Genomic DNA, 53,342 nt, shown 5'->3' with positions numbered 1-53,342 from the left:
TTAAAACTGTTGTAATACTTACACAGTCTATGTTTTCAGCCTGAGCATCATTAAAATATAGTTACTAAAATTTACTAAACTTTATTACTCACCATAAAAATACCGGAAGAACCAATAAAATATTTTGCTTATTCAGTCCATTAAGGTTAAGTCCAAAGTTACTAATGTTGACGCTATTACCTAAAATATTAAAAATTACTGTAGAATTACTACCTACTCCAGCAATATTCAGATAAGTACTGTTAGAAAACTGTGAACCATCAATAGTGAAAATATTTAAATCACTATTGTTACCCTGGAGATGAATTCCACCCCATTTATACTCTGTATTACCTGTAGAACTTAACCCACCTAAAGATTCAGAAAGATAAGTTAATTCTTGGCGGGCTGTCTCAAAATTAAGCGGTGTACCTGAACTAACACCACAGTTTGGAGAACAGTTGAAATTCACAGAAGTTTTAACACTACCACCGACAACAGCATTACCACCAAAAACTTGACCACCGTTATAAGTTAAATCTCCACCTACTATCAGTCTAGTATCTGTACCATTAGAATTAGCTAAACGGTCAGCAATACCAAAATTGGTGAATGTTGCATTACCACCAACTGCTACACGGCCTTCAGAGTCAGAACTTTGATTCATATCTCCTAACACGAAGACATTATAATCTTGTGCGACTCCCAAATTAACAGCCATAGCTGGTTGTATTAAACTCGCTAAGGTAACTGTAGCTAGAGATAGAGGAATCACAGCAAATTTTGTTTTATGTTTTATCGACATTGTTAGTATGACTAAATAACTGTCTTACTAATGTAGTTTCTATTCAATTAATGTTAGATAAATGCAGCATGAAATTATAGAGAAAATATCATCTCATAAAAGTATTTAAATAACCGTATTTTCCACAATATCCAAGAGGGATGATATTTTTTCATAGTATTTATACGGTGAAATTCGTCCCGGAATATTCACAAAATCATTTCAATATCTAGCCCAAAAAGATGTCCGACTTCTTGAAGAGAATCAGGGGTAGGATGCTGGGCGCAAGGGGTAAGAATCTGCTTTCTGCTGGTCGCCAAGCGAAGTCGAGGTGCTACCCTCTATCTTTTTTAACCATCCTCTTGACATTATCTGAAATACATACTACAAATGTAATACAAGGATGACAGCCCACTCAAAAGGCAAAAATTCATCCTTGCAGAACCTCGATAACTTGATAAACACAGCTATTTTCGGCATTACCCACTGTCGGGGCCGCGATTGGCGTTCGACTGCTCCGAAACCAACAAACGGACGGTTGCAGGATTTGGGTTCAATTCCCAACGGTTCCATTTGCTTTGACTTTGATTAACTTCAATCAGGTCATTGCAATCATGAAAACATGGGTCTGTAGCTCTAACGGTAGAGTTCCCGGATTCCACTTGTGTCCTAACCGAAAAAGCTTACATACTAGCTCAATAGTAGAGCGATCGCTTAGTAAACGATAAGTTGCAGGTGCGATTCCTGCGTGTGTTACCACGGCTTTTTCAACTTGCATGAGGAGTGAGTGCAACTCTCACAGGGAGGGTATCGGTTCAATTCCGATCAGATCCACTAATAATAATTTGTAATTTAAAAGAGGTGATTCCAATGGTTCATATTCGATTTGAAGGACGTTCTGTTGATGTTGCAGAAAGACAACTAGGAATTGTTGCAGGGATGAATGATGTAACAGTTAAAGAACAGGTAGCGCGACATTTAGATATCAATAGCGATCGCCTTTCTGCTTACATAGTAGATCGTCGCCCTAGCGGTGATTTGATTGTGCGTCCTGAAGCTGTCTACGGTTGAAGACCCTAATATTCCGTGTCCTGACACATCAAGCATACATACACATTGATAACGGCTCTAAGGTAGTAAAATTCGAGCGATCGAACTAGCGAAGCATGATTTCTAAGTCTCTCGCAGATTTAGCGTGCGTGTCCACTGCCAATATTTGGTAAGAACGGCCGTAGTTGTAACAAGCTTTTTGAACTCGCACGGAATTCTTTAAGAATTTATTCCGCGCCCTGATTTGTAAAGCGTACACACCATCCAGCAATGGATATGTAGGTTCAAGTCCTACCGCTTCCACTAATGGGAGCGTAGCCTAATTGGTAAAGGCGACTGTGAAATAGCTTTGCTAACTTGTGCGGAATTCCAATAATTGAAATTGTATTTAACTAAAACATTAATTCAATCATAGAGAGGTGATTTCAATGATGTCCCATAACTTATGTAGCCACAAAACCTCATCAGTAAAACTATCTTTAAATAACATAAGTTATGAGCGAACATCGTTTGAACGAAATTGTGATTGAACGCCCTCGTCATGGTAAAAGAATTAGTCTTAAAAAGCAGACAGGCTATAAAAAACAACTATATAAACTCACTCAGGAAGCAATTGAAGATGGATTATTAAATCCCTACATAATTAAAACTAACCGCAGACATAGAACAAAGTATCCTTCAGATCAGCTTGGCCCTTTGCGTCGGTTTTTGCGCTCTAATGTTGGACAACCTTGGGATGATGTTTATAGCGCACTCTGTCAACGTTTAAAGACTAACACAATGACAGGACAACACGTTATTAGTCATCTGTGGGATTTCGTTGAACGCCACGTAGAAATAATTGATGGTGTCTTGTATGGGAAGTCTTATCGGTGGTATGGAATTAAATTAGATGGAATTGACCGCAATTGCTTCTATGTTCATCCAGAGACTGGGATTCTTTGTGTAGCAAGGCGAGTAGCTCATAGGTGGAGTCTACCAAAAAATAATGACGTTATTCCCATTGATAATTATCATCAATACCAAAAAATAAACGATATTTGGTATCTCATTACTTTTGAAGATTTTCCCCCAGACCCAAAGAATTATACCAAGGATATTTTTAAAGGTGTACTTAATGAGTATTGTTTAGCCGGTGGCGTTTACGCTGTGAAAAAGCAACAGTGTAATAAAAAACAACTTCGATGGATTTTAAAACAACTTTCTCAAACTTAAAATTTTTCACTTCGTGTCCTAACCTCAAAAGCCTACATACTAGCCGAATTGGAATAGGCAATTGACTTAAAAGCAAGAGTTTACGGGTTCAACTCCCGTGTATGAATCAACAGCTTTTTTAACTTACACGAAGTGATTCTATTCATCATCAATTATGAATTAAATGCAACTCATTGGAGGTTGCTATGTCTGTGAAAACTTTAGAAATTTTAGAACAACTCAAGTCTCTCACTGCCAACGAAACTACTCAATTAGTCAAGCAGATTGAAGCAACATTCAATGTTGATAGTTCCACACCGAAATTAGTTCGGATTGGTAAACGAGATGAAGATGAAATTCAACCGCAAATTCAGACCGAATTTGATGTTTTATTGGTATCGGTTCCGGCGGAAAAAAAGATTACCTTACTCAAGGTCATCCGTACGCTAACTGGAATGGGACTCAAAGAAGCAAAAGACTTTGTAGATTCCCTTCCTCAAGTGGTGCAGTCGGGATTGGATCAAGAAGCGGCTGAAACTCTCAAACAGCAACTAGAGGAAACTGGTGCTGTTGTTTCTCTCAAATAACATAATATCGGCAGTTGTTGCCGCGCCCCGATCGCAGAAGCTTACATAACTCTGAATCAGTTACACAAATGCTTCTAAAACTTGCGCGGTGACAATATCACCCCGCGTGCAACATCTGCCTCCTGCAATTTTGAGATTTTAGATTGCAATCCAAAATCTAAAATCCAAAATCTAAAATTTTTTGAGGAGGTATTATGAATACTACAGAACGCGACTTGCGTTTAGAAATGCTCAACAGTTTGCTGACAACGCCTCACCGCAAACTTGAGCAAGTTGCAGAAATTCATAAGTTAATTGTTGAACTCGACCCCATATTTTACGGACATTTGGCAGTTTGGTATCAGCGTTATGGTGATGTCCGCGATCACAAAGAAGTGTTTGTGGCTCACTTGCTGACTAGCAATTTGACTGAACACAGAGATGCTGGATTTATGATGCTGCAAGAGCTTCCACCTTATCAGGTGGCTCGTGTAGTAGATTTTATGAAGCAGCAGCAAAATAAAATGCCACGTTCGGCGCGGACTGCGGTGCGACGTTACCTCAAAACCAGAGAAAGCAATCCGGTTTTATTCGATCGCGCGGCGCTGCGAGGACGTAAAGCCATGAAGCATTTGTATGCGTCTCTGCACATCAAGCCAAATGAACGCGCAAATGCGATTTTGTTCCGCGACACTCCACCAGAAGGTTCTTTGGCAAATGTGTTGAAGCAACTGGCTAAGGCAAACAGTACCGCCGAACAAGCAAGGTTGATTGTGGAATTTAAGATTCCCTATACTATTGCGATCGGTGCAATCAAACAACTTACACCAGTTATTTTGGTGGCGTTAATCAACAGCATGACTCCGCAAGAAGTGATCAATAACCTCAAGTCACTCCAGGCGCGGGGTGCAATGGATCATCCAGAAGTCAAAAAGCTGATTGATTTTAAGCTAGAAGAAGCATCTAAAAGTGGGCGTGTGGCTGCATTTAAAGCCCAGATTGCCGCAGACACCGCAGACTTCGACGCAGATACCGTTGCAAGACTGGAAAAAGTCACTAACGAGCAGGTGAAACGACGCGGAACAATTGCCCGTCCAACCGCTTTGCTGATTGACAAATCTGGTTCAATGGATAATGCGATCGCTCTTGGTAAGCAACTTGCTGCCCTTATCTCTGGTATCACCCAAGCAGAATTGTTTGTCTACGCCTTCGATACCATTCCCTACCCTGTCACCGCCAAAGGCAAAGAGTTAACAGATTGGGAGCGTGCCTTCCAGCACATCAATGCAGGTGGTGGTACGAGTATCGGCTGTGCATTGGAAGCAATGCGGAAGAAAAAGCAGGTAGTTGACCAAATTATTCTGGTGACAGATGAAGGTGAAAATGCTACACCTTACTTCAGTGAAGCCTATAGGACTTACTGTCGTGAGTTTGCAGTGATGCCTAATGTTGTAATTGTTCGTCTTGGTACTTATTATAACTGGGTAGAAACTCAACTCAAGCAGCAGCAAGCACCTGTAGAAACTTTCACCTTCGCTGGCGACTACTACAGCTTGCCTAACCTTGTCCCACTTCTAACACGTCCCTCTCGTTTAGAGTTGCTAATGGAGATTCTAGATATGCCATTGCCTGTGCGTGAGGATAAGTAGAATCGAAAATGGGTGCGTTATGTTTATACGTGACGCACCTAATAACCTCAAGCAATTTTTTTTAACGAACCGCAAAGAACGCAAAGAGAAAGAAGAGATTGCGAACTTAACCTTCTTGCCATCCCTAGCAGATTTTGTAGTATAATGTATTATAAATCCTGCGTGACCAAACTCTTGGAGCCTACATACTAGTACGAGAGGAAAAGTAACACTGTCAAATGCAGTGGGCGTTTGTGAATGGGGAGTGCAAAGAACCTGGGAAGTTGGCTTGAAAGTAGCCATCTTTTAAAGAGTGTGTAACAACTCACCAGTCGAGTCCCTCTAGTAACTGAGAAAACGCAATGCTCTACCAACTTGCACGCGGGATTATATTAGGAATTAGATTTGATTTCCGAAGTTACTTGTGTAGACAGGGAGTAGGGAATGGGGAGTAGGGAGTAGGAAAGAAATCTTGTCTGAATGTACTTGTTTTCCCAAATCAAATATTAGTCCTATATTGCAATTTTAAAATTGTTCTTTAGCACCCAGCATCTAGCCCCGACGAATGGAATTCGCGGCTACAAAAACGTAGACGCGCAAGTGGCTTCCCGAAGGGTAGTCCGCCTACGCGGACTAACAGAAAATCAAGTGTTTTGAACCCGCGCAGGCGGGTTTTGTCTGTGTAGCCGCGACTTCAGTCGCTGGGTGCAAGATATGAATCAAAAGAAGTCGGGGATCTGAAACTTACTTATGACTAACATCCGTCAACTAATTAACCAAATTGCTAGTGCAGAAGCCGAGTTATTTACTAGTGAATTTCTCGCGCCTTGTGTCAAAGGTGGACGAGTTCGCACAAAGGTAGCGGGTATGGTTTACACCTTCACACCAAAGCCGCGTAAATTTGAAGGTTGGGGTATTTTTCAGCCTGTGGATACGAAGACAGCAAAGGTTGTTGAAGAAGCTGAATTACCTCAAATTGGAGAATATTTGCAACATTTTCCCCAAATCAGGCTGCGGTTAGCACATCAATTACAGGGAAAAACTTGGTTAGCATATCCGGTGAATGAAGTAGATATGCGTCAACGATCGCAAGTAGTAAAACCGATCGCAGTACATTTAGTAACGGAGGCTGGTGTATTTGAGCAAATTATCGCCCGTTGGAATGGACAATCTTGCTGGTTTGAGGATATTGATCGCCGCACAGATCCGATAATTGTGGAAACTCTGCAATCTGCTGTGAAGCAACTGATTCCCGTGGAGGAATTGCAGTTTAAAGATTTGACTCCAGAAATTCGCACTGTGTATGAATTAGCAACTAAGCGAATTGAGGGTTTTGATCAAACCAAACAAGATGAAAAGCGATTGAAAAAAGCTTTGCAGATGGGTGGTGGTGAATTAAACCAATTTCACGATCGCGGTGATTACTGGACAGTCGATTGGACAACTGCGGATGGTGTGCGTCACAGTAGTGCGATCGCTAAAACTGATTTGACTGTAGTTAGTTCTGGTATTTGTCTGAGTGGACGCGATCGCGATTTTGATTTGCAATCCTTAGTTGCTGTCATGGAACAACGGGAGTATTGAGGATAATGAGCATATTTTTTCACGAACAGCTTTATCGCAGCAATGCTGTTATGGCAAAGTTAAAGAATTATCCTGTAACAATTTGTGGCGCGGGTGCATTAGGCGCTAACATTGCTGAGAACTTGGCTCGGTCTGGTTTTGATAAACTGACGGTAATTGATCGCGATCGCATTGAGGAACGTAATCTTTCCACTCAACCTTACTACCGTGCTGATGTCGGTGCATTCAAAGCGAAAATTTTGGCTAATAATTTATATCGGGCAGTTGGTACGAAAGTTGATGCTAAAACTAAAGAATTGACATCAGAAAATACCCATCAATTACTTAAAGATAGTCAGCTAATTGTTGATGTTTTTGACAACAGTGTGTCACGCCAAGCGGTGAAAGATTATGCTGATCAATTTAGCATTCCTTGTATTCATGCTGGGTTAGCTGCTGATTATGCAGAAATCATTTGGAATGACGTTTATCGCGTCCCTTCTGATGTGAATGATGATATCTGTGACTATCCACTGGCGAGAAACTTGGTGATGTTAACTGTGGCGGTGACTTGTGAGGCGATCGTTTCATTTATTGCTACAGAAAAACAGCATAATTTCACAATCACACTCAAAGATTTGCATGTACAATCTTTATGTTTGTGAATTCATAAAAAAAGGGAAAGTTCTAACTTTCCCTGAGCTATGAAGTCTCTACTAAACTCCCAGATTTAGTAGTAATAGCTTGTAGCTGACTTATTAGCCTTCTATTATTATTGAATCTTCCATCATCAAATAAATCAGACTAAAGTCACCATTGATTGTATGACTTTAGTCATATTAAATAATCAAGCAGATGCAAAATTAACATTTGCCTCTTCTGCTAAAGTTTGACGATTTAGAAAGTGAAAGTGGTTCGGATTGTGCCAATCACAATATCATCATTGTCGTTGTTATGGTCTGGTGCAGTTAACCAGATGACTCCAGGTGTAATGCTGATATTATCGCTGAGTTTGTATTGATAGAAGCCTTCAATATGCAGTGAAGTATCAGGATCTGTACCAACAGCATTTCTCAACCCAGTACTAGCACCAGTGACTTTTGGTTCCATCCCTACAATAATGCCACCAACACTGCCTTCTTTGCCTAAATCTGGGAAGGCGAGGGTAACAGCATAGTTCCAAATGTCTAATTCACCGCGAGGAATAGTACCGAGATTGGTGTCAACTGATGCTAAGGTACGTGTGTTGGTATAGCCAACCCAACCACCAATCACAAATTTTGGACTAATTTGGAAGGATGCTTGAAAACCGTAGGAATTGCTGGAAATTGGCAAATCTATTCCTTCACCTAAAGCATCAATGAAAGCTGGATTACTTGCCAAAGCAGTACGCAAGTTAGCACGGTTGCTACCAGCAGTCAAGTCTGCATTATAGGAATTAACATAGGTAAAACCAAGGGTCAAACTTTCAATTGGTTTGACTGTTAACTGTCCAATAGCACCATAAGCGCCGTTAAACAAACCATTTCCCGAACTAGGATCATTAGCACTGCTGGCTAGATACCCTAAAGTTAATTCCAATTTGTCATTAAATTGGTGTCTTAGACCAAGACCCGTACCAGCAACGGGATAATATATCGGGTTACGTGTACCAAAGTTAGACAATGCGCCAAAATCACCATCACCGTCCAAAAATGGGTTTACGGTGTTTGTAAAGTCATCAGCCGCACCAGCGTTAGCTTCTAAGATGACGGTTGTTTTGTCGCCCAGAGGAAAGCTATACAATAGTGCATCTATAGCCACTTCATTATTATTACCAGAACCGAAATTGGCGTTATCTACAAAGCGCAAATCCCCTTCTGGTGTGAGAGTGGAAGCGGACAACGCATCTAGGTTAGTGGCTTGTAGGCGGGTTCTTAACAAGTCTTTACCAGTAAAACTGGTGTTGAAATCCAGCCGGATTCTATCACCAAAAGAAGTGGTTCTATCGAGGTTCTCACCGTTGGCGCGATCGCCTGCAAAAAAACTGATTGGTGCAAAAATCGCAGTCCCACTGAGTTTGGTTGTGGTGGAAAACTGATTTGCTTCTAACTCAGAGGTGCGTGCTTCTAAAGCATCTACACGACCTCGTAATGTCGCTAATTCTGCGGTAAATTCTTCTTGGAGTTTCTGTAATGTGGCTAAATCTTCTTTGGTGACTAAATCAGCCGTAGCGGTAGCCAGTAGTTCGTTAACTCTATCTAAACAAGCATTTAAACCCGCCGCAAACTCATAACGTGTGAGTGCGCGATTACCACGATAAGTACTATTTGGATAACCTGCAATACAACCATAACGCTCTACTAGTGATTGCAATGCTTGAAATGCCCAATCTGTAGGTTGTACGTCCGACAATTGCGACACAGAGGTAACTTGTGCCATTGTCTTTTCTTGACGGTAATTCTCAAGTGGTTTTTTGGAACTAGTAACAAATAATACCTGATTTTTATTTTCTGATGTGGTCGATATTTCTTCGGCAAAAGTAGTATCACTGATTGATATAACGCTGCTGCTAACTGCTGAAATCAGCAGCAAATAAGACAATGGTTTCTGCATTTTCCCTCACACTTCTCTACTATCAGTAGCACTTATAACTGTGCTATTTCCATCACACTTTTAAAAAGTATTCTCAAAATATTATCAGTACTCAGTAACTCTTTTAATAAATAAAGTCAATAAATATTTAATCTTTGACAGGATGTCATCCGTCGAGGTAGCAATAGCCACGATTTACAAAAATCTGCTGTGTTGGCTGACACAAAAATATCCTGGGATAGATGGCGTGAGAATGATAATTATTATAATATGAGATTTAGAATAAGTATCATTGTCAGTAGTGACCACAAGTAAACAAGTCTCCTATTCTGGGAGAAAGCCAATGACTAAGACTCATAAAAGACAAACTAGAGGTATGTTGCCGTTAATTTCCTTACTCACATTGCTAGTGAGTCTTAGCAGCTGTAATCAAGCAAATACCAATCAAACCAGCAGTGTTGAGAGTTCGCCACAAGCACAAGCAGCTTCTCAAACATCATCTAAAACCAAAGTGGTTACAACATTTTTACCGATTTACTTGTTGACTAAGGCGGTGGCTGGTGATGCGGCTGATGTGGAAATTTTAGTACCTCCTGGTACAGAGGTGCATGAGTATCAAGCAACACCAGATAACGTTAAAGCGATCGCCACAGCTAATATATTAGTTAAAAATGGTTTGGGCTTAGAAGAATTTCTCGAAAATACAGTTAAGAATGCTCAAAATCCGCAATTAGTGGAAATTGATGCAAGTAAAGGTATTAAACCCCTCAACGAAATTTCTCCAGTAGAAACTACTACATCAGGAGAAAAAGACCATGACCACGACCACGACCATGCAGAGGGAAATCCTCATGTGTGGTTAGATCCGGTTTTAGCAAAGCAGCAGGTAATGAATATTCGAGATGGATTAATTGCGGCTGATGCTAAAAATAAAGATGCTTATACAGCTAATGCGGCGACTTATATTCAGGAATTAGACAAGTTAAATAGTGAATTTCAGCAAGCTTTACAAAAAAAGCCTAACTGCACTTTTATCACTTTTCACGATGCTTATCCATATTTAGCGCAACGCTATAACCTCAAACAAGTTGCTGTGGTAGAAATTCCTGAAGATCAATTATCACCGACAGATGTGCAAAAAGTCGTGAATACAGTCAAAAAATACAAGGTTAAAGCTTTGTTTAGCGAACCTGGTGTAGATAATAAATTGCTGAAAAGTCTATCGCAAGATTTAAAATTACAGTTACAAACTCTAGATTCTTTAGAAACAGGCGAGACAGACCCGCAATACTATTTCAAGGCAATGAAATTAAATTTGCAAACTCTAGAATCAGCCTGTCAGTAAGCTAAATATTCCATTTTATAATTATTTTCCAAATTTAATTTATGAACTTACCTATTTTAAAAGTAGATGGATTAACTGTATATCAAGGCAGTTATTTAGCGATTCGAGATGTTTCTTTTGAATTACTCCCAGGAACAGATACGGCTATAGTGGGGCCGAATGGTGCAGGTAAAAGTACTTTGGTAAAAGCCATTTTAGATTTAGTACCCCGAAATGCTGGAACTGTAGAAATTTTTGGTCATCCCATTACCAAACTAGGAAATTTGCGCCACTGCTTGGGATACATGCCACAAAATTTTATTTTTGATCGCAGTTTTCCCATTTCTGTGAGTGAATTAATTGGCTTGGGATGGCATCAAGAAGTTCAACAGCCAAAAGCCAAAACAAAACATACTTTGTTTTCTCGATTATGGCAACAAAACCGAGACAAGATAGCAGCAGTGACAGCAGCTTTACGACGCACTGGGGTTTATCATTTACGGAATCAACCAATTGGAACTCTTAGCGGTGGTCAGCTAAAGCGAGTATTACTAGCTTATTGTTTAGTTATGCCGCGAAAACTATTGGTATTAGATGAAGCTTTTGCTGGGGTTGATATGCAAGGTGCAGCCGATTTCTATGTTTTACTTAATGAGTTGAAGCAAGAAGAAGGTTGGACGATTTTACAAGTTTCTCATGATATTGATATGGTCAGTCGCCATTGCGATCGCGTGCTTTGTCTCAATCAAACCGTCGTTTGTACTGGTCAGCCAGAATTTGCTTTATCACCGGAAAATTTATTAGCAACTTACGGCCCTGGTTTTAGCCGTTATCACCATCATCATAATTAACTGGAAGGCAGGAGGACAAATTTTTGATATGATGCAGTTTTTTGATTCGCATTATATTTAATTTTGTCTCTTGATTAAGTAATCTGAATTATGAGTTCTCACTTTTCACTTTTCCTCTAATAAATTCTGACTCCTGACTCCTGCCTTCTGAATTCTTCATTCCGGTTCATCAAGGTGTTCATCTACTACCTGATAAAGATAGAGAATATGATTATCATGAAGGCGATAAAATACATTCCGGCCTTGCTTGCGATAGTTAACTAATCGCATGGCACGTAAATTTCTGAGTTGATGTGAAACAGCAGATTCACTCATATCTAATAATGTGGCTAAATCGCTTACACACAATTCTTTTTGCGCCAAAAAAGAGAGAATTCGCAGACGATTAGCATCACCTAAAAAGCTAAAAAATTCTGCCATGCGTTGAGCTTTGTCAAGATTGAGAAATTCTTCGGTAGTTGCTTGTGTAATATCACTATCTATAGTTGATATAGGAGTATTTTGAATCATTTGTTTACTTAAAAAGTATATATATTAGATGATATGTTATGGGATTTATTAGATCCCCGACTTCTTCAAGAAGTCGGGGATATCGCAGTCCAACAACAAAATATTGATGATAGTGACTGAAATTTTTAGCCTTAACTGAAATATTTTACCCTATACTTTGACTTTCTAATTTACCTAATAACCAAGCCACTGCACCATCAACATCTGCAACTTGTTCGCCGACTGGAACTGAGGGACGCTTGACCATAACAACCTGTATACCCAGTTCTCGTGCAGCAATAATTTTGGCGTAAGTTGCATCACCACCACTATTTTTACTCACAATGGTATCAATGTTGTGCTGAACCAAAATTTTCCGCTCATTTTCTAGGATAAAAGGGCCGCGATCGCACAAGATAATCCCTGGTGGTACTAAAGCATCTTTTCCAGGCGGGTCAATCATCCGCATCAGAAACCATATATCTTGAAGATGGGCAAAGGTGCTAAGTTCTTGTCTGCCTACTGTTAAGAATACTCGTTTGGCTTGGTTTGGCAAAATATCGGCGGCGGCTGCATTACTGTCTACTTCAATCCAGCGATCGCCTGTTGTTTTCTCCCAAGCAGGACGAATTAACATTAATCTGGGTATCCCGACTTCATTGGCCGCCGCCGCCGCATTGTAGGATATTTGATTGGCGAAGGGATGGGTAGCATCAATTAACACATCAACTTTCATTTGATGCAGATATTCTACCAGTCCATCCACACCCCCAAAACCACCAATTCGCACATTTCCAGAGGGAAGCGAGGGTTCACGGGTGCGACCTGCTAAAGATGCGATCGCTTCAATCCCATCAATAGTTGTAACTCTCACCCCCAGTTCCGCCGCTTCTGTGGTTCCACCCAAAATTAAAACACGTATAGACTCAGTACTCAGCACTATTTTACAAGGGTGGAATTTTCGCTAATATACCCCGTTTCAATGGTTCGGGTCGTTCTGACCAAGGCAATACCCCATCAATTTTAGTGTAGTACTGCTCGGCACATTCCAAAACAGCCGCCGCACTGCTATCAACATCTAAATCACCGAACAGATAAGTTAACTTACCTTTAGCAGCAAAAGCAACAACGCAAGAACGGTTACAAGCACTCATACATTCAACCGCTTGAATCGGAAATTCATTACGCAAATCCCAATCTTGCGCCAATTGCTGAATTTGGTGCAGAAGTTTTTGACCACCACTTTCACCTACACGCTGACCATCTTGCCAAACGCTGGCGCAGGTCTGGCAAATAAATAAAGTATGAGTATGAGCTGAAATATTGTCAGAATTACTTGTAATAGTAGTATGGGCAGCAGTCATCCGTACCTCGCAGATGTAATGGACTTAATTGTATAATTCGGCGGGCATCCTGACTGGGAAAGTTGCTTGTAAACCTTTGAACTTTCCTTCACAGTTGCGGGACAGCGCCGGATTTGCACCGAACTTTCCCCCTTTCCTTTGGTGGCTGATCCCCACCAAAACCGAATATTCTACCTATCATAAACTTTTACCCGCCTAAGTTGTACGGCAGGTGATAGGTTACAGAGTTAAAAGTTGGTTGCTATGGCAGTCGAAGGATAGGTGAGGACATTTCAAAAGCATGAATGCCAGGTATAGTAAAACTGTTAACTCCTGCCTCCTGCCTTCTGCCATATCTAATGTTTATAAATAATAAAATCCCTAACGGATGAACAAAGTTAGGGATTTCAGAAAACATTAATTTTTGTAGAGTAAAAAATACTAGTACAGGTCAGCGTAAATAAACAGACTATCTCGAATTGCAAAAAGGCTTGTGGTATGATGATTCTTTACTTTTTCCTTTTGACTTTTGACTTTTTCCTTGTTGTACTAACCCCTAGCCCTTCTTTCATACAAAGCTCGTAAAATTTATTTCATTTTTGCTATGTAAATTTAATGAGCAAAAGTTTTTTGTAGGGATGCTAGTTGTACATCAACCTCACTGAGATAACTGGGATTGTACAAAAATTGATTGGGGATTTTTTTGGCATTAACGGCAGCTTTTACCACATCTTCTGCCTTAACATTACCGTGCTGGTGTTGAAATATCAAAGTGTTGCCGCTAGGAATACCTTGGGATTCTAAATTACCTTGATAAGCAAGATAAACCAGATTAAATGGTTGCATAACATGAGAATTAGCAACATTACTGGGGGACATATAAGAGTTAACAGATGTGGTGATTACTTGCCCATGTGTTGTATTAACAACATCAGGATTACGTGATATTTTTTCACTACCTGTTTGAGCAGACGCAATTCCGGCAGACAAAATTACAGAAGCAACAGTAATAAAATAAGTTGTGACAGTGGAGATTTTCATAAGCTCATACCTCAGTTCGTTGTAATAGTTGGGTGATAAATTTACTAGTATTAATATCTGTGTTTTATAACTGAAAACTTATGGTTCTAAATTCACCTGATTGGTTGATTTATGGCATTGATTAACTGAGTAGATACTTTGTAAAGGGTAACTACAGTCAGATTATTCCGATTCCGCAAAAGACGGATAAAAATTTAGTAAGTTTACAGATTAGATAAATATCTTTCTGTGAGGTGATTTTAAACTGGTTGGAGAAAATTAGCGATCGCTTTATTCATAAATCCCATGCGATCGCTTATACTAAAATTAACAGGCTAAGACGCGATTTTGTAAGTTCAATTCCAGGCGATCGCCTGGTTTAGGTTCTAACACCTGGGTGGTAAGATTATTCTTCTGGAAAGAAGTCCGCAAATCTTCAGCCGTCCCCACAGCCTTTAAAAAGTTCACCATCAACCCCTCATAGGTTGTATCTGCCTTTGCTGCTGTAGGTAAGATAAATTGTGGTTGCAGCCATTTAGCTACTTCCAAAGCACTGTTTGTTCCGCGAATAATTGCGCCGACTAAAGGCAATGTCAAATCCACCGTTGGCGTAATTAGTACATCTACTGGTGCAAATTGTTTTAACTGTGGCGAGTGATAGCCATGCGGCTCATAATAGAGTGTGAAATCAGTAGCTAATTCTTTTAACAAATAACTGTTTTCTATCAAAGTCGGGCCAATCGGAGAACCAGGTAAAGCCCGAATTTCTAGTTGATCATTAAAAGTAAAAGTTTCACCATGCCCTAGACAAGTGACACAAGTGTAACCCAAATTTTGAACCACTTTGGTCGCGTTAGGCGAAGCCACGACCGGAATTGTATGGTCAAGTTGCTTTAATGTCGGCAAATGTGCATGGTCTGGCAAACCTTGAGACAACAATATTAAATCAATCTGCTCTGAGATTAAGCGTTCTTGTTTGAGAGAACCTTTAAACAGCCAATCTAAGCCAAAACTTAAGTCACCAACTAGCCAAGGGTCAACTACTATCCGTTGACCACTCATTTCAATTAACCAACTATTGTTGTCTAACCAAGTTAAGTACATAACCAAACCGAAGTAACACCTGCTTTTATTATGACCAGGACTTACTCACAAAGGTTGTCTGTGAAGAACGGGTGTAAGGGTTTTGAACACCTACACCCTTCACCCTTTTTTAAGGCAGGATAAACCCGTATTTTTTGAGTACCGCCTTAGCTTGGCTGCTGGATAAAAATTGGCTAAATTCCTTGGCTGCACTGGCATTCTTAGTGCGTTTAACCACCGCCATTGGATAAGTTATTGCGGAGTGGTATTTCTCATCAGCCGCCACAACTACTTTTACCTTGTCAGAAATTTTGGCATCGGTGGCATATACTAACCCTGCATCAGCATTGCCACTTTCGACAGCCGCTAAAACTTGACGTACGTTGTTGGCATAAACCAGTTTAGAGCTTACTTGCCACCAAATATTTAACTTTTGTAAAACTTGCTGTGCGTATTGACCAGCCGGAACGCTTCTAGGTTCACCAATAGCGATGCGCTTGACTTTTGATTCTTTTAAATTGTAAAGGCTGGTAATGCCCGTAACATTTTTGGGTACAACTAGTACAAGGCGGTTTTTTGCCAAAACCGAGCGTGTACCGGGAAGCAACAGCCCTTTTTGTTCTAAAGCATCTACTTGCCTTTTTCCGGCGGAAATAAAAATGTCTGCTGGTGCGCCTTGCTCGATTTGTTGTTGCAATGCCCCAGAAGCCCCAAAGTTATAATTTATATTGACATTGGGCTGAGTTTGTTGATAAATCGGTTTAATTTCTTCTAGTGCATCTTTTAAACTAGCAGCAGCCGAAACAAGTAAAGTAACGTTCGACTGTGCTGTGACAACAGAAGGTACAATGAATGTTGAACAAACAGCAAGTAACAAACCAGCTAATGCTGTGCCAAAAAAGGAAAGAATTTGTCTTCTTTTCATAGAAAAATGGTGTAGCAATAGATTCTTCTGCAATTTAATGGCGCTTGGTAGGATCATACCGAGCGTCATTCCAGTCTTTACCAACTGAATTGGTAACATTATGCCAAGAAAAGAACAAGGATGGATCACATTTCAAACATCGGAAGAGGAACGGAAAATTCTGGAAGAGTTTTGCCAGGACTCTCAACGCACGAAAACCGAGATTCTGCGGGAACTTGTGCGTGGTCTGAATAAACACCAAGCATCACAAGCCTCAATACCAACTACACAAACAACTACACAGGTAAGTCAGGAAAATTCGGAAATACCTACTGGAGAAATTGGTAGTTCTAAGAAGGCTTTAAAAGTTAGCTCCCGTAATATTCTCAAGGGTGTGGTGAAAAAAGTTGTCATTGGGGCTGTTAATTGTGAGGTGACATTAGAAATTGTTCACAAAGTAGAGCTAACCTCAATGATTACTAGAACATCTGCTGAAGAGTTGGGTATTGTTGCGGGAGAGGAAGCCTATGCGGTGATTAAATCTAACGATATTGTGATTGCTAGAGAATAAAAATGATGAGATTTATTTTGATATATGAACAAGGGGGGGAAGGGAGATAAGGGAGACAAGGGGGAGATATTGATTAATCATTGAGGATTTGTGAAACAATAGTACAACCATTCCTACACCCGACTTCTGATTTCTGACTCCTCTGTTCGTACAGGAATTTGGATGATAAATTCGGTTCCCCGTCCGATGGTGGAATGACATACAATTTTGCCACCGAGTTTTTCTGTGATTATTTGATAGCTAATTGATAAACCTAATCCTGTACCTTTACCCACAGGTTTGGTAGTGAAAAAAGGGTCGAAGAGTTTAGCGCGAATACATTCAGCAATCCCAACTCCATTATCAGCGATCGCAACTTGCACCCATTTAGCATCAATCATAGAAGTGCGAATGGTAATTTGGTTCGGGTGTTGCTGAATTTCTGACAAACATCGCCCTCTATTAGATTCTTCTAGGGCATCAATAGCGTTTGCCAAAATATTCATAAACACTTGATTCAGTTGTCCAGCGTGGCACTCAACTAAAGGCACAATACCATAGTCCTTAATTACCTGAATTTCCGGATGTTTGCCTTGGGCTTTAAGACGATGGCTTAACAGTACCAAAGTACTATCAAGACCTTCGTGAATCTCTACTTCTTTGATTTCTGCTTCATCCAAACGAGAAAAATTGCGTAGAGACAGCACAATCTGGCGAATTCGTTCAGTTCCCACCTGCATTGACTGGAGAATACTGGTTAAATCTTGGATGAGGAAAGGTAAATCTGCTGCTTGGAGTTTGGCTTGCAAGTTAGCGGGTGGGTCGGGATATTCTGTTTGATAGTCTTGGAATAAGTTCACCAAATCTTGGATGTAGCTATCAAGGTGGCTGAGATTACCATGAATAAAATTTACTGGGTTGTTGATTTCATGGGCAATTCCGGCTACCATCTGCCCCAATGCTGACATTTTTTCGCTTTGAACTATTTGAGTTTGGGTTGTTTGCAGTTGAGTGAGGGCTTGTTGTAAGTCTGTAATTGCTTGTTCCAGGCGGTCTGACTGAATGAATGTAACTTGCTCAGAAACATCTAATAACTGTGTGAGGGTGGCAATTTGAGAATTTAACTGTTCAATTTTGCGATCGCCCACAGAGATGACTGGTAAGGAATCTACAAAGGTTTTACCATCATCAAAGGGTAGTAGTGCAGTTTTCACACTTAATGCTAAGGGACGCAGCAAATCTACAGTTGCACTGGAAATTGCCACTTTTAGAAACATCATCACCACAAACATATTTCCTGAAGGCAAAATTCCACCAAAGCCCGCCACTGATTTAATGTTGAAGGGAATCACAAATTCATGTTGTGCGGGAATATAAGGACTACCGAGCGCATCAGGAATGTGAAAGACGTTGTACATCTGCTGTTCTATATCAACCATCAACGACGGATCAGGCTTGATGACTGTACCTGGATCGAGTCCTAGTTGGTGAATCAGTTGTGAAACCATTGGAATATTTGCGATCGCATTTTCATTCGCCAAGGGAATTGCTTGGTGTCCACGGGATTCATAACGAGAATTCCATTCTGGCTGCTCACCAACCGTTGCCAACAAAGTTAAACACTTCAAATCAGGTAAAATCTCACCATCACCCAACAATTCACGAGCAGATGCTTGTAGTTTTGGAGTCAAATCACCATAGGAATGTGTTTTGAATAATCTAATCAAAGCGCAAGATTGATTTTGGGTTTTGTCATCAACTAAGCTTTTATATAAATAGTTAATAATGGCTCTACCAGCTTCTTCCATTGTTGTCACATTCTGCCCTAGCTGGCGTAATGCTAAACCACATTCAGACATATTTCTGAGTGTGAATTGATTGAGGTTGTACATGACAAAACCTTTTTACCAAAACTACATTTACAATTGGGTGGAGTTTATATTTCCCCTGCTTCTGGCTTGAAATTTTGGTATTTATACAATTTTTACTGAAAATTCATACGTTAATGTATATCTATGAAAGAGAACTGAAATATCAATTCTTTGTAAAGCAGCACATTATTTTCACCCTTAAGTCAAACAAACTCCGTGCGTAATAACCTGGAAGAAACTCATTTAAACCGCGCCCGTGCTAGTCTCCGACAAGCGTTATCTTGGTATGGATATCTTCGTAAGTCAGGGCAGTTATCATCTAACCCACAATTGGCAGGTTTGGTCAAGCCAGAATTAGACGCTTTAAATGCCACACTCAGTAAACTAGAGGCGAATTTAATTAAAATTGCGGTGTTTGGTTTGGTGAGTCGGGGAAAATCCGCAGTCTTAAATGCTTTGCTGGGAGAGAAGATTCTGCAAACTGGGCCTTTAAACGGGGTGACTCAATGGCCGAGGTCTGTGAGATGGCAACCACCAGGCGGTAAAATTATTGTTGAATTAATTGATACACCAGGGTTAGATGAAATTGCGGGGGAAGCACGGGCGAAAATGGCGCGGGAAGTGGCGCGTCAAGCAGATTTAATTTTATTTGTTGTTTCTGGTGATATTACACGGACAGAATATCAAGCGTTACTAGATTTACGTCAGGCGCAAAAACCGTTGATTTTGGTGTTTAACAAAATTGACCTTTACCCAGATACAGACAGAGGCGCAATTTATCGCAATTTACAACAACTGGGCGCAGGAAATCCCCAAGCGCCGCCTTTGTTACCTGATGAAATTGTCATGGTGGCGGCGGAACCTGCACCAATGGAAGTACGGGTAGAATGGCCAGATGGACGTGTGAGTTATGAATGGGAAACTCTACCACCAGAAATTACCGAACTCCAGCAAATATTACTTAAGATTCTCAATCGTGAAGGTAGGTCATTGCTGGCGTTAAATGCACTCATTCAAGCCAGGGAAGCCGAAGCGACTATTGCTCAAAAAACTCTAGATTTACGCGAAAAAGAAGCAGAAGAAATTATCTGGCAATTTACTAAATATAAAGCGTTAGCTGTAGCTTTAAATCCGATCGCAGTTTTAGATATTCTCGGCGGAACTGTGGCTGATTTAGCTTTAATTCGGGCTTTGGCAAGGTTGTATGGTTTACCTATGACTAGCTATGAAGCGGGGAAAATTCTCAAAACGATTTTAATGAGTTCTGGCGGTTTATTGTTAGGAGAATTAGGCAGTAGTTTTGTATTAGGATTAGGTAAAAGTACTGCGGCGATCGCTAGTGGTGATAATCCAGTCAATATTACTAGTTTTGCTGGCAGTGCGATCGCTCAAGCGGGAATTGCTGGTTATGGTGCTTATGCTGTTGGTAAAGCCGCCCAAATTTATCTCGAAAAAGGCTGCACTTGGGGACAATTAGGCGCGAGTACCGTAATTCAAGAAATCCTTTCGCAAGTTGACCAAAATACAATTCTGTATCGGTTGCAACAAGAATTAGGTTTAAAGTATTGAGAATTTATAAGAAATATTTCTCTAATTGTTGCTGTTCATCAGCCTTCATCAACTTGTATCAAATTCTGCTGATAATTGCGCTAAATTCCTAATTTACAATGCACCATTAAGAAGGGAAGAATTCAGAATTCAGGAGTCAGGAGTCAGTTAAGAGAATAGTAGGTTGGGTGTAGCGATAGCGTAACCCAACAAAGTATGTGTGAATGTTGGGTTCTGTTCTTCCACCCAACTTACACCAGTCTAAGTTGTTGCCTTAACTGAACTGTATTGTACTATCAGTGGCGGGTATTTTTCTCCCACAAATTAATTCTGACTCCTGAATTCTTCAGGCTTTTTACCTTTTTGCATCAAAAATGACAAGAGGGAAAACCCAATCAATTTAGTTTATTAAAAGAGGGTGTTCACCACAGCAATCTTTTTTGAGCTTATCTAAACTGAAAGTATTGGCTCCTGTATTTCTCAGCAGCGCACACTCTATCTCAGTAAACAAAGGTAGATTTATCATGACAGCAACCTACGACAGATTCGATACCGTACAGCAATCTGAGCAAAATGTCTCTAAAACCATCGAGCAAGCAATTTTAGAAGCAATCTCCGAAGCTCGTTCAACTTGTGAAATGAATGGCGATGGCTCTCCTAACTGTGCTGTAGCTTGGGATATCGTTGAAGAATTACAAGCAGAAAAAGCTCATCAACAACAAGCAAAACACCGTAAAACTTCTCTAGAAAGCTTCTGTGATACCCATCCAGACGCTTTAGAATGTCTCATGTACGATGTTTAATTATCCCGTAAATTAGCCATTGCTGATTTCGTCAGTTGTTTAATTAGCTCTAAATTTGGCGGTGGTGTTTCACTTTCCATCCCTAACCATAAAAGATATTCCACATTCCCAGCCGGGCCTGTAATGGGCGACCAAGTTAAGCCTTTGTATTTCCAGCCTAATTGATCTGCGGCTTGTAATACCTGAAAAATCGCATCAGCTTGGTCGTCAGAATCACGTACTACACCTTTTTTGCCAACACGAGATTTTCCCACCTCAAATTGTGGTTTGACTAATAAAATCGCCTCACGGGGGGCTTTAGTTAATTGCCACAGTGCAGGCAAAATCTTGGTTAAGGAAATAAACGATACATCTACCACCGCCAAATCGGGAATGCGATCGCCTCCAGCGTATAATTGTTGGGGCTGTAATTGGCGTAGATTTGTCCGTTCTCGCAAAATCACCCGCGCATCATTTCGTAAGCGCCAATCAACTTGGCCATAACCAACATCAATACCATAAACTAAGCTGGCTCCAGCTTGCAGCAGACAGTCAGTAAAGCCGCCTGTAGAAATTCCCCCATCTAAACAAATTCTTCCATCGGTAGAAATCGCAAATAATTCCAAGGCTTTTGCTAGTTTATCGCCACCACGAGACACAAAGCGCGATCGCTCTTTCACTTTGATTTGCGCTGCTATATCTACTTCTGTCCCTGGTTTATCAATTATCTGCTGATTAACAGTCACTTCCCCCGCTTGAATGAGTCTTTGTGCTAAAGCACGAGAAGCACATAAATTTAACTCTACTAATAATGTATCCAGTCTTTGTTTAACCAATTAATATCAATTCTCCTTTATGAAAAATCGAATAGTTTAGATACCCGACTTCTCGAAGAAGTCGGGTATCTTTTTCACCTGATAATATCAAGTCTAAATTATTGCCAGAATTTACACTCAGGCTACAATTTTATGTCATTATGAGCAAAGCGAAGTAATCGCAAGGGCTGATTGTTGTTCACTAATCTAAACCATCATTACCTACAGCCGCCCTGACAATTGCTGCAAATTCATCCAGTGTTAAATTACCATACCTGAGCCTTTCGACTATGGCTCCTCGAATAGAACCTTCTGGTGTTGTATAAGGTAGGGCAAATAATCCTCCTGTGTGGAGTGTAACGCTTGGTGTGGAAATATGAGTGATTGGATCTATATATGACACACCTGTAACTGTGAAACTACCATTAATTCCTCTAAAAAATGTTCCTATGGGTGGATTTATTTGAGCAGCAGCAGTAGATAAATAGGCACCAGGAGTAACATATACTACTGCGCCAGCAAAGGAACCGGGGTCGCCAGAGGAAAAATCGCTGATGGGACTTTCTATTGCGGTTTGTGCTGATGCAGGGCTAGATATACAGGTTAAGCAGCTAATTAATCCTGTGAAAAATAGACCTGCTTGCCAAAAAATTCCAGCAGAACGAGAATTTAACATCATGTTATAAAATCCTTGGTTTGGAGAAATTAAGTCTTGTTTGCTGGATGTTGTCTATGCAAATCAGTAGTTTTGTCTTTGGCGCTTGATTTTTAATAATTGGAATAACTAATAAGATATAGGTTTTTTAAGATTTTAGCTAATAATTTTAACTAAAAATGTAAATTTAAAAAGACATAAATTACATGACAAAAAAGACATAAAAAAGAGTTATTTTTGGGGTAGCAAAATATCTTAATTGTGCTAAATTAGCTTAGTCTATAATCTCTCATAACTAGTCTTCTACAGGCAAGATGATGATAAATTCAGTTCCTTGATTGGGGGTAGAATGAACTTCAATTGCTCCACCATGTTTTTCGACTATAATTTGATGAGCGATCGCTAGTCCCAATCCTGTACCTTTACCAACAGCTTTTGTGGTGAATAAACTATCAAATATATGTTGTTGAACTTCTTCTGTCATCCCAATACCATTATCAGAAATCCGAATCTTGATAGATTCTGGGGTGAGTATTTCTGTACAAATTTTGATTGTCAAAGAATTATCGACTTGCTGTTTTGCTTGCCAAACATCTTCTACAGCATCAATGGCATTAGCTAAAATATTCATAAATACTTGATTAAGTTGCCCTGGATAACACTCAATTTTTGGTAAAGTATCGTATTGTTTGATAATTTGAATTTCCGGTCGCGCCCCAATACTTTTCAGGCGATGGCTCAGAATTAATAATGTACTATCAATTCCTTGATGGATATCAAACTTAACCTTTGTTGATGTGTCAGCGCGGGCAAAATTTCGGAGTGATACGGAAATATCTTGAATTCTCACCGTGCTAACCTCCATAGAATTAAGGAGTTTTGGTAAATCTTCTAAGAGAAATTCTAAATCTGTATTTGCGATCGTATTTTGAATTACTGCTGGTAATTGCTCATAATTTTGTTGACATAATTCCAGGATTTTGGCAAGTTCAGCAACATACTCTTGGGCGGGAGGTAAATTACTCACAATGCAGCTAATAGGATTATTCATTTCATGGGCTACACCTGCTACCAACTGACCAAGCATAGATAGTTTTTCTTGCTGTACTAGTTGTACTTGTGCTTGTTTGAGTGCTGCGGTTCTCTCTATCACACGTTGTTCCAAATTATCTGTCAATTGCTTGAGTTGCAAGTGCATTCGTACTCTCGCAATTACTTCTGCTTGTTCAAAAGGTTTAGGAATATAATCAACTGCACCTAAAGAAAATCCTTTTACCTTATTTTCCGTATCCGCCAAGGCTGTCATAAAAATAATTGGGATGTTTTGCGTTAACGGAACAGCTTTGAGTTTCTGACAAGTTTCAAACCCATCAATTCCTGGCATCTGCACATCTAATAAAATTAATGCAGGTGGTTTATGCTGCACTAATTCAATCGCACTTTCTCCATCTTCCGCAACTCTAACCGCAAAACCTGCACTTTTTAGGGCTTGTGATAATACCGACAAATTAGTTGGATTATCATCAACAATTAAAATAAATTCTGAATTTGGCATTGTTTAAAATATGTTTTTTATTAGGCATTAACACTAGATAGCAATCCTATTTGAGATAATAAAAAAGTAATGAGCGAGAGAGATATCTGGAAATTATTGAGGATTGCTATAGTATAAGACAGAAATTATGAAATATCTGAATTAATTACTTAAAACTTGGATAACAAGATTTTTGATGTATCTTATATTTTTCTCAAAAATCCAATCAGCTTATTATGGCAAATATTTAGTTATTCTCTTGATTTATCCATTGAGTTAATATCTCTTTGAGTTTCTTCATTTGAAAATTCTCTGCTAATTGAATTACTTGTTGAGCAAAATTAACATAAACAGGGTCATCGATTTTTAAATTATTGACTGCTTGCAACACAGCATCAACATTACCTTCTTTGGCTAACTCCAACAAGTGAGTTAAGAAATCAATAGCAGGTAAAGTCAGTTCATTCACATCAGCTTGTTCATAAGTTGGGCTTTTGGTCGTAATTAGCGAAGTTGGTGCATAAATCCAGGTTAAATTCAGATGTACCCGCAAAAGTTCTAATAAAACCTCAGCAACAATCGGCTTAGATAAAAAGGCATCTGCACCAACATCTAAACTCCGATTTTGATCATTGTCAAATACACTTGCCGAAGAAGCAATGATGGCAACATTTTGTAACTGAGGTGATTGTTTAATTTGTTCGATAAATTCAAAGCCATCCATCACAGGCATCATTAAATCAGTGATAATTAAATCTGGTGAAGATGTCACCGCCTGATCAATTCCTTCTTGTCCATTACTCGCTTCGATTAAAGTAAATCCAATGGGTTCGAGTAAATTGAGAATTACCGAACGATTTTCCCACTTATCATCTACTAATAAAATGGTGCGTTTTTCGCCTTGATAACCTGTGATAGTGCCTTGTTGCATCACCCTGGAACTTGTCGCCCATTGTTTGGCTTCAGGGATTTCAACTTCAAACCAGAAAGTACTGCCTTGCCCTAATTGACTATCAACTTGTAAACTACTACCCATTAAATTAACAATTTTTTGACTAATTGCTAATCCTAATCCCGTACCTTCAGCCTGTTTTTTAATTTCTCCTACTTGTTCAAAGGGTAGGAAGATTTTTTGCAATTGTGTTGCAGTCATTCCTACACCTGTGTCTTCAACTTGAAAGCGAATTTTGTAGTTAGTTATTTCTTGTTGTTCTACTTTATTAATGACATTTACTTTTAATGTCACTCCGCCTTTATCTGTAAATTTGATGGCATTGCCTAAAAGATTAATTAATACTTGCCGCAGTCTTTTTTCATCAGCTTGGATACCAATGGGAATTTGAGAATCGGGCTGATAATTAAAAGCAATGACTTTTTGATCAGCTTTAATGCGGCAGATTTCTACAACTCCTTCTAGAAATGATGGGAAATGAAAATCAATGGGATGTAACTCCATTTTGCGGGCTTCGATTTTCGATAAATCCAGGACATCATTAATTAAAGTTAAGAGATGAAAGCCGCATTGATGGATAATTTCAATACCTTTATATCCTTTTGCGGTGAGGGTTTCAGTGCGTTGGAGAATTTGAGTGTAACCAAGGATGCCATTTAAAGGTGTGCGTAATTCATGACTCATGTTAGCGAGAAATTCACTTTTAGCTTGATTAGCAATTTCCGCAGCATTTTTGGCCTCTTGCAGTTCCGCCGTGCGTTCGGCTACACGCTTTTCTAGTTCATCATTGGCTTGGCGAAGAATTGTGGCTGATTTTTGGTTTTCATGAGTTACCGCAGAGATGATAAAAGTAGTGGTAGCAATCACACAAATGAATGATTGCAGTAGAATCAGTGATTCATTGGGTGATTGTTGTTTAGCAAAAGAACCAAAACCGTTAACAGTACCAAAAACTGCGATCGCACAGACAATGAGTACAGCCACCGTCGAGATCCGCGCGTCAAACCGATATGCTGTCCAAATCAACGGCGGGATAATCATATATTCAATGGGGTATCCCCCAGAAAAGGCGACTCGAACCACCGCCATCATTAACAGTAAGACAAATACGAGTTCGATAATTTGTTGACGATGAAAGTTTCTGGGTGATGGTGACTGTTGCAACCATGCCAACAGTAAAGGTGTGACAATTAAAATACCTGCGCTGTCTGATGTTAACCAAGTACGAAAAACATTACCAAATACTGGCCAAGGTGCAATTCCGCTAATACAAAGCGTCAATGCAGCCAGTACAGAACTAATGAGGGGGCTGGGTATGGTTAAAATGATAAACTTAAAAACATCTTGCGATCGCTCTAAAAAATAGCGCCGCTTAATAAATCGCTGAATTAAAAAGGTCGCAACAAAAGGCGTAATTAAATTAACCGCAGGAATAATACTACTAATTAGTAAATTATGCTTAAAAAAAATAATATAACTAACAATAAAATCACTGACAAATAAGATAGGCCAAACCCGATAGCCTATCAATAACATCGCCGCAACAAACACACCCAAAGAAGGCCAAAAAGCCGATGCGCCACCCACAAATGTCATAGATAAACCCAAGTACCCTAACCCAATGTGAACCAGAGGGATTATCAGGGCTGCTAAAATAAATGGGCGGTCAAGCTTGACAGGGAATTGCGGCTTTATCGTATTTGACTGCATTTTCAGTCTCCGTGCGAATTGCAGAAAGAATTTAACCTTCAACAAAGGTTGTCTAACTTATGATTCCCAAATAAGTAGGTCTTTACAAGTAAAGCATTGGTTTTTTTGATCCCAAAAGACTTACGCCAAAGTATGAAGAAACGTAGACGCGCAAGCAGTTTTCCGTAATACTGCGGAGAAAATGAAGGGTAGGGTATCGCAAAGGACACATAGACACGAAGTGACTTCCCAAAGAGTAGGACACAAAGTTATAAGAGTTTGAAATTATGGCTGTCAGCACTAAAAATCGGCGGAAAATTGTAATTAATAATCGTAAATTTATCTGGTATGTAAAAGATGATCCAGATTCAAATGATTTTGTCTTACACGTAATTTCTGAAAATAAAAATTTTATTGTTAAATATCATTTACAGCAGCCTGCATCAACATGTTATTTAATTAACATTGGTAAAGAATTTCCTGGGCTACCAGATGCAGGTAATAATTGGATTCGTGTACTTTGTCCACAATGGGAAATAGATTCCATTATTACTCCATCGTCTGTACGCCAGTTAATTGAATGGTGTCTTTTTAGTGAACGTGAATTAATCAGAGTTAACTGGCTAGGACAACAGGTAACAACTTAGATTGGTGTAGGTTGGGTGGAGGAACGGAACCCAAGATTTTCAAGACTTTGTTGGGTTACTGCGTATACTTAGACACAGCAGTTGCTATTTCTTGAATACTGTAGAGACGTTACATATAACGTCTCTACATGGTTTTGAACCCACGTAGGTGGGTTTTGTCAGTATAGCCGCGACTTTTAGTCGCTAAGGCCATGAAATTACAATCTCAACTGCAAACCCTGAATTGCATAATCTAACAACTCCATTGGGTGCATCACCGCAATATTTTTACCTTGCAATTCTAAATGCTTGGTAATTTGTAAACTACAACCAGGATTTGGAGAAGCAATTAAATTAGCACCAGTATTTAATAAATTTTGTACCTTTTGCTTACCTAATTCCTCAGCAACTTCTGGTTGTAATAGGTTATAAACCCCAGCACTACCACAACACAAAGCCGCGTCTAAAGGTTCTCGTAAAGTCACGCCAGGAATTTGACGTAATAATTGACGCGGTTGCAAACTAATTTTTTGTCCATGTAATAAATGACAAGCATCTTGATAAACCACAGTTAAAGGTTTATCTGTGAGTGGTGATAGTTTAGCTGTTAAGCCAACAGTGGCTAAAAACTCTTGCGCGTCTTTGACTTTAGCGGCAAAATTCTCTGCCTTTTCTCGATATTCTGGATCATCAGCTAAAATGTGACCATATTCTTTTAATGTATGTCCACAACCAGCAGCGTTTATAATCACGAAATCGACATCAGTATCAGCGAAACTATCAATCATTTGTCTGGCTAAAGCTTTGGCTTGTCCGGTTTGTCCTTGGTGTTCGGGAAGTGCAGCACAACAACCTTGAGATTTGGGAATTACCACCTCACAACCGTTCGCTGTTAATACTCGCACTGTCGCTTCATTCACAGGTGAGAAAAACAGCCGTTGCACACATCCTAAAATCACGCCGACTCGATAGCGTTTTGTACCTTTAGCGGGAATAATATCTGGTAAATTATCTTGAAAAGATTTGGCAGTAATTTGTGGCAGAATTGATTCCATTGCTGCCAAGCGTGGCGAGATTTTCTGGAGAATACCAGTTGCTTGTAATAATTTAGAAAATCCCAACTTTTGATAAACAAATAATGGCACAAGTAAAATGCGTAAAATATCTGGGTTGGGAAACAGAGAAAATATTAGTAGGCGAATAAGTTTATCTGGTAAACTGCGGGAATAATTACGTTCAACTTGATGACGGGTGGCGGAAATTAGTTTGTCATATTGTACGCCGGAAGGACAAGTGGAAACACAAGCTAGACACCCTAAACAACTATCAAAATGTTCAATTGTAGCTGTATTTAGGGCAATTTCACCTTCATTAATTGCATCCATCAGATAGATACGCCCTCTGGGAGAATCCATCTCTTTACCAATTACCCGATAACTAGGACAAGTTGAAAGACAAAATCCACAATGTACACAAGTATCAATCAACTTGGGGTCAGGTGGATGATTATTATCAAAACCTTTTAAATTTTTAATACTAGCAATGTTGTTAACAGAATTTTCTGAAACTTGCATATTTCCTCTATGAGTTGAAAGTGCTGAGTGCTGAGTGCTGAGTGCTGAGTAAAAATCCTATTACTTAGTCAAGAGTGAAGAGTCCCTTTCTCATATAAATTGCTGACTGCTGAGTAAACATACTAGTCACTCTTTTATGCTGGGCTATGAAATAAGTTTCATAAGGACTTTCTTAGTGGTAATTCGTTAAATTCCACCGACAAATCGACCCGGACTTAAAATATTTTGGCTATCAAACTGTGCTTTAATGCGACGCATCAAGGGCAAAGCATTACCGATGTTACCCCAAACATCAATATTTTGCTTGACTGTTACAGGTGCAGTTAAAATAGATAAGAAACCTTGATTATGTTGAGTGCGATCGCGGATTTTTAAAACTTGATTCTGCTCCTCTAATTGTAGCCAACCCAAACCGCTACTAATATGAACTAAACCAATGTTCACCTGATTTAAAATCTCCACAGCCGCGCTTGGTAATACTCCTATTTTGCAAGTAATTGCCGAATCTGTGTGAATAGATTTGATTTGGTTTTGTAATCTCTGCCATAGATTGGTATCATCGGCATCGGCGTATACTGCACCATTTAACCCCAATTTTGTCCCAACTTCCAAAAGGCGGTTTGATTGTTCTTTGACACTTTCACTAATACTTTGGAAACGGGCAATTAATCCTAATCCTGTACCCAAACCTAAGTTAGATACAAGTTGTGCAGATAGTAAATCAGCTTGGGTTGGGGTTAACGCCGAACCTCGCAATGTAGAAGCAGCTTGAGAGATAGCCTCTGCTTTACCAGTTAACACCACAGTACCCGATACTTCTTGCATCGGATACACACGAAAAGTTACTTGACTAATAATTCCTAATGTGCCGTAAGACCCAGTAAACAACTTCATCAAGTCGTAGCCAGCAACGTTTTTAACAACTCGTCCACCAGCTTTGGCAATTTGTCCATCCGCACGTACAAAGGTAATACCAAGTAACTGATCACGCACACTACCATAACGTTGTCGCAGAGAACCTGTATCGCCAGTAGCTACGATACCACCAATAGTTGCTGTTTCTGGGGTTGTGGGGTCAAGGGCAAGAAATTGGCGTGATCTTGCCAAAATTTCTTGGATTTGGGCGAATTTCATCCCCGCTTCGACTGTAATAGTCAAATCTCCAACTGCATGTTCAATGAGTTGGTTAATTCGTTCTGTACTGACGACAATATCAATACCTTTGGCTAAACCACCCCAGTTCAGTTTACTACCACTCCCACAAGGCAGGACTCGCCACTGATTTTGATAGGCGGTGGCCATGACTTGAGATAATTGTGTTGGAGTGTGGGGATAGACAATACAAGGGGAATTTACAGCAGATGTCGCCTGTTGAATAGATTTTTGTTGACTGGCTGCGAGATTTTCCCAAAGAATAATATTTTCTTCGCCAACAATAGATGCAATATCGGTTGCAATACCTTTCATTAGTTTAAGTAGTTCAGTGTTAAAAATTATCGTTATGGCAAGGTAGGAGAAGTCAAAAGTAAAAAACCAAAAGTCAAAAGTATTCTTAATTTTTGCCTTTTTACTTTTACCTTTTTACTTATCGCTATACGGTTGAGGCAGGGAAAGAATATTTACTCAACACTCAGCACTTTACTCTTACCAGGATTCATTAACCCATAAGGGTCAACCATTTCTTTAAATTTCAACTGTTCAGGGTCAATTACTTTTCTGCCACCGTCTTCAATAATATAGGTATGAGGGTTGGCAATAAACACACCTTTAGCTTCGTGATACTCGATAATTTCATTCAGGCGTGCTTCGGTGGTGTAACGTACAAGTTGTAAAGCCGCAGGTATGGCTCGGCCGTTGACGCGAATAAATTCTAAGTGCATCATCACTTCATCACCGAAATAATGATACAACTCTTCTACTAGTTCTAAACCTTTGTCGGCGGGGAAGATAGATTGCAAGTAGGTAATGGAAGTATCAACACTACGGGCGTGTAAGGTGGTGTGGTTCCAGGTAAATTCCGCTAAATTGAGTCCCTTACCTGCTTCTTGGGCTGGCTTTTGATAGGTAATTTGACCGTTGTATTGCTGTACCAAACCCGGTAATAGTTCTAAACTGGGTTCTGCAATCATTAATAAGGCTCCATGAGTACCAACAGGAATATATTGATGTAAGGCACTAAAGTATTCTGGGATGGGTGAAGCGAAGATAGAGATTAATTTTTTGATCATCCCATCAGCGTTACCTAATGCCTGACCAAATTTAGCGGCTGTCATAAAGTCGTTAAAGGTGACAATAACTTCCGCCCAAGGATAAGCAGTCCCTAACGGAATTTCGACTTCGGTAATAATGCCGTTAATTCCCCAAGCATGGTTGACTTTCTGCACATCGTCACCACGCAGTTCTATAACACGGGGTTCATATTCTAAAGTTATCACGCGCAATCCCAAAAGATTACCGCGATCGCCCAGTAACCCATACTGTATTGAACCAATACCACCACTCCCACCAGCGATAAAGCCCCCAATAGTGGCTGTGCGGTAGGTTGAAGGTGCCATCCGCATTTCCCAGCCAATTTCTCGCGCTTTTTTATCTAAGGCTGCCAATTTCACCCCAGCTTGTACCCGCGCTACTCCTGGGTTTATCCAGAGAATTTCCTGCATCTTGGTCATGTCTAAAATTACGCCACCGTGCATCGGTACACATTGCCCATAATTGCCGGTTCCTGCACCACGCACAGTTACAGGTATGCGTAATTCTGCACATATCGAGGCTACTTTAATTACTTCTTCTTCGTTGGCAGGGCGGACAACAATATCCCCGACTTTGCCTGCTAATTTGGGTACAAGCACAGGGCTAAATGTGTGGTAATCCTGGGATAATTTGGCTACTTGGTTGGGGTCAGTGATGGTTTCAATATCGGAAAAAGCAGCAGTCAGTGTTTCTAAATTGGTAGTTGCCATAGTCTTATTATTAACGCAGAGTGGCGCGGAGGTAGGCTGAGAATTAATTTCTCCGCTCCTCTAGACGCTGCAATAATTGAGTTGTAATGTCATTTCTTTAATAATAAGGTCTGATAGGTCGCTAATAACAAAATTAAGTTAGCATCATTGTTGTGAGCAACTAAATATGAAAATGAAAACTGAACAAGAACGTGAACAATTAATCAAAGCAATCAATGTACTTTTGCATCAAGCTTATGATAGTACTCTAGATGAGATTTACGCTCTATTGCAAAAAATCGAAGATGAAGCAGAAGAAAATGATTTAAAAGCCTATTATGCTGCTAAGACTGATGTTGAAAATAATAGTCTGATTGCTTGGGAGGAAATTAAACAAGAAATTGCTAATGAAAAAAACAAGGATGTTGCGTGACTTACGAAGTTAAATTTACTAAGAGTGCGAGGAAAGGCTTTAAAAAACTATCTCCTGAAGTGCAAGAACGTATCCAAATCAAGATAGATGAATTGGCAATAGAACCTCGTCCTAACGGAGTAAAAAAGTTAAAAGGTGAAGAAAATTTATATCGCATCAGGGTCAGTGATTACCGTGTTATCTATGAGATTTTTGATGATGTTTTATTGGTAAGTGTGGTGGAAGTAGGACATCGTAGTAATATATACAAGGATGAAAGTTAATTACTTTCTGTCCAAACTATCTCGGACATTGACGTTCTTCCTCAGTTCCTAAACTGTCTGCCCAGTCGCGCACACGGCTATGCGCCACTTCTGAACCTTTGCGGCGGTAAGTTTCGAGGGCAGATAGACTTTGTTGAAGCATTTGGGCTTCAGTAAGAGGTTGAAAATTTAATGCTGTGTCTATTTCACCAACTTCAAATGATTCTGGTGTCGTTTGAGTAGCTTGATTTACCAGTAACTGCTCAAAATCTGCTAAATCTCCTGATGAACTAGTCAGCCATGTTAATAGGAGAGTCTTTACCTGTTCTCCAGGTAATGTTTCAAGATGTTCTAAAATTTGCTGTCTAAGGTTGCTTGCTGTCATAGCTCTACTATTAAGTACGATATTTATGATTTAACTCTGCTCTAATGTTAGCTAAAACAAGAGAATCAGTGAGGTAAAAGTCAAGAGTAATTAACCGCCGATGGACGCGGATGGACGCAGATGAGTTTGTACATTAGCAGACTAATAAAAGCGATCGCAATTCTCAAGGCTTATAAATATCTATCCCTTTTGTCTTTGTTTCATATTTAAAGTCAGACTACTGTATATACTAATTTTCATATTTCACGGCGCTTTCATGCCATTTACTTAATATAAAATCTGATAAGTAACTGAGGCTGACAAATATTAATACACCCAAGCCAGTGGTAAGGAATAAGGCGGCAAACATGCGCGGAATTTGCAGGTTATAGCTAGAAATTAAGATACGGTAGGCGATGCCGGATTTTGCCCCACCAGTCCCGGCGACAAATTCGGCGACGACAGCACCAATTAAGGCTAAACCACCACTAATTTTTAACCCGCCTAAAAAATAAGGCATGGCACTGGGTAAGCGGAGATACCAGAGGGTTTGCCAGCGTGAGGCTTTGTAGAGTTGAAAGAGATTGAGTAAGTTGCGGTCAACGCTGTTGAGTCCGAGGGTGGTGTTAGAGACGATGGGGAAAAATGCAACTATCCAAGCACAGACTACAAGGGCGGCGAAGGTGTTGTTTTTGAACCAGAGGATAATCAGGGGTGCGATCGCTACTATCGGTGTTGTCTGTAAAATAACGGTATAGGGAAATAAACTTTTTTCTATCCACTTACTTTGGGTAAACAAAATTGCAATCAATAAGCCGGAAATCACAGCAGCAATAAAAGCCACCACCGTAATTTGTAACGTAATTAATAACGAAGAAAATAACTCGTTCCAATCTGCAATTAACGTTTGCAATACTAATAACGGCCCAGGCAAAATATAAGGCGGTAAATTAGTGACTCGTACTAAAATATCCCACAGCAGCAACACTAACACCCCAACTACAACAGGTGCTAAAGCCTCAGCAGAAATCAACTTACTTTGTATCTTCCTATCAAACATCTTCATCGGCGGTTAATTTATAGTTTCCGCTAAACAACGGGAAACCTTGCGGCAATATTCGTTATACAGCACTGATGTCCGAAACTCTTCATCACGGGGATAAGGCACATCAATTGCAATATCCGCCACCACCCGCCCAGGATTTGTCCCCATAACTAAGACGCGATTTGATAAATACACTGCCTCGTAAATATTATGAGTGACAAATACCACAGTCCAGTGATATTTATGCCACAAATCTAATAAATCAGTGTTCAGTTTGCTGCGGGTAATTTCATCTAAAGCCCCGAAGGGTTCATCCATTAATAGAATATTGGGTTGAGTGACTAACGCCCTAGCTATGGAAACACGCATTTTCATCCCCCCAGATAATTGCCGGGGATAGCTATCGGCAAAATTTGTCAGTCCGACTAATGCTAAGGCTTGCTGGACTAAATTTTGAGCATCTTGCTTCGGGACTCCCGCCAATTTTAGTGGTAGGCGGATGTTTTCTCTCACCGTTGCCCAGGTCATCAGGGCGGCATCTTGAAAGACAAAGGCTAATTTTCGCGCTGCTTGTGGTATGCCCCAATTAATGTTACCGGAACTGACTTTGCCTAATCCGGCTATTAATCGCAGCACTGTACTTTTACCACATCCCGAAGCACCTACTAAGCTGACAAATTGCGCTTCGGGAATTTCTAAGTTTAGGTCTTGTAAGGCAACAGTGCCGTTAGCGTAGACCTTACTGATGTGACTTAGTGTAATCGTCGGATGGTTATTCATTCTTGTGAACAAACCGCAAAGGACGCAAAGGACGCGAAGTTATAAGAGTTTGAGAGAGTTCTTGCATAAGTCTTAATCTAGACTTGTCTCGCAATCCTATCACCTGCTGTAATACTCTATGCCTTTATTGACGAATTGCAAGGTAAAGGCATCTTTGTAGTTAATATTGGGTTTGTAAACCTCAGCCGTTACCAGACTATCGTAGAGTGCCTTCCAGCGTTCCTCACTCATTGCCCCAATACCTTGCTTTTCGGCAGTCCCAGAAGTAATAATCCCATATTCTTTGAGTTTTTGAATGCCGTAAGCTAGTTGGTCATCGGTCATTTCGGGGTTATCTTTTTTGATGAGTTGATTTCCTGGCTGGGGATTTTCGAGGTAGCTGTACCAACCTTTAATAGAAGCGTCAACAAATCGCTGGACTAAATCGGGATTTTTTTCTACTAGTTCTTTTGTGGTTTCGATGGTTGTGGCGTAGGTAGAGTAACCGTAATCTGCTAGTAAAAAGACTGTGGGTTTAAACCCGCCTTGTTTTTCAATGGCGTAGGGTTCTGAGGTGATGTAACCTTGCTGTGCTGAGGTTTTATCTGCCAGGAAGGGGGCGGGATTAAAGTTGTAGGGGCGTTTTTGATCGTCGGTAAAACCATACTTGACTTTCAGTACTGGCCAATATGTGACGTTTGCTGCTGCTGAGATATAAATTGGTTTGCCTTTTAGGTCGGCAAGGCTTTGAATTGCTGGGTTGGGATGGGCTATCAGACATTGCGGGTCTTTTTGGAAGATGGCCGCGACGGTAATTTTGGGGATTCCTTGGGCAATGGCGTTAATGGCATCGATGCCATACCCCATAAAAAAGTCAACTGCACCCCCGACTAACAACTGAGTGCCGCTTGGTACTTGTGGACCACCCATTTTAATGGTGACATCTAGACCATGCTTTTGGTAAATACCAGTTGCGATCGCTTGGTAAAATCCGCCATGTTCTGCTTGTGCATACCAGTTTGTCCCAAAGCTGACTTTATCTAACTGTGAATTTGAATTTGCTGGTTGGTTACTGTTGGTACAAGCTGCAAGCAAGCCGCTACCCATACAGATGGAACCATACTGAATAAACTGGCGGCGACTAAAGCGATGAATCACTGTTGTTGTGGGTGGTAACGGATTCATAAAACCAAAGAATGTAATCAGACTGATGTTTTAACTGAGTCTGAGTGTACATTCTAAAATCAGTTTTTGATTGACTAAAGAATAAGGTTGAATTGCTAAAGCACGTTTAAAGGCTTTAATTGCATCCACATATTGACCAATGGCGGCATAGCATAAGCCCATACCATGCAGTGCGCCAAAATGCACTGGGTTGATTTGAATCACCATCTGACAGTCTGCCAGAGATTCTTTATATTTACCGAGACTGTAGTACAGAAAAGCGCGGCGATTCCAAGCTTCGGCAAAATCAGGCTGTTCTTGGATAAGTTTAGTCAAGAGTGATTCCGCTTCCGTGGTTTTACCTGCATCCAGCAGTTTTTGGCTTTTGTCGATTTTTTCCAGACCGTGAATTCCCTTTTGCTGAAACCAGATCCGCCACAGTTTCTTGGTTGCTTTTTCCCGGACAGAAGCATTAGGGTTCTTCAAATCTTCAAGTAAAGAATTAATAGATAAAGAATCCATGAATTTGAGAGATTTCGAGATTAGTGTTTTTACCTTATTAATAACTTTCGCACAAAATTATCTCCTCAGTGACATTTAATGCCATCTTTAAATTTTTTCTACATTACTATGAATAAATAGCAAATTTTATGTTAGTAATTGTATTAACCAATACTGACAAATACGAAAGTCTACATAATAGAGTTGTAAATAATTAGTCATTCAGAAACCGCACATCAAAAAACAGAAAACTTACTCAAGATACTTGACAAATACTGAGTTACTAATAAGTCATAAAAACATTACGTTAAGGAGGCAGAAGGCAGGAGGACTTTAGCTGAATTTTGCCTTTCTTAACATAAGTTTGCTTTTTTCTTGCCGACTTAATTTAGTTCCTAAATCCTATAGAATATAGATTTTTCTCTGACATCAAGCAAAAATCCCAACTTTAGCATTCTCCAGCCCTAATTTAACTGTGGGGCAAATCCAAAATCTCAAATCTAAAATCTAAAATTTTATGACTATGCCAAAGCCAAATAGTGTTTCCCGGCATATTGTTTTAACATCACATCCCAGTCGTTTCGGCCCCAAGCCAATATCTATTAACTGGGGCGGAAGTGAACCGATGGAACGCGGCCCGGTAATTGCAACGTTGACGAACCAAGGCCATCGCAATGTGATTGGGACTCATTCGGGCGGATATGCGATTTATCGGGCTTTAGCGGTGGCGAGTGGCGCTTTACAAACAGACCACCGCGCTGATTTAACCAATACTTCCCCAATTGAGCAGATTGGCCCTTATCCTAGCTGGGCTGACCCTGATAAAATTGTCTCACTTGACCCATTGGGAGCGATCGCCCCAGAAGTTTTTTCTGCTTATTTACAACAGGGTTACGATATCCGCCCAACAATTGCCATTACTAAAGCACATATTAATATGCCGGAACTGCAAGAGGCGGTGGCGAAAGGACGCTTGCAGGTGGATGGGCAAATTATGAAAGCCGGTGGTGATTTGGTGGTGACGAAAGCCGCCATTGAACCAGTGTGGTATTTACCTGGAGTGGCTAAACGCTTTGGTATTACCGAAGGCGATTTGCGCCGCGCCTTGTTTGAACAAACTGGGGGAATGTTCCCCGAACTAGTAACACGTTCTGATTTGGAAGTATTTTTACCGCCTATTGGGGGTTTAACTGTATATATTGTGGGCGATATCACCGCAATTACCGACCCGAATAAACCTGTGGCTGTGCGGGTACATGATGAGTGTAACGGTTCTGATGTCTTTGGTTCAGATATTTGTACCTGTCGCCCTTATTTAGTCCACGGCATTGAGGTATGTGTCCAAACAGCCCAGGAAGGTGGGGTGGGAATTATTGTCTACTGTCGCAAAGAAGGGCGGGCTTTGGGTGAGGTGACGAAGTTCTTAGTATACAACGCCCGGAAGCGTCAGGAAGGAGGCGATCGCGCTGATGCCTATTTTGCCCGGACAGAATGCGTCGCGGGTGTCCAAGATATGCGCTTTCAGGAACTCATGCCCGATGTGTTACATTGGCTGGGTATTACCCGCATTGACCGGATGGTGTCGATGAGTAACATGAAATTCAACGCCATTACTCAGTCTGGTATTGAAATTGTTGAACGCATTGCGATACCGGAAGATTTGATTCCCCAAGATGCGCGGGTGGAAATTGAAGCGAAGAAGGCTGCGGGTTATTACACTACGGGGGATGTTTTAGATACAGGCGGCTTGGCGGAGGTGAAGGGACGTTCTTTGGAGTAAACAAGGGGAGTTGGGAGTAGGGAATGGGGAGTCGGGTAAATCTTTACTACTCCCTACTCACCACTCTCTACTCCCTATGATTTGGAGGTGAAGGGTGGAAAAAACCACAGAGACGCAGAGTTCACAGAGAGTAGTAGAGTATCTTCGTTCGCCCAGGGCGATAAGAGAACGTTGTGGACAAATTTTGGCACTGGTGAATGAGGGGAAGTCGTCTTACTTTACTTGTGATTTGTCGCAGTTGGGAAAAGTGGCAGATTATGTAATTGAGGTGATGCGGGGTGAATATCCAGATTTAGATATTCCTTTTCATAGCCGGTGGCGACATTTTGAGGCGCAGGGTGTACCGCGTTTGGCAAAGTTAGATAATTTGTTAGCGGGACTAACGCCTTTACAACAAGCCATTGCTAAATTTGATTTGGCAATTGTGAGTGTGTTGTTAGATGCAGGGGCGGGAGAAAGTTGGCATTATCGTGAACAGTCAACGGGCTTGAGTTTGGGGCGTTCTGAGGGGTTGGCTATCGCCAGCTTGGAGATGTTTTGTCAAGGGGCGTTTTCGCTTTCAGGTTTGCCGCAAGTGGATGCTTTAAAATTGCTGAGGTTAACTGAGGCAGAATTAGCAAGTGGGTTTCAGGTTAGTGCCGAAAATCCATTAGTGGGAATTAGTGGGCGATCGCAATTATTGCAGAGATTGGGGCGAGTGGTAATTGCTTTCCCTGATTTTTTTGGCGAAGAAAACCCGCGTCCAGGCAATTTAGTTAATTATCTTGTGAGTAAATCCCAAAATGGGCAGTTAGCAGCAACAATGGTATTAAGTGCTGTGCTGGCAGGGTTGGGTGATATTTGGCCGGGAAGGTTAACCATTGCTGGTGTTAATCTTGGTGATGTTTGGCAACATTCTGCTATTAGTGATGATGGGTTAGTTCCATTTCACAAACTTTCCCAATGGTTGACATATTCTTTATTAGAACCATTACAAGAATTAGGTTTAATTATTACTGATTTAGATGAACTGACAGGATTACCAGAATACCGTAATGGTGGTTTATGTCTCGATTTAGGATTAATTAAGCTGAAAGATCCAAATATTTTGGATTCATCTCATTCTGTTGAATCAGAATTAATCATTGAATGGCGGGCTTTAACTGTAATTTTATTAGATGAAATTGCAGCTACCGTCCGCGAAAAGTTAGGTATGAGTGTTGCAGAACTACCTTTAGTAAAAATCCTCCAAGGTGGAACTTGGACAGCCGGACGCAAAATTGCCGCAGAACTCAGAAAAGGCGGTCAACCCCCTATCCAAATCAACAGTGATGGCACAGTATTTTAAAGGCTGAAAATCAAGGGTCGGGGAGAGGGTGAACTCTCAAGGGTAGGTATAACGAACACAATATTATCTGTTTGGCGATCGCCTACAAGTCAATCAAACTTAAAATATTCATCTAATACCATTTTGGATTTTAGATTTTAGATTTTGGATTGCGGAATTGTTTACTGGTGAGCTTTACAGGAATCCATTTGTCGCAATCATTTTTCAAATTGGTATAAGTTTATTGCATCAGTAATTTTATCTGAGTTGACAAAAAATTGTTGAAACACTGACATTTTGCTTTATAGTACTACGTGTCAAGCAAATAGTCTAGTAAGTAAACTGTTGAAGTTTCATTAAGACAACCAATATTTGTACTTTCCGTGGGAATTATATGGACAATTCCACTAACAACGACTAGAGGTAATTGCATCCGATGAATTTATGTAAATTCCCGGTAATCTTACTTAACCAAACATTACATTATGTCTGATTTGGGCAAAGCTGATTTTTTTTAAGTGTAACTACTGAGAAAAATCTAGTTAAATTTTGCTAATTTAGCAGTGTTCTTTAAGATTTGCTTATCTAAAAGTTGATGAAAAGCAAGGGGACAGTTTTAATTTTGACTGTTGGTAAAGTTAACTCTCCTGATGCTGACAATTTCAACGGCAGTAATTAATTTAACTTTTCATTACCCATATAAATAAAGATGTAAATGCCAACAGCCATAGCATCAAGTTACGATACCCCAAAATTAAACTTAAGTATTTGTAGTATTTTTGACGCAAAAACTGGGTTTTATGGGGAATACTAACTAAAAAATGTACCAATTTATATGAAACGTCTTGAATTTAGCTGAAGTAAATGCAAAATCTAACTCCTATGAGTAGTCATCGGTTAATCCAAAAACTACATCCACTATCTTTATTAGCACAGCTAACTAGTCGGCGTGCGACGGGTTGCTTACGTGTATTTACTGGTTCAACCTCATGGTCAATTCATCTCGAAGAAGGTAAACTTACTTATGCTTCTTCATCTGATAAGGTATTTGAGCGGCTTGATAATCAGTTGCGGCGCTTGAGTTTAAATATTCCCACTCTCAACAGTGCGACTCGTGTACAAATGCGACTGATGTTTGAACCAGCCAATGAAAATCTATCAATTCCATATCCAGATTACCAAGCTATTTGTTGGTTAGTAGAGCAGCGTTACATTAGTTCTATGCAAGCAGCTACTTTAGTAGACGAATTAGCTAAAGAGGTGCTGGAATCATTTTTAATTTTAAAAGAAGGAACCTACGAATTTTATCCTGATAGTTCCTGGAATGAACTACCGAAATTCTGCCAGCTAGACTTACGTTTACTAGTGGAATATTGTCAAAGACAATTACGACATCGTTACCATGTCCAGCAACCGGCGAATGTTGTTAAAGGTTCACCAGTTTTACCGTCAATCAATGCACTATCGCAGAAAAAGACATTAACAAAAAATAACAATTTTGACTCTGGTGAAAATAGCAATCATAAACATATCAAGCACCGGGAAAGAAGCAGCTTATATACAGTTGCTTGCATTGATGATAGTCAAACTGTGTTAAATTCTATCAAATTATTTTTAGATGAAAATACATTTTCAGTAGTGACAATTAATGATCCTGTTAAGGCATTAATGCAGATTCTCCGCAGTAAGCCTGACTTGATTTTGCTAGATGTTGAGATGCCCAACTTAGATGGGTATGAACTTTGTTCATTGTTACGTAGGCATTCAGCTTTTAAAAATACACCCATCATTATGGTGACGGGAAGAACAGGATTTATTGATAGAGCGAAAGCCAAAATGGTCAGATCATCTGGCTATTTGACTAAGCCTTTTACTCAATCAGAATTACTGAAAATTGTGTTTAAACATATTAAATAAAACTGTCTTTCCTACAATAAGGAGAATTAGGAGTGAGTTTGACTTTGGTTGGCACAATTTTAATTGTTGAAGATTCGCCCAGCGAATTAGAATTGATGAGTCATTATCTCAGAGAAAGTGGCTATAACGTTATCAAAGCCAGTGGTGCGAAAGAAGCTTTAGAGCAAGCGGTTTCACAAACGCCAGATGTGATTGTAACTGATGTTGTTATGCCGGGAATGAGTGGTTTTGAGTTGTGCCGCTCACTGAAAAAAAATCCCGCAACTCAAAAGTTACCAATAGTTATTTGTAGCTCAAAAAATCTCGAAATTGATAGATTATGGGCTATGAAACAAGGCGCAGATGTGTATCTGACTAAACCATATACCAGAGAACAGTTATTAAGAGCTATTAAATCAGTGGTGCTTTAAATCAATGAATAATACTAACGTGATCCTTGCAGAAAAACCTCTCCAAAATAACCTAGGAGATGGTTATCTAAAGTTTCAGCTAAATCAACAAACGGCGGCAATATTGGCAATGAATCACACTCAAGAAGCCGTGATTTTGCCTGTAGAAGCGATAACACCGATGCCAAATATGCCGGGATGTATTTTAGGCTTAATGAATTGGCGTAGTCGAATAATTTGGGCGATTGATTTACCCCGAATGTTGAATTTAGAAGCGATAGATACAAGAAGGCAACAGTATAATGTCATTGTGATTAAGATAGAAACACTGCTTTTAGGTTTAGTTGTACAAGAAATTAAAGGAACAACTAAAATTTTGGTTGACGAAATTCATTCCCCAATTGGGCAAGTAGCATCTAGTTTAGTTCCTTATTTGCGTGGATGTGTTGTGCAGCAAGAAGAAATTTTACTGGCGTTAGATGCACAAGCAATTGTACAATCTTCTATTCTCCGCAGTGATTAAGTTATCTCTTATCAGATAACTTTAAATATTTTTTGATGTACCTATGCAGGAGAAGTTCAGCATGTTTAATAAGACTGACACGGCTAAGAGTGGTGATGGAAAAAATCGTGCTTCGTTAATTGCATCTACCAAGGTTTCTGAGAATAAGATCATCCTAAAAACTAGTTTTCCGACAGTTAATTCTGATGGAGAAACACAGCTAAATTTGGGTGGGCATTTTAAAAGGCTGAGTTTAGAAACTAAAGCAACAATTTTAGCGATCGCCATCAGTACTATACCAGCTTTATTCATTGGTGCGATCGCCTACCATCTAACCAGTAAATCCTTAACCAAACAAATTACCCAATCTCAAACGACGGAAGCTGTTGATTTAACTGAGAAAGTTAACCGCTTTATGTCCGACAGATATGGAGATATTCAAATCCTGGCTAACTCGCCTTTATTTGCCAAGGGCAACCTCACCAGCAATACTAATAATTCAGAAAAGCAGGCGTTACTCGATAAAATCCTCACCAATTATCAAAATTATAATAGTATTGCGGTCTTTGATACCGAAGGCAATGTGATTGTTCAATCTTCGGGTGAACCGATAGATAACCAAAAAGACAATAGTTATTTTCAGGCGACACTCCTAAAAGATGCGGCCGTCATTATACAGCCAGAAAAATCTAGTGATATTTATCTGGCTGCCCCAATTAAAAATAGCACCACAGGCAAAACTTTAGGCGTAGTCAGAACCAGTCTACCAACCAAAGCTTTAGCCGAAACCATCAAAAACTATGCTGTGAATGGCTATCAATATGCTTTAGTAGATAATTCTGGCAAAGTTTTCTTAAGTTCACGCCCAGAATTATTAGGCAAAGAAGCAAAAGCCGAATATCCTGGTTTAGCCAAAATTCTCACCACAAATAATATTGCTACACTCACAACCGTTCCCCAAAGCCATCGTAAACGGCAATTAATTAGTTACGTCCCAGCACCCAAAATTGCAGGTATATCAGATTTAAATTGGCAAGTATTACTCACCAATGATGCGGCAATTTTATACGGCACACAACAACAATTGTTGTGGATTGTCACGATTGGCATAGGCTTGATTGGAATAATTGTAGCAGCGATCGCAGCTTGGTTAGCCAAACTTACCACACAGCCCATCATCAATGCCACAGCCGCCGTCGCCAAACTCGGACAAGGTGAACTCAACACCCGCCTCGCTTCCGAAAGAGAAGATGAGTTAGGCGTATTAAGTGCCAATATTGATCACATGGCTGCCAAACTGCAGGTATTAGTCAACGAACAAGCCGAAATTGACCATACCAAAACCATAATTCAAACAACTTCCCCAGAAGAACGCCCCACACAAGAAGCCTTACAATTGCAACTCTTAGAACTACTCAACGATATAGAAGGTGCAGCTAGAGGTGACTTAACAGTCCGCGCAGATGTTACAGATGGTGAAATTGGCACTGTCGCTGACTTTTTTAACTCTATTGTCGAGAGTTTGCGGGATATCGTCACCCAAGTTAAACAAGCAGCCACCCAAGCCAACACTGCTATTGGTTCCAACGAAACAGCTATTCAAAAACTTGCAGACGAAGCATTGGTACAAGCCGAGGAAATTAACCGCGCCTTAGATGCTGTGGATAATATGACTCATTCTATGCAAGCAGTGGCTAATAGTGCCGAACAAGCCGCTACCGTGGCGAATAACGCCGCCCAAAATGCTTCTAAGAGTGAAGAAGCGATGTATTTAACAGTGCAGAACATTCTTTCATTGCGGGAAACTGTCGGCGAAACCGCCCAGAAAGTCAAACGTTTAGGCGAGTCTTCCCAACAAATTTCTCGTGTCGTCTCTTTAATTAATCAAATTGCTATGCAAACCAACTTACTCGCCATCAACGCAGGTATCGAAGCCGCCCGCGCTGGTGAAGAAGGACAAGGTTTTGCTGTGGTAGCCGAAGAAGTAGGTGAGTTAGCAGCCCGTAGCGCCGCAGCCACCCAAGAAATTGAACAAATTGTCGAGAACATTCAACGAGAAACCAGCGCCGTTGTGCAGGCGATGGAAATTGGTACTACCCAAGTTGGTGAAGGTGCGCGGGTAGTGGAAGAAGCCAAACAAAATCTCGGACAGATTTTTGATGTTTCTCGTCAAATTGATTCTTTAGTACAGTCTATTTCTTCTGCAACCGCATCTCAAGTGCAAACATCGCAAACTGTGAGTTTGTTAATGAAAGAAATCGCGGCGATTTCTCAGCGTACCAGAGATTCTTCTAGTTCTGTTTGCCAATCTCTCAAACAAACTGTCGAAATTTCTCATAAGTTGCAAGAGACTGTTGAGACTTTTAAAGTAAATTGATTTTGTCACTTGTCCTTTGTTTACGAATGACAAATGACAAGTGACTAATGACCAATAAATAATTATTAAAAACAATGTCACAAGATAAAGAATTAGAAATCCAGATGCAATTTCTGGAAGAAGCAACAGATTACCTCAATACCTTAGAGGGAGTCTTGCTGGAAATTGATACCAGCCATCGTATAGATTTAGAAAAAATTAATGGCGCACTCCGCGCTGCCCACTCTATTAAAGGTGGTGCAGCAATGATGGGATTTCGGGTGTTAAGTGATTTAGCACACCGTTTAGAAGATGCTTTTAAAGTTTTAAAAACGCGCAAAACTTCTTTAGAAATTGACCAACAATTACAAAGTTTATTGCTTTCGGCAATTGATTGGATGCGGCAAATTGTCGACTTACTCTCAACTCAAAGTGTAATTGAAGAAGAATGGTTAACGAGTTTTTGTTATCCAGTTTTTGATGAACTTTATCAACGGTTGGGTGATCCTACTCCCGAAGATGCGACAACAATGTTGTCCCCAGAAGATGGGCAAAGTATTATTCCTTTGTTATTTGAAACAGAAGTCGAAGGTTGTTTGCAACGGTTAGAATCTGTCTTGGCTGATAGTCAACAACCTTGTTTGCAAGAAGAAGTGGCGATTATGGCGGCTGAATTAGGCGGTTTGGGAGAAATGCTGCAATTGTCTGCCTTTAGCCAACTGTGTGATTCTATTAAACAAACTATCGAATCTGCCACACCAGAACGTATCTCAGACATTGCTCAGATAGCATTGCATACATGGCGGCGATCGCAAGCTTTAGTTTTAACTAATCAACTCGACAGTCTACCTAGAGCCATTGAGTTGAGTGAAATACCCACTACTTTCACAACTTATAATCAAACCGCGCCACTGTCAACCGCAGATGCAATCGCTCAATTCTTGGCTACAGATAACGGCGTTTATCCAGAAATAGAATTAGTAATTCACCAGGAATCTGAAATAGCTGCGAGTAATTTGATGCCTGTAGAGACAGATATTCATCCTGTGAATCTGCCAGAAATTAACAATATTATTGCTGAACATAAAAATGAACCAATTACGCCCAGTAAAGACCGCGAACATTCCGAAAATACAGTCCGAGTTCCTAGTAAACAACTAGAACAAATTAATGATTTATTTAGTGAACTAATTGTGCAGAGAAATGGACTGCATTCGCAATTAGAAAAATTACGTAAACTCTCACGTAATCTCGGACAGAGAGTGCAGAATCTGGATAGAGAAAATCAAGAATTACGCATGGCATATAACCGTGTGCTATCAGCTAGTATCCGGCAAAATAACGGTTCAGAAACAGATACTGAGGACTCAGCACTCAGGACTCAGCACTCAGGACTCAGGACTCAGCACTTATCTACGACTCATCACTCTCTCGAAGAAATTCATTTGCGATCGCAAGATATAGCCGAAACAATTGTCCAGGTGCAAGAAGTCTCCACCGACATTCAATTAAGTGTTGATGATGCTGACCAAATTGCTCGCAAATTAAACAAAACATCCAAGCAATTACAAACCAAACTCAATCAAGTGCGGATGCGGCCAATTTCTGAATTAGTCGAGCGTTTTCCCAGAGCCATCCGCGACTTAAATGTAGAGTATGGAAAAAATGTCCAGCTAAAAATTGAAGGCGGCAATACGTTAATTGAACGTAGCATTTTAGAAGCATTAAATGACCCCTTAATGCACTTATTAAGAAATGCTTTTGATCATGGTATTGAAGAACCAGCCACTCGCCGCAACTTAGGTAAATCAGAACAAGGATTAATCGAAATTCACGCCACTCATCGCAGCAATCGGACTATTATTAGTATGCGCGATGATGGCAGAGGAATTTCTTTAGAAAAAATTCGTTCTCGCGCCTTAGCAATGGGGTTAGATAGTTCACTATTAGAAAGTGCTAGTGATGATGAACTACTATCGCTGATATTTGAACCAGGGTTTAGTACCTCCGAAACAGTCACCGCCTTATCTGGCCGTGGTGTGGGTATGGATGTGGTACGCAACAACCTGAAACTGGTGCGTGGCGATATCACAGTTGACACTGAACCCGGCGTTGGTACAACTTTCACCTTATCAGTACCCTTTACCTTATCCGTGGCGAGAGTGCTGTTAGTCGAAACCAGTAAAATATTGCTGGCATTTCCCACCGATGTCATCTCAGAAGTATTTTTACTCCAAAGCGATCGCATTATCTCAATGGGAGGTAGCGAAGTCATCAACTGGCAAGGTACAATGCTGCCATTGATTCGCCTGGGACAATATCTGCAATTTAACTGTCCCCGTTACGATAGTCCCGAACTAGAAACTCCCGCCGCCATCAACGCCAGCAGTGTCTTAATTATTAAAGGTAACAATCAAACCGTCGCTATTCAAGTAGACCGTTGCTGGGGTGAACAAGAAGTAGCCATCCGTCAAGTTGAAGGTAATATACCTTTACCAGAAGGCTTTAGTAACTGCACAATTCTCGGTGATGGTCGAGTAGTTGCCTTAGTTAGTGCTAACGAATTACTCTATTGGATTGCTACCAATCAAAATACACCCAAAAACAATCAATTACCCTCCGTCCGATTAAAAACACCCTTTCTGTTCGTTGACAGCGAAAAACTCGCGGCCTTACCTCCCAAGCCCAAAGGTAAGATTTTAATCATCGATGACTCCATTAACGTCCGCCGTTTCTTAGCACTTACCTTAGAAAAAGGTGGCTATCAAGTAGAGCAAGCCAAAGACGGTCAAGACGCTTTAGAAAAACTCGAAACAGGCTTACAAATTGCCGCCGTCATTTGTGATATCGAAATGCCGCGTCTGGACGGGTATGGATTTTTAGGCAAAGTCAAAAACAATGGTGATTTAAAAAATATCCCCGTTGCTATGCTGACTTCCCGTAGCAGCGATAAACATCGCCGAATGGCAATGCAGCTAGGTGCTAGAGCCTATTTTTCTAAACCTTACAACGAGCAAGAATTACTCCGTACTCTAGAGCAACTCATTGATAATGTCGCCGAAAGCGCAGCTTCTAATTAACAAATCAAGCATAATTTGCTTTCTAATTATTTAATTCAGCAACTGAAGTGTGTTGGTTATCACACTCTGGTCAATTCTGTGTTGCCATCAGTCTATTCACAGTTAATTTGTGCTATGCAATTTCGCCCTTGGGCCTTTGCCTGATACAGTCCTTGATCAGCAGCAGCAATTAAGGTTGCCGGAGATGATTGATGATTGGGAATGATAGTTGCTACACCGAGACTGAGGGTAATGAATTGGTTGACTTCAGAATTGGGATGTGGCAATTGCATTGCACAGATATGAGTTTGAATTTCTGTGGCAACTACGATCGCACCTCCAGCATCGGTATTGGGTAAAATGATGGCAAATTCTTCGCCACCATAGCGAGCTACTAAATCCGCAGGGCGTTTAATTGTCTGAGAAATTGCTTGGGCAACATTTCTCAAAGCATCATCTCCCGCCAGATGTCCATGAGTATCGTTGTAGAGTTTAAAATAATCAACATCACACAAAATTAAAGATAAGTAAGCTTGTTCCCTGGCTAATCTTTGCCACTCGCTGTTGAGTGTTTCATCAAAGCAACGCCGATTTGCTACTTGTGTGAGACCATCAGAAGCCGCAAGACGCTGTAATTCTTGGTTTGCTTTTTGTAATTTGTGGTAAAGTTCCGATTGATAAATTGCGATCGCGGCTTGTCCGGCTAACTGGTTAAATAAATTAATCTCCGACTGCTGCCATTGTCTGGTACTACTACATTGATGAGCAATTAATAATCCCCATAAACGCTCTTGTTGCAAAATCGGCACAACCAAGTTTGCCCGAATTTGTAAACTCTGCAACAGTTCAACGTGACAAGGTGATAGTCCTTCATTTTCTATATTTTCAATTGCTCTTGTATTACCCTGCTGATAGTAATCTGCGCGGGAGGACAGAAAGCAAGTATCCATCACATTCAATCCCAACAGAGACATACAGCCTGGTGATAAAGACTCGACAGCGACTAACCCACTCCAGTCTGGTTCAAAGCGATAAATTACCACTCGGTCTACAGCAAACAATTGTCGCACTTCATCGGCTGTGGTTTGCAAAATCTCGTTTAACTCTAAAGATTTGCGGATACGCTGGGTAACAGCAGCAACTATGCGTTCAGACTCACTTTGGTGTTTTACCTGCTGCTTGATTGGTTGCTGATCCACCGATGCTAAACTTAAAGCGATCGCATCAAAGTGCGGAGTTATCGTCACAGGTTCAGGATGAGGTCTAGCAATTAAATACCCTTGAGCAAAAGTTGCGCCTCTTTCTCTTAACCAGTTTAATTCCTCAATACACTCAATTCCTTCCGCGACGGTATAGATATTTAACTTTTGGGCAATCTCCAAAATTTTCTCGGTAATTGAAGCTTTATACAAATCTTGATGCACATCTCGAATTAACTCCATATCTAACTTGATAAAGTCTGGGCGTAACTGGTGCAACAAGTTCAAACCAGAATAACCAGAGCCAAGATCATCCAAGGCAACGGAAAAACCTGAATCTCGGTAAAATTGCAACACGGCTTTGAGGTGAGCTAAATCTTGAGGATTATCTGACTCGACAACTTCAAAAACAACCCGTTCATGGGAAATACCTGCTTGATCAATTGCTTCGACTGTACTACGCAGGCAAGAAACGGGGTCATACAATGCGGTGGGTGCAAAATTGATAAAAATTTTCCCGTTGACTTGATGACGGCTAAATTGAGTGATGCTTTTGAGGCGAGCCAGTCGGTCTAGTTGTGGTATCAGTCCGGCTTCTGTGGCTAATTCTAAGATTGGTTCTATCGACAATACATTACCTTGTTCATCCAAGCCGCGTAACAGCGATTCATAGCCATAAACTTGGGATGTATTCTGAATTGAAACAATCGGTTGAAAGTAACTTGTGAATTGTTCTTTGGCCAGCATATCTACTAGCCAGTCAGACTGGTTGAACTTAATGAAGCGTTGTAAGGAAACAATATCACTAAAGTCTTGCAATTGTGGTTGAATAGCACCGCGAATAAACAAAACTTGCGTCTCTTGCAGCTCTCTTGGCGCTAAAAGTTTAGCTAGTTTTCGGGCAATTTCCTGGGCTTGTCCGGGTTTACAGTCTAAACTTAACCCCGGACGCTCTTGCATCAGTTCATACTTTAGCTCAGACTGCCGCAAGTAATTTGTGACTTTTGTTAAGGTATGGGGAATAGGAAACCAGAGAAAAATTCTGCCTGCTTCCTGGCTTTGGCAACGTACAAGATGACAACAAGCACAAGTTTTGGAAGTAGGACATTTCTGGCTCATAGAAAACACAATTTTGAATGATCTGACTTCTTTTAGTTTGCCCCCAAATATGGATCTTAAAGATAAATTGCTCTTGAAGTAAATGAAGATTTGGTAATATTCATTCAGTCAATTTGTTAAAGTTTTCCAAAGCAGCCTTTGTCGATATGTCCAGATTATGCTTCATCAGTCATATAAGATGAATAATTTAATGGCAAAGTTACTGTGAATATGCTCCCAACACCCGCTTGACTGTGAATACTAATTTGTCCTTGATGCGCTTCTACACATTTTTTCACAATGACTAATCCCAGCCCTGTACCTGGAATTGATTGGACATTGGAAGCTCGATAAAATGATTCAAAGATTCTGGCTTGATCCGCTTCTGGGATGCCAATTCCTTGGTCTTGAATGCAAAAGATAGCTACTTGATTAATGAGGTCACAAGTTAACTTAAATAATACATTGCCACCGTTGGGAGAGTATTTGATAGCGTTATTGAGTAAATTTGTGAATATATAACGTAATAATTGTTCATCCATAAAGGCATCTGTGCGATCGCTCTCACAGCTAAAAATAATTTCTGCGCCTGTAGGATGAATCATGGTAAATTCGGCTAACAATTCTCGACAAAACTCATCGAGATTGAGGTGATGAGGATGACACTCCAATTTACCTGCATCTGTTTTCCCCATAAACAGCACATCTTCCATGAGTTGTTTCATAGATTGCACTGCGCTACTAATTCGGTTTAAATAAGTATTTCTTTTTTCTGTTGTTAAATTTTCTCCTTGCAACTCAATCAGTTCTACTGAAGATTGAATTACACTTAAAGGATTACGAAATTCATGAGAAACAGTAGAAATAAATAAAGATTTCAGTTTGTTAACTTCTTGCTCTTTCAGCAATGCTTGTTCGAGTAATTGTGCTTGTCGCCGTTCGCTAAGATCCCAGAACACTACTACGACACCATTGATTTGCCCAGGATGTCGCATAATCGGAGATGCACTATCTCCAATAGGCACTCTAGAGCCATTTTTTGTAATTAATGATGTAAAGTCATTTAAATAGACAACCTGTTGTTCTCTTAAAACTCTGGTGACAGGGTTTTCTACAGAAGTTTCAGTGACTTCATCAACTAGCTGCAAAATTTTAGATATGTCTTTACCCAAAGCATCTGCTTGTTGCCAACCCGTAAGGAACTCTGCTGCTGGGTTAATAAATGTCACAATTCCTTGTTCATTTGTGGCAATGACAGCATCACTCATAGAGTTTAAAAGAGTGGCTAATCTATCTCGATTTTCTCTTAAATCCTGTTCTAATTGATGTTTTAATAAACCAATTTCAATGGCTATCCGTAAGTCTTTTGGTGTAAAGGGTTTAATAATGTAGCCAAATGGTTGAGTTGTTTTCGCTCGTTGTATTGTATGGTCATCACCGTAAGCCGTGAGAAATATCACGGGGATATCTAACTGCTCACGAATTTGAGATGCGGCGGTAATTCCATCCATCTCACCTTTTAAGATGACATCCATTAAAACTAATTCTGGTTTACCTTCTAAGGCTTTAGTAATAGCAACTTGTCCTGAAGAAGCTGTACCAATTACTGTGTATCCTAGTTGATTTAATTGGTTAGCAATGGTTCTAGCAACTATGACTTCATCTTCAACAACTAAAATTCTTACTGGCTCCATTAGAAATATATTAATCTGGTTTGATTTTTTGACATTATCTGTGCAGGCTGGTAGTGGGAGAGTAGGAAGGAGGATTTCTTGGGTGTACTGTTTTTTGAGAAATCAAATATGATTTCTATATTACTGCAAAATTAACTGGGGAAATTGGATGTTGAACACTGTACCGTGATTACGTTCTAGAGTAATATTGCCTTCTAGCTGTTCTGTCACTAAGTCATAAACTAAAGATAAACCTAAAGAACTGGTAGTTTTCCAATCTAAATCATTTGGTATTCCAACACCATTATCTTGAATAGACATTTTGATATGATTAGGAATTTTTTCTAGAGTAATAGTGATAGTGCCTTTTTGATTATTGGGAAAGGCATGTTTGAGGGAGTTGGAGATTAATTCGTTAATGATTAAACCACAAGCGATCGCTTGATCAATATTCAGATTAATGGGGTCAATATGAGTTTTTAATTCTATTCTTTCTAGCCCAGTTTGGTAAGATATTAAAATGCTAGTTGCTAAACTTTGGATATAATCTACTACATCTAATTGTCCGATGTTTGGGGAAGTGTATAAATTTTTGTGAATTAACGAAATCGAATCAATCCGATTTTGACTATCTTGAAAAACTCTAATTACTTCTGGGTCTATGAGAGTCTGAGATTGGAGTTGTAATAAACTTGAAACAATTTGCAAATTATTTTTAACACGATGGTGTACTTCTTTTAAGAGAATTTCTTTTTCTGCTAAAGCACTCCGCAGTTCTCTTTCGGCTTTTTGCCGTTCTGCTAATTCTGTTTGGGCTTGCTGAAATATACTAGATTGTTGAATAGCGATCGCAATTGTCACGGAAAGTTGATCCAGCAAGTCTAGTTGATTGTCTTCCCATTCTCTCGTCCTAGAACATTGATGTGCCACCAGCAAGCCCCAAAGTCGAGAACTAGTGTTGTCGCCACCAACTTCTAATAAAATAGGTACAACTAAGTTAGCCTTGACTTCAAATTGTTCTAAAAGTTGAATATGACAATCGGTAAGTCCGGCTGCGTAAATATTGGCGATCGCTCGTTTCCGCCCATGATAATACTCTACGCCTGCTCCAGTCTGAAAACAAGTATCTTCAATTTGGACACCTAACGATTCTCTCCATCCCGCCTCTACTGATTCGGCGACGACTTGACCACTCATATCAGGCGCAAATTGATAAACAATCACACGCTCTACTTGCAGTAAATGTCGTACTTCTTGCACTGTAGCATTGAGAATATCTTGCAAGTTCAAAGATTGGTGAATTCTTTGTACTACAGTTCGCATTAATTGTTCTCGTGCTAACTGAGTCTTTAAAGCTTGTTCTGTTTGCTGGTAATTGGTGATATCTTGACAGATAGCCATCATTTGACCATTAGTCCAAGATGTATCTAAGATGCGACCATCCTGCACATGAGTTGGCAAGTCTTCTGCTAGGAGATTATGCTCTCTTTTCTTCTCCTGGTTAACATCTTGAATATAAACTAAATGAGCATTTTTATTTTGATATTCTATAGAGTATAGGAATCATATTTGATTTTTGAAAAAGACTACGAGATAATACTGAGAAACAGTCTTGTCTAATAGCTAACAATGATAAACCAGGAGCTACAATCTAAAATAGCAGAACTA

Annotated in this window: 47 protein-coding genes, 1 tRNA gene, 1 pseudogene, 1 riboswitch and 1 other annotated feature; of the genes and pseudogenes, 24 read left to right on the top strand and 25 right to left on the bottom strand. The window is 40.1% G+C overall.

Going from position 1 to position 53,342, the window contains the following annotated elements:
• Window positions 1–88: 88 nt before the first annotated feature.
• Window positions 89–784 (bottom strand): choice-of-anchor A family protein, encoded by a 696-nt coding sequence (locus H6G74_RS25325; protein WP_242051348.1) that lies wholly within the window; start codon window positions 782–784, stop codon window positions 89–91.
• A gap of 382 nt (window positions 785–1,166) precedes the next feature.
• On the opposite strand from H6G74_RS25325, the gene H6G74_RS25320 reads away from it, so the two are divergent.
• On the top strand, window positions 1,167–1,355 hold the full coding sequence (locus tag H6G74_RS25320; RefSeq protein ID WP_190970274.1) for a hypothetical protein: 189 nt from the start codon (window positions 1,167–1,169) through the stop codon (window positions 1,353–1,355).
• Between the two features lie 6 nt (window positions 1,356–1,361).
• On the opposite strand, the gene H6G74_RS25315 is transcribed toward H6G74_RS25320, so the two are convergent.
• Window positions 1,362–1,541 (bottom strand): hypothetical protein, encoded by a 180-nt coding sequence (locus H6G74_RS25315; protein WP_190970273.1) that lies wholly within the window; start codon window positions 1,539–1,541, stop codon window positions 1,362–1,364.
• Window positions 1,542–1,633: 92 nt separating this feature from the next.
• Between H6G74_RS25315 and H6G74_RS25310 the strand changes: the two genes are divergently transcribed.
• The 8 genes from H6G74_RS25310 to H6G74_RS25280 all read left to right on the top strand — a co-directional run bounded on the left by H6G74_RS25310 (window position 1,634) and on the right by H6G74_RS25280 (window position 7,429).
• Window positions 1,634–1,834: a hypothetical protein gene (locus tag H6G74_RS25310; RefSeq protein ID WP_190970272.1), complete on the top strand. Its 201-nt coding sequence runs from the start codon at window positions 1,634–1,636 to the stop codon at window positions 1,832–1,834.
• Between the two features lie 474 nt (window positions 1,835–2,308).
• On the top strand, window positions 2,309–3,028 hold the full coding sequence (locus H6G74_RS25305) for a hypothetical protein (protein WP_190970271.1): 720 nt from the start codon (window positions 2,309–2,311) through the stop codon (window positions 3,026–3,028).
• A 33-nt stretch (window positions 3,029–3,061) separates the two neighbouring features.
• A tRNA-Leu gene (locus H6G74_RS25300) sits at window positions 3,062–3,132 on the top strand.
• Window positions 3,133–3,213: 81 nt separating this feature from the next.
• The gene (rplL, locus tag H6G74_RS25295) at window positions 3,214–3,594 is read left to right on the top strand and encodes a 50S ribosomal protein L7/L12 (protein ID WP_190970270.1); all 381 of its coding nucleotides are present in this window, start codon (window positions 3,214–3,216) and stop codon (window positions 3,592–3,594) included.
• Between the two features lie 194 nt (window positions 3,595–3,788).
• The gene (locus H6G74_RS25290; protein WP_190970269.1) at window positions 3,789–5,222 is read left to right on the top strand and encodes a vWA domain-containing protein; all 1,434 of its coding nucleotides are present in this window, start codon (window positions 3,789–3,791) and stop codon (window positions 5,220–5,222) included.
• Window positions 5,223–5,241: 19 nt separating this feature from the next.
• Window positions 5,242–5,367 carry a hypothetical protein gene (locus H6G74_RS31640; RefSeq protein ID WP_277927182.1) on the top strand — a complete coding sequence of 42 codons (126 nt, stop codon included), beginning with the start codon at window positions 5,242–5,244 and terminating at the stop codon, window positions 5,365–5,367.
• Window positions 5,368–5,462: 95 nt separating this feature from the next.
• Window positions 5,463–5,545: a sequence feature (23S ribosomal RNA rRNA prediction is too short), on the top strand.
• Between the two features lie 406 nt (window positions 5,546–5,951).
• Window positions 5,952–6,785: a hypothetical protein gene (locus H6G74_RS25285; RefSeq protein WP_190970268.1), complete on the top strand. Its 834-nt coding sequence runs from the start codon at window positions 5,952–5,954 to the stop codon at window positions 6,783–6,785.
• 5 nt (window positions 6,786–6,790) lie between these two features.
• On the top strand, window positions 6,791–7,429 hold the full coding sequence (locus tag H6G74_RS25280; RefSeq protein ID WP_190970267.1) for a ThiF family adenylyltransferase: 639 nt from the start codon (window positions 6,791–6,793) through the stop codon (window positions 7,427–7,429).
• 232 nt (window positions 7,430–7,661) lie between these two features.
• On the opposite strand, the gene H6G74_RS25275 is transcribed toward H6G74_RS25280, so the two are convergent.
• A complete protein-coding gene (locus tag H6G74_RS25275) occupies window positions 7,662–9,359 on the bottom strand; it encodes an iron uptake porin (RefSeq protein WP_190970266.1) in 1,698 nt (565 codons plus the stop codon).
• Between the two features lie 322 nt (window positions 9,360–9,681).
• Between H6G74_RS25275 and H6G74_RS25270 the strand changes: the two genes are divergently transcribed.
• Both H6G74_RS25270 and H6G74_RS25265 read left to right on the top strand, forming a co-directional pair.
• The gene (locus tag H6G74_RS25270) at window positions 9,682–10,683 is read left to right on the top strand and encodes a metal ABC transporter solute-binding protein, Zn/Mn family (RefSeq protein WP_190970265.1); all 1,002 of its coding nucleotides are present in this window, start codon (window positions 9,682–9,684) and stop codon (window positions 10,681–10,683) included.
• Window positions 10,684–10,724: 41 nt separating this feature from the next.
• Window positions 10,725–11,513: a metal ABC transporter ATP-binding protein gene (locus tag H6G74_RS25265; protein WP_190970264.1), complete on the top strand. Its 789-nt coding sequence runs from the start codon at window positions 10,725–10,727 to the stop codon at window positions 11,511–11,513.
• 156 nt (window positions 11,514–11,669) lie between these two features.
• Here H6G74_RS25265 and H6G74_RS25260 read toward each other — a convergent pair whose 3' ends face one another.
• From H6G74_RS25260 to modA, 6 genes are all read right to left on the bottom strand, one after another.
• Window positions 11,670–11,933, bottom strand: a complete 264-nt coding sequence (locus H6G74_RS25260) for an ArsR/SmtB family transcription factor (protein ID WP_242051349.1) — start codon at window positions 11,931–11,933, stop codon at window positions 11,670–11,672.
• Window positions 11,934–12,168: 235 nt separating this feature from the next.
• Window positions 12,169–12,924, bottom strand: coding sequence for a cobalt-precorrin-6A reductase (locus H6G74_RS25255; RefSeq protein ID WP_190970275.1), 756 nt, complete (start codon window positions 12,922–12,924; stop codon window positions 12,169–12,171).
• A gap of 22 nt (window positions 12,925–12,946) precedes the next feature.
• Window positions 12,947–13,366, bottom strand: a complete 420-nt coding sequence (locus H6G74_RS25250; RefSeq protein ID WP_190970263.1) for a DUF1636 domain-containing protein — start codon at window positions 13,364–13,366, stop codon at window positions 12,947–12,949.
• A gap of 22 nt (window positions 13,367–13,388) precedes the next feature.
• Window positions 13,389–13,547, bottom strand: a riboswitch (cobalamin riboswitch).
• A gap of 410 nt (window positions 13,548–13,957) precedes the next feature.
• Window positions 13,958–14,386, bottom strand: coding sequence for a hypothetical protein (locus H6G74_RS25245; protein ID WP_190970262.1), 429 nt, complete (start codon window positions 14,384–14,386; stop codon window positions 13,958–13,960).
• Between the two features lie 306 nt (window positions 14,387–14,692).
• Entirely contained in the window at window positions 14,693–15,469 is a 777-nt protein-coding gene (locus H6G74_RS25240) for an MBL fold metallo-hydrolase (RefSeq protein ID WP_190970261.1), read from the bottom strand.
• Window positions 15,470–15,578: 109 nt separating this feature from the next.
• Window positions 15,579–16,373 carry a molybdate ABC transporter substrate-binding protein gene (gene modA, locus H6G74_RS25235; protein WP_190970260.1) on the bottom strand — a complete coding sequence of 265 codons (795 nt, stop codon included), beginning with the start codon at window positions 16,371–16,373 and terminating at the stop codon, window positions 15,579–15,581.
• Window positions 16,374–16,473: 100 nt separating this feature from the next.
• Here modA and H6G74_RS25230 point away from each other — a divergent pair, with 100 nt between their 5' ends.
• Window positions 16,474–16,923, top strand: a complete 450-nt coding sequence (locus H6G74_RS25230; RefSeq protein ID WP_190970259.1) for a TOBE domain-containing protein — start codon at window positions 16,474–16,476, stop codon at window positions 16,921–16,923.
• Between the two features lie 113 nt (window positions 16,924–17,036).
• Here the strand turns inward: H6G74_RS25230 and H6G74_RS25225 are convergent, their stop codons facing one another.
• A complete protein-coding gene (locus H6G74_RS25225) occupies window positions 17,037–18,794 on the bottom strand; it encodes a sensor histidine kinase (protein WP_190970258.1) in 1,758 nt (585 codons plus the stop codon).
• A 195-nt stretch (window positions 18,795–18,989) separates the two neighbouring features.
• On the opposite strand from H6G74_RS25225, the gene H6G74_RS25220 reads away from it, so the two are divergent.
• On the top strand, window positions 18,990–20,342 hold the full coding sequence (locus tag H6G74_RS25220; RefSeq protein WP_190970257.1) for a DUF697 domain-containing protein: 1,353 nt from the start codon (window positions 18,990–18,992) through the stop codon (window positions 20,340–20,342).
• Window positions 20,343–20,845: 503 nt separating this feature from the next.
• On the top strand, window positions 20,846–21,124 hold the full coding sequence (locus H6G74_RS25215) for a Calvin cycle protein CP12 (RefSeq protein ID WP_190970256.1): 279 nt from the start codon (window positions 20,846–20,848) through the stop codon (window positions 21,122–21,124).
• Here H6G74_RS25215 and H6G74_RS25210 read toward each other — a convergent pair.
• From H6G74_RS25210 to H6G74_RS25195, 4 genes are all read right to left on the bottom strand, one after another.
• A complete protein-coding gene (locus tag H6G74_RS25210) occupies window positions 21,121–21,939 on the bottom strand; it encodes a TlyA family RNA methyltransferase (protein WP_190970255.1) in 819 nt (272 codons plus the stop codon). The two genes, H6G74_RS25215 and H6G74_RS25210, sit on opposite strands and share 4 nt — an antisense overlap.
• A gap of 181 nt (window positions 21,940–22,120) precedes the next feature.
• A complete protein-coding gene (locus tag H6G74_RS25205) occupies window positions 22,121–22,597 on the bottom strand; it encodes a hypothetical protein (RefSeq protein WP_190970254.1) in 477 nt (158 codons plus the stop codon).
• A 271-nt stretch (window positions 22,598–22,868) separates the two neighbouring features.
• Entirely contained in the window at window positions 22,869–24,128 is a 1,260-nt protein-coding gene (locus H6G74_RS25200; protein ID WP_190970253.1) for a sensor histidine kinase, read from the bottom strand.
• 226 nt (window positions 24,129–24,354) lie between these two features.
• The gene (locus tag H6G74_RS25195; RefSeq protein WP_190970252.1) at window positions 24,355–26,769 is read right to left on the bottom strand and encodes an MASE1 domain-containing protein; all 2,415 of its coding nucleotides are present in this window, start codon (window positions 26,767–26,769) and stop codon (window positions 24,355–24,357) included.
• Window positions 26,770–27,035: 266 nt separating this feature from the next.
• On the opposite strand from H6G74_RS25195, the gene H6G74_RS25190 reads away from it, so the two are divergent.
• Entirely contained in the window at window positions 27,036–27,395 is a 360-nt protein-coding gene (locus H6G74_RS25190; protein ID WP_190970251.1) for a hypothetical protein, read from the top strand.
• Window positions 27,396–27,592: 197 nt separating this feature from the next.
• On the opposite strand, the gene H6G74_RS25185 is transcribed toward H6G74_RS25190, so the two are convergent.
• The 3 genes from H6G74_RS25185 to H6G74_RS25175 form a co-directional block, all read right to left on the bottom strand.
• Complete coding sequence (locus H6G74_RS25185) at window positions 27,593–28,948, bottom strand: (Fe-S)-binding protein (RefSeq protein WP_190970250.1); 1,356 nt, start codon at window positions 28,946–28,948, stop codon at window positions 27,593–27,595.
• A gap of 186 nt (window positions 28,949–29,134) precedes the next feature.
• A complete protein-coding gene (locus H6G74_RS25180; RefSeq protein WP_190970249.1) occupies window positions 29,135–30,415 on the bottom strand; it encodes an FAD-binding oxidoreductase in 1,281 nt (426 codons plus the stop codon).
• Between the two features lie 152 nt (window positions 30,416–30,567).
• On the bottom strand, window positions 30,568–31,908 hold the full coding sequence (locus H6G74_RS25175; RefSeq protein ID WP_190970248.1) for an FAD-binding oxidoreductase: 1,341 nt from the start codon (window positions 31,906–31,908) through the stop codon (window positions 30,568–30,570).
• Between the two features lie 172 nt (window positions 31,909–32,080).
• On the opposite strand from H6G74_RS25175, the gene H6G74_RS25170 reads away from it, so the two are divergent.
• Both H6G74_RS25170 and H6G74_RS25165 read left to right on the top strand, forming a co-directional pair.
• Window positions 32,081–32,320: a hypothetical protein gene (locus tag H6G74_RS25170; protein WP_190970247.1), complete on the top strand. Its 240-nt coding sequence runs from the start codon at window positions 32,081–32,083 to the stop codon at window positions 32,318–32,320.
• Window positions 32,317–32,583, top strand: coding sequence for a type II toxin-antitoxin system RelE family toxin (locus H6G74_RS25165; RefSeq protein WP_190970246.1), 267 nt, complete (start codon window positions 32,317–32,319; stop codon window positions 32,581–32,583). The genes H6G74_RS25170 and H6G74_RS25165 overlap by 4 nt, the downstream gene beginning before the upstream one ends.
• Window positions 32,584–32,599: 16 nt before the next feature.
• On the opposite strand, the gene H6G74_RS25160 is transcribed toward H6G74_RS25165, so the two are convergent.
• From H6G74_RS25160 to H6G74_RS25140, 5 genes are all read right to left on the bottom strand, one after another.
• Entirely contained in the window at window positions 32,600–32,947 is a 348-nt protein-coding gene (locus H6G74_RS25160; protein WP_190970245.1) for a hypothetical protein, read from the bottom strand.
• Window positions 32,948–33,176: 229 nt separating this feature from the next.
• Complete coding sequence (locus tag H6G74_RS25155; protein ID WP_190970244.1) at window positions 33,177–33,992, bottom strand: ABC transporter permease; 816 nt, start codon at window positions 33,990–33,992, stop codon at window positions 33,177–33,179.
• 6 nt (window positions 33,993–33,998) lie between these two features.
• Window positions 33,999–34,751 (bottom strand): ABC transporter ATP-binding protein, encoded by a 753-nt coding sequence (locus H6G74_RS25150; protein WP_190970243.1) that lies wholly within the window; start codon window positions 34,749–34,751, stop codon window positions 33,999–34,001.
• Window positions 34,752–34,850: 99 nt separating this feature from the next.
• A complete protein-coding gene (locus tag H6G74_RS25145) occupies window positions 34,851–35,915 on the bottom strand; it encodes an ABC transporter substrate-binding protein (RefSeq protein ID WP_190970242.1) in 1,065 nt (354 codons plus the stop codon).
• Window positions 35,916–35,945: 30 nt separating this feature from the next.
• Window positions 35,946–36,416 (bottom strand): tetratricopeptide repeat protein, encoded by a 471-nt coding sequence (locus H6G74_RS25140; RefSeq protein ID WP_062296112.1) that lies wholly within the window; start codon window positions 36,414–36,416, stop codon window positions 35,946–35,948.
• A gap of 502 nt (window positions 36,417–36,918) precedes the next feature.
• On the opposite strand from H6G74_RS25140, the gene H6G74_RS25135 reads away from it, so the two are divergent.
• From H6G74_RS25135 to H6G74_RS25105, 7 genes are all read left to right on the top strand, one after another.
• A complete protein-coding gene (locus H6G74_RS25135) occupies window positions 36,919–38,175 on the top strand; it encodes a GTP cyclohydrolase II (protein WP_190970241.1) in 1,257 nt (418 codons plus the stop codon).
• Window positions 38,176–38,269: 94 nt separating this feature from the next.
• Entirely contained in the window at window positions 38,270–39,502 is a 1,233-nt protein-coding gene (locus H6G74_RS25130; RefSeq protein ID WP_190970240.1) for a URC4/urg3 family protein, read from the top strand.
• An 843-nt stretch (window positions 39,503–40,345) separates the two neighbouring features.
• Window positions 40,346–41,398: a response regulator gene (locus H6G74_RS25125; protein ID WP_190970239.1), complete on the top strand. Its 1,053-nt coding sequence runs from the start codon at window positions 40,346–40,348 to the stop codon at window positions 41,396–41,398.
• Between the two features lie 32 nt (window positions 41,399–41,430).
• Window positions 41,431–41,808 (top strand): response regulator, encoded by a 378-nt coding sequence (locus H6G74_RS25120; RefSeq protein ID WP_190970238.1) that lies wholly within the window; start codon window positions 41,431–41,433, stop codon window positions 41,806–41,808.
• Window positions 41,809–41,812: 4 nt separating this feature from the next.
• Complete coding sequence (locus H6G74_RS25115; RefSeq protein WP_190970237.1) at window positions 41,813–42,310, top strand: chemotaxis protein CheW; 498 nt, start codon at window positions 41,813–41,815, stop codon at window positions 42,308–42,310.
• A 61-nt stretch (window positions 42,311–42,371) separates the two neighbouring features.
• Entirely contained in the window at window positions 42,372–44,666 is a 2,295-nt protein-coding gene (locus tag H6G74_RS25110; protein WP_190970236.1) for a methyl-accepting chemotaxis protein, read from the top strand.
• A gap of 74 nt (window positions 44,667–44,740) precedes the next feature.
• Entirely contained in the window at window positions 44,741–47,725 is a 2,985-nt protein-coding gene (locus H6G74_RS25105; protein ID WP_190970235.1) for a hybrid sensor histidine kinase/response regulator, read from the top strand.
• 92 nt (window positions 47,726–47,817) lie between these two features.
• On the opposite strand, the gene H6G74_RS25100 is transcribed toward H6G74_RS25105, so the two are convergent.
• The 3 genes and pseudogenes from H6G74_RS25100 to H6G74_RS25090 form a co-directional block, all read right to left on the bottom strand.
• Complete coding sequence (locus H6G74_RS25100; RefSeq protein ID WP_190970234.1) at window positions 47,818–50,022, bottom strand: EAL domain-containing protein; 2,205 nt, start codon at window positions 50,020–50,022, stop codon at window positions 47,818–47,820.
• Window positions 50,023–50,177: 155 nt separating this feature from the next.
• On the bottom strand, window positions 50,178–51,695 hold the full coding sequence (locus tag H6G74_RS25095; protein ID WP_190970233.1) for a hybrid sensor histidine kinase/response regulator: 1,518 nt from the start codon (window positions 51,693–51,695) through the stop codon (window positions 50,178–50,180).
• A gap of 120 nt (window positions 51,696–51,815) precedes the next feature.
• Window positions 51,816–53,138 (bottom strand): annotated as a pseudogene (locus tag H6G74_RS25090) (sensor histidine kinase); the annotation flags it as partial.
• Window positions 53,139–53,342: the final 204 nt, after the last annotated feature.

Origin of the sequence: Nostoc spongiaeforme FACHB-130 (genome assembly GCF_014698475.1) — a bacterium.
In the GTDB taxonomy this organism is placed as follows: domain Bacteria; phylum Cyanobacteriota; class Cyanobacteriia; order Cyanobacteriales; family Nostocaceae; genus Nostoc_B; species Nostoc_B spongiaeforme.
This window is presented reverse-complemented; position numbering and strand designations above follow the sequence as displayed.

Bases quoted from the DNA above. Each gene is read 5' to 3' on its own strand.
- H6G74_RS25280 (WP_190970267.1), top strand. From the start codon at position 6,791: ATGAGCATATTTTTTCACGAACAGCTTTATCGCAGCAATGCTGTTATG.
- H6G74_RS25125 (WP_190970239.1), top strand. From the start codon at position 40,346: ATGCAAAATCTAACTCCTATGAGTAGTCATCGGTTAATCCAAAAACTA.
- H6G74_RS25150 (WP_190970243.1), bottom strand. From the start codon at position 34,751: ATGAATAACCATCCGACGATTACACTAAGTCACATCAGTAAGGTCTAC.
- H6G74_RS25225 (WP_190970258.1), bottom strand. From the start codon at position 18,794: ATGTACAACCTCAATCAATTCACACTCAGAAATATGTCTGAATGTGGT.
- H6G74_RS25115 (WP_190970237.1), top strand. From the start codon at position 41,813: ATGAATAATACTAACGTGATCCTTGCAGAAAAACCTCTCCAAAATAAC.
- H6G74_RS25110 (WP_190970236.1), top strand. From the start codon at position 42,372: ATGTTTAATAAGACTGACACGGCTAAGAGTGGTGATGGAAAAAATCGT.
- H6G74_RS31640 (WP_277927182.1), top strand. From the start codon at position 5,242: ATGTTTATACGTGACGCACCTAATAACCTCAAGCAATTTTTTTTAACG.
- H6G74_RS25260 (WP_242051349.1), bottom strand. From the start codon at position 11,933: ATGGCAGAATTTTTTAGCTTTTTAGGTGATGCTAATCGTCTGCGAATT.
- H6G74_RS25190 (WP_190970251.1), top strand. From the start codon at position 27,036: ATGGCTGTCAGCACTAAAAATCGGCGGAAAATTGTAATTAATAATCGT.
- H6G74_RS25310 (WP_190970272.1), top strand. From the start codon at position 1,634: ATGGTTCATATTCGATTTGAAGGACGTTCTGTTGATGTTGCAGAAAGA.
- H6G74_RS25170 (WP_190970247.1), top strand. From the start codon at position 32,081: ATGAAAACTGAACAAGAACGTGAACAATTAATCAAAGCAATCAATGTA.
- H6G74_RS25105 (WP_190970235.1), top strand. From the start codon at position 44,741: ATGTCACAAGATAAAGAATTAGAAATCCAGATGCAATTTCTGGAAGAA.
- H6G74_RS25230 (WP_190970259.1), top strand. From the start codon at position 16,474: ATGCCAAGAAAAGAACAAGGATGGATCACATTTCAAACATCGGAAGAG.
- H6G74_RS25145 (WP_190970242.1), bottom strand. From the start codon at position 35,915: ATGAATCCGTTACCACCCACAACAACAGTGATTCATCGCTTTAGTCGC.
- H6G74_RS25315 (WP_190970273.1), bottom strand. From the start codon at position 1,541: ATGCAAGTTGAAAAAGCCGTGGTAACACACGCAGGAATCGCACCTGCA.
- H6G74_RS25100 (WP_190970234.1), bottom strand. From the start codon at position 50,022: ATGAGCCAGAAATGTCCTACTTCCAAAACTTGTGCTTGTTGTCATCTT.
- H6G74_RS25095 (WP_190970233.1), bottom strand. From the start codon at position 51,695: ATGGAGCCAGTAAGAATTTTAGTTGTTGAAGATGAAGTCATAGTTGCT.
- H6G74_RS25215 (WP_190970256.1), top strand. From the start codon at position 20,846: ATGACAGCAACCTACGACAGATTCGATACCGTACAGCAATCTGAGCAA.
- H6G74_RS25185 (WP_190970250.1), bottom strand. From the start codon at position 28,948: ATGCAAGTTTCAGAAAATTCTGTTAACAACATTGCTAGTATTAAAAAT.
- H6G74_RS25270 (WP_190970265.1), top strand. From the start codon at position 9,682: ATGACTAAGACTCATAAAAGACAAACTAGAGGTATGTTGCCGTTAATT.
- H6G74_RS25155 (WP_190970244.1), bottom strand. From the start codon at position 33,992: ATGAAGATGTTTGATAGGAAGATACAAAGTAAGTTGATTTCTGCTGAG.
- rplL (WP_190970270.1), top strand. From the start codon at position 3,214: ATGTCTGTGAAAACTTTAGAAATTTTAGAACAACTCAAGTCTCTCACT.
- H6G74_RS25265 (WP_190970264.1), top strand. From the start codon at position 10,725: ATGAACTTACCTATTTTAAAAGTAGATGGATTAACTGTATATCAAGGC.
- H6G74_RS25245 (WP_190970262.1), bottom strand. From the start codon at position 14,386: ATGAAAATCTCCACTGTCACAACTTATTTTATTACTGTTGCTTCTGTA.
- H6G74_RS25195 (WP_190970252.1), bottom strand. From the start codon at position 26,769: ATGCAGTCAAATACGATAAAGCCGCAATTCCCTGTCAAGCTTGACCGC.
- H6G74_RS25275 (WP_190970266.1), bottom strand. From the start codon at position 9,359: ATGCAGAAACCATTGTCTTATTTGCTGCTGATTTCAGCAGTTAGCAGC.
- H6G74_RS25175 (WP_190970248.1), bottom strand. From the start codon at position 31,908: ATGGCAACTACCAATTTAGAAACACTGACTGCTGCTTTTTCCGATATT.
- H6G74_RS25205 (WP_190970254.1), bottom strand. From the start codon at position 22,597: ATGATGTTAAATTCTCGTTCTGCTGGAATTTTTTGGCAAGCAGGTCTA.
- H6G74_RS25285 (WP_190970268.1), top strand. From the start codon at position 5,952: ATGACTAACATCCGTCAACTAATTAACCAAATTGCTAGTGCAGAAGCC.
- H6G74_RS25325 (WP_242051348.1), bottom strand. From the start codon at position 784: ATGTCGATAAAACATAAAACAAAATTTGCTGTGATTCCTCTATCTCTA.
- H6G74_RS25305 (WP_190970271.1), top strand. From the start codon at position 2,309: ATGAGCGAACATCGTTTGAACGAAATTGTGATTGAACGCCCTCGTCAT.
- H6G74_RS25250 (WP_190970263.1), bottom strand. From the start codon at position 13,366: ATGACTGCTGCCCATACTACTATTACAAGTAATTCTGACAATATTTCA.
- H6G74_RS25200 (WP_190970253.1), bottom strand. From the start codon at position 24,128: ATGCCAAATTCAGAATTTATTTTAATTGTTGATGATAATCCAACTAAT.
- H6G74_RS25135 (WP_190970241.1), top strand. From the start codon at position 36,919: ATGCCAAAGCCAAATAGTGTTTCCCGGCATATTGTTTTAACATCACAT.
- H6G74_RS25160 (WP_190970245.1), bottom strand. From the start codon at position 32,947: ATGACAGCAAGCAACCTTAGACAGCAAATTTTAGAACATCTTGAAACA.
- H6G74_RS25140 (WP_062296112.1), bottom strand. From the start codon at position 36,416: ATGGATTCTTTATCTATTAATTCTTTACTTGAAGATTTGAAGAACCCT.
- modA (WP_190970260.1), bottom strand. From the start codon at position 16,373: ATGAAAAGAAGACAAATTCTTTCCTTTTTTGGCACAGCATTAGCTGGT.
- H6G74_RS25320 (WP_190970274.1), top strand. From the start codon at position 1,167: ATGACAGCCCACTCAAAAGGCAAAAATTCATCCTTGCAGAACCTCGAT.
- H6G74_RS25290 (WP_190970269.1), top strand. From the start codon at position 3,789: ATGAATACTACAGAACGCGACTTGCGTTTAGAAATGCTCAACAGTTTG.
- H6G74_RS25240 (WP_190970261.1), bottom strand. From the start codon at position 15,469: ATGTACTTAACTTGGTTAGACAACAATAGTTGGTTAATTGAAATGAGT.
- H6G74_RS25180 (WP_190970249.1), bottom strand. From the start codon at position 30,415: ATGAAAGGTATTGCAACCGATATTGCATCTATTGTTGGCGAAGAAAAT.